A 46,476-nucleotide genomic window follows, 5' to 3' on the forward strand; every position below is an offset into this window, starting at 1 on the left:
CGTTCGGGCCGGCCGCGTCGGCGGACCTGCGCGCCTGGTGCGGCCTCGCCGGGCTGCCCGCCGCGGTGGCCGCGGTCCGCGACGAGCTGGTGGCCTTCCGGGACGCGCGGGGCCGCACGCTGCTGGATCTGCCGGACGCGCCCCGGCCCGACCCGGACACCCCCGCGCCGGTACGGTTCCTGCCCGCCTTCGACAACGCCGTGCTCGGCTACCACGACCGCAGCCGGATCATCGACGACGCCCACCGCCACCTCTCCGTGGCCGGGGCCCGGTTCGTGCTCGTCGACGGCCGGGTCGCCGCCACCTGGACGGTCGACGCGGGCGTCGTGGTGGTCACGCCGCTGCGCGCGTTCACCCGCGCCGAGCGCACGGCGGTCACCGCCGAGGGCGGCGCCGTGGCGTCGTTCCTGTCCGAGGGCGACAACCAGGGGGTACGCGTGGCCGCCCGTTGAGCCGCACGTCAGGCGGTCGCCGCCGCCCGGCCCATCCGGGCGACCGCCTCGGTGAGCACGGCGGGGGAGGTGGCGAAGTTGAGCCGCACGAACCCGGCGCCGCCGCTGCCGAAGACGTGCCCGGAGCTGAGCGCCACCCGGGCCCGGTCGAGGAACATCCGCGCCGGACCCGCCACGTCGCTCGCCACGCCCGGTCCGTCGCCCGCCTCGGTGGGTACGCCGAGGCGCCGGCAGTCCAGCCAGGCCAGGTACGTGCCCTCGGGCGGCTGCCACGACACGGTCGGCAGGTGGTCGCTCAGCAGTGACCCGAGCAGCGCCCGGTTCGCGTCGAGGCCGTCGAGCAGCCGGTCCAGCCACGGCCCGCCGGCTCGGAACGCGGCCGTGTGCGCGAGCACCCCGAGGTGGCTGGGGCCGTGACTGACCTCCTCCGGCATCCGGGCCAGGTCGTCCGCCGCGTCCGGCCCGGCGACCGCCAGCGCCGCCTTGAGCCCGGCCAGGTTCCACGCCTTCGACGCGGACACCAGCGCGAACGCGTTCTCCGCACCCGGCACCGTCAGGTACGGGGTGAACCGCGCGCCGGGCAGCGCCAGCGGCGAGTGGATCTCGTCGGCCACCACCCGTACGCCGTGCCGCGCGGCCAGCTCGGCGACGGTGGCCAGCTCGTCGGGCCGGTGCACCACACCGGTCGGGTTGTGCGGGTTGCAGAGCAGGAACGCCGGGCGGTCGCCGATCGCGCGGGCCCGCCGGAACGCCTCCTCCAGCGCGGCCGGGTCGAGCCGCAGGTCCGCGCCGAGCGGCGCCTCGAGGACCTGCCGGCCGGCGTTGGCGACGAACGCGTAGAACGGCGGGTAGACCGGGGGAGTGACCACCACCGCGTCACCCGGGCCGGTGACCAGGCGCAGCACCTCGACCGTACCCATCATCACGTCCGGTACGAGCGAGGTCCGGCCGACCGGGAAGTCGGCCCAGCCCCACCGCTGCGCGGCGAACCCGCCGACCGCCTCGGCGTACCCGGTGCCGTACGCGTAGCCGGTGTCGCCCAGCTCGACCGCCCGGCGCAGCGCCTCGGCCACCGGCGGCGCCAGCGGCACGTCCTGCTCGGCCACCCACAGCGGCAGCACGTCCGGCGGGTAGAGCCGCCACTTCACGCTCGTGCGCTGCCGGAGCTGGTCGAGCGTGAGCTGGGTGAGCGGGTTGCCCTCGTCGGCGGAAACGACCATGCGGCCCACCCTAGGTTCCTCCTACCATCGCCGGATGACCCACCCGGCGTACCCGCTGCGCACGCCCCGGCTGCTGCTGCGCCCGGTCACGCTCGACGACCTCGACGACGTGCACGCCTGGCAACGCCGCCCGGACGTGGTCCGCTGGATGGCCGGCGCCGCGCCGCGTACCCGGGCGGAGTCCCTGGCGTCGGTGACCGCGATGGCCGGCGAGGACGCGCTGCGCGCGGAGGGCGACTGCCTGACGCTCGCCGTGGTGCGCGACGCGCGGGTGATCGGCGAGGTCGAGCTGGTGTGGCGCAGCGCGGCGGACCGCACCGCCGAGCTGGGGTACGTCTTCCACCCCGACCACGGCGGCCGGGGGCTGGCCACGGAGGCGGCCGGCGCGCTGCTGGACTGGGGTTTCGGCGAGTTCGGGCTGCACCGGGTGGTGGCCCGCTGCCACGCGGACAACGAGCCGTCGGCGCGCCTGATGGCCCGGCTCGGGATGCGGCGGGAGGCGCGGCACGTGCGCAGCTACCGGTTCCGGGGCGGCTGGGCGGACCAACTCGTCTACGCGATCCTGGCCGACGAGTGGCGGTCCCGGCCGGTCAGGTCGGGCTGACCGCGCTCAGTCCACCCGCCCCGGCGAGCGGCACGGTGCCGGAGGGCGGCCGGTCATGTCGCCTCGCACTCGTCTCCGACCCGGATCTCGCCGGTGGTCAGCGGGACCAGCCGGACGCCGAACCAGGTCTTGCCGTCGTAGCGCCGGTGCCGGGCCAGCGTGCGGATCGGTTCCTTCCCGCGCGCCAGGGTCTCCGGGTCGATGAGCGTCACCGAGCAGCGGTCGCAGCGTTCGGACACCCGGAAGTCGACGGCGCCGATGCGCACCCGCGTCCAGCCGTCCTCGGCGAACGGTTCGAGCGGTCCGTCCAGCACCACAGTCGGCCGGAACCGGGCCATCGCCAGCGGCTCCGGCGCGGGCTCGCCGCGTTCCAGCGCGCCCTCGACGATCCAGTCCCGCAGCCGCCGCAGCGACGGCGCCGTGGCGACCAGCAGCGGTCCGGCGTCGGAGAGGTTCAGCGGATCACCGGGTCCACCGCCGTGTTCGGCAGACATCGGCCGGCGGCGCGGATCGTCCAGCCAGGCCAGCCGTACGGGACGGCCCAGCCGGGCGGAGAGCCAGTCGTGGGCCTCGTCGGCGGCGAGCCGGACCGTGTCCAGCCGGGACACGTCGGTCGGGACCGGCGGGCCGTCGACCGGTTCGGCGACCGTCAGCGACGACCCGTCGCGGGCGGTGAGCGTGATCGACCCGGGGCCGGGCGCGGCGGTCAGGCCGAGCAGCGCCGGCAGGGCGGTCGAGCCCAGTTTGCCGCCGTCCGGGCGCAGCACCAGCCAGCGGCGGTCGTGACGCAGCCCCCACGGCTCGACGTCGGCCCGGTCGACGTCCACGCCGCCGAGGGACTTGACCGGATACAGGTGTACCGAGGCGAGCCGCATCACCACGCCGTCAGCCGACCTTCGGGGTGGCGCGGTCGTTGATCGCTGCCAGATCCAGCCCGCCCGGCAGCGTCCCGTACGCCTGCCCGTGGTCGCCGTCGAGCCGGGACGCGCAGAACGCGTCGGCGACCGCCGGGTGGCCGTGGCGCACCAGCAGCGCGCCCTGCAGCACCAGCGCCAGCCGCTCCACCACCCGCCGGGCGCGCAGCTCCAGGTCGGTGTGGTCGGCCAGCTCGTCGCGGACCCGTCGCACCGCCGCGTCCAGCCGGGCGTCCGCGCCGGCCGCGGCGGCCACCTCCGCCTCGTACGCGGCGAGCACCTGCGGTTCCCGGGTGAGCGCGCGCAGCACGTCGAGGGCGGCGACGTTGCCGGAGCCCTCCCAGATCGAGTTCAGCGGCGACTCACGGAACAGTCGGGGCATGCCGGACTCCTCCACGTAGCCGTTGCCGCCCAGGCACTCCAGCGCCTCGGCGGCGTGCCCCGGCCAGCGCTTGCACACCCAGTACTTGCCGACTGCCAAGGCGAGACGCTTGAACGCGGTCTCGCCGTCGTCGCCGCGCGCGGACCGGTCGGTCGCGCCGGCCAGCCGGACCATCAGGACGGTGGCGGCCTCGGACTCGACGGCCAGGTCGGCCAGCACGTTGCGCATCAGCGGCTGGTCGGCCAGGTAGTCGCCGAACGCCCGCCGGTGGGTGGCGTGGTGCACGGCGGTGGTCACGCCGTGGCGCATCCCGGCCGCCGCGCCGATCACGCAGTCCAGCCGGGTCAGGTTGACCATGTCGATGATGGTGCGCACGCCCCGGCCCTCGTCGCCGACGCGCCACGCCACCGCGTGCTCGTACTCGACCTCGGCGGAGGCGTTGGAGCGGTTGCCGAGCTTGTCCTTGAGCCGCATCAGCCGCATCGGGTTACGGGTGCCGTCGGGCAGCACCCGGGGGACCAGGAAGCAGGTGAGGCCGCCGGGCGCCTGGGCGAGGGTGAGGAACAGGTCGCACATGGGCGCCGAGGTGAACCACTTGTGCCCGACGAGCCGGTAGCTGCCGTCCGGCTCCGGCCGGGCCGTGGTGGTGTTGGCGCGCACGTCCGAGCCGCCCTGCTTCTCGGTCATCGACATGCCGGCGAGCAGGCCGCGCTTGGTCTGCGGCGGGCGCAGCCCGAAGTCGTACTCACGGGTGGTGAGCAGCGGCTCGTAGCGGGCGGCCAGGTCCGGGCTGTGCCGCAGCGCGGGCACGGCCGCGTAGGTCATCGAGATCGGGCAGCCGTGCCCGGCGTCGGGCCGCCACAGGTAGAAGCCGGCCGCGCGGGCCACGTGCGCGCCCGGCCGGTCGTCGGCCCACGGCGCGGCGTGCAGGCCGTGACCGACGGCGGTACGCATCAGTTCGTGCCAGGACGGGTGGAACTCCACCTCGTCGACGCGGTGGCCGTACCGGTCGTGGGTGCGCAGCACCGGCGGGTGCTCGTTGGCGAGCCGCCCGTGTTCGGCGGCCTCCTCGCCACCGGCGAGCCGGCCCAGCTCGTGCAGCCCGGGCAGCGCCCAGCCGGCGCCCTCGCGGGCCACGCCGTCGCACAGCGCCGGGTCGTCGGCGGTGTCGTGGCCGACCATCGGCGGGACCTGGTTGACGACCTCGTGTGTGGTCACGGCGGCAACTCCCAGCGCAGGTGGCGGATCAGATCGGGGCCCGGATTGAACCACCGTTCACTCCGTACCGGCAACACCCGTCGACCAGTCAATTTGGCTGGATTCGTTTGACATCATCCGGCTCGGAGATAAGACTCGCCGAAACTTTCTTTTGTCCGGGAAGTGGCTAGGGGGGCCTGTGTCCAGGAAGAAGCTCGGCGTGCTCGGCGCCGCACTCACACTGACCGTCGGCGTCCTGTCCGGATGCACCGGAGGCGAGGCGGTCGACGTCGGCGGCGGGGGGAACGCCGGCGGCGCCGGTGGTGTCCTCAACGCCGCGATCGGCGGCGAACCCGACCAGCTCGACCCGCACAAGACCTCGGCGTACTACAGCTTCCAGGTGTTGGAGAACGTCTACGACACGCTCGTCGAGCCGGACGCCGACCTGAAGATGGTGCCGTCGCTGGCGACGAAGTGGACCACCAGCGACGACCAGCTCACCTGGACCTTCACGCTGCGCGAGGGCGTGAAGTTCTCCGACGGGTCGCCGCTGACCTCCGAGGACGTCGTCTACTCGTATGAGCGGATCATCAAGGAGAAGCTGAACAACGCGTACAAGTTCGCCACCGTCAAGTCGGTCACCGGGCCCGATCCGGCCACAGTGGTGGTGACGCTCAGCGCGCCCACGCCGAACCTGCTCGCCAACCTCGGCGGGTTCAAGGGCGTGGCGATCGTGGAGAAGTCAAACGTGGAGTCCGGCGCGGTGAAGACCGCACCGGTCGGCAGCGGCCCGTTCAAGGTGGCCGGCTACACCTCCGGCGACAGCGTCAAGCTGGTTCGCAACGACGCGTACTGGGGGGACAAGCCGAAGCTGGACGGCGTCACGTTCACCTTCGTCAAGGATCCGACGGTGGCGCTGCAGAACCTGCGCAGCGGCCAGGTCCAGTGGACCGACAACCTGCCGCCGCAGCAGGTGAAGTCGTTGCAGGACGGCGACGACCCGGTGGTGAAGTCGGCGGCCTCCACCGACTACTGGTACGTGGCGCTCAACGAGGCCCGCAAGCCGTTCGACAACCCCGAGGTGCGGCGCGCCGTCGGGTACGCGCTGGACCGCGAGGCGATCACCAAGGCGGCCAAGTTCGGGCTGGCCACCGTCAACCAGACCGCCATCCCGAAGGCCAGTGCGTTCTACTACGACTACGCGCCCTACAGCCACGACCCGGGCAAGGCGAAGCAGATGCTCGGCCAGGCAGGCGTGAGCAACCTGACCATGGACCTGATGGTCACCAGCGAGTACCCGGAGACGGTCACCGCCGCGCAGGTCATCGCCGCGCAGCTCAAGGACGTCGGCATCACCGTCAAGATCCGTACGCTGGACTTCGCCCAGTGGCTCGACGAGCAGGCCAAGGGCAACTTCGACGGGTTCATGCTCGGCTGGCTCGGCAACATCGACCCGGACGAGTTCTACTATGCCCAGCACCACAGCGGCGGCACGTTCAACTTCCACAAGTACAAGAACCCGGCGGTGGACAAGCTGCTCGACGACGCCCGTACCCAGACCGACCAGGGCGCCCGCAAGCAGGCGTACGAGCAGGCGGCGAAGCAGATCGTCGACGACGCCAGCTACCTCTACCTCTACAACCCGGACGTGGTGCAGGGCTGGTCGAAGAAGGTCTCCGGCTACGACGTGCGCACCGATCGGGCGATCCGGTTCCGGTCGGTCGCCCTGGCGAAGTGATGGCCCGCTTCGTCCTGCGGCGGGTCCTCCAGTCGGCGGTCGTGCTGGTCGGCGTCACGCTCGTGGTGTTCCTGCTGCTGCAACTGGTGCCGGGTGACCCGGTCCGGGTGGCGCTCGGCACCCGGTTCGACCCGCAGACGTACGAGGCGCTGCGGGAACGCGCCGGCCTCGACCAGCCGCTGCCGGTGCAGTACGCCAGCTACCTCGGGCACGCGCTCACCGGTGACCTGGGGGTCAGCTTCCGCACCGGCCAGCCGGTGAGCCAGATCGTGCTGGAACGGCTGCCCGCCACGCTGTCGCTCGCCGTCACCGCCGTGGTGTTCGCGCTGCTCGTCGCGTTTCCGCTGGGCATCGTCGCGGCGGTACGCAGCGGCTCCGCCGTCGACCACGCCGCCCGCGTGTTCAGCCAGTTCGGCGTCTCCGTGCCGGACTTCTGGATGGGCATCATGGGCATCCTGCTGTTCGCCGGGGTGCTCGGCTGGCTGCCCCCGTCCGGTTACGTGGCGCTGACCGACGACCCCGGCCGGTGGGCCACCCACGTGGCGCTGCCGGCGGTCACCGTCGGCCTGGTCACCGCGTCGATCCTCACCCGGTTCATCCGCTCCTCGGTGCTGGAGGTGCTCTCCGCCGACTACGTGCGGACCGCCGAGGCGAAGGGGCTGCGCAACCGGGTGGTGATCATGCGGCACGTGTTGCGCAACGCGCTCATCCCGGTGGTCACCGTGGTCGCGGTGCAGCTCGCCAGCCTGCTCGGCGGCGTCATCGTGATCGAGGTGCTGTTCGCCTGGCCCGGTATCGGCCGGCTCACCTTCGACGCCGTGCAGGCCCGCGACTATCCCGTCCTGCAGGGCGCGGTGCTGCTCGTCGCGGCGCTGTTCCTGCTTGTCAACCTGCTGGTGGACATCCTCTACGCCCGCCTCGACCCGAGGATCACGGTCAAGTGAGCGCCACGACCGAGAGCACCGGACGCCGCGTCCTGGACGCGCTGCGCCGCGACCCGCTCGCCGTGGGCGGCACGATCGTGCTCGTGCTGCTCGTCGTGGTCGGCGTGGCCGGCCCGTGGCTCGCCCCGGCCGGAGTGAACGACGTCGACGTGGACCAGATGCTGCGACCGCCCAGCGGCGCGCACCCGTTCGGCACCGACGAGCTGGGCCGTGACGTGCTCAGCCGGGTGCTCGTCGCGGCCCGCGTGTCACTGCAGGTCGGCGCCGTCAGCGTCGGCATCGCGCTGGTCGCCGGGGTGACGCTCGGGCTGTTCGCCGGCTACTACCGGGGCTGGCTGGACAGCGTGCTCATGCGCTGCATGGACGTGCTGTTCGCGTTCCCGGTGCTGCTGCTGGCGGTCGCCATCGTGGCGGTGCTCGGCCCCGGCCTGCTCACCGCCATGGTCGCCATCGGCGTGGTCTACACGCCCATCTTCGCCCGGATCACCCGCGCCGGCGTGCTCTCCGTACGCGAGCAGGTGTTCGTCCGGGCCGCCGTCTCCATCGGCGCGTCCGACCTGCGCATCATGCGCCGGCACGTGCTGCCGAACATCGCCGCGCCGCTGATCGTGCAGACGTCGCTGTCGCTGGCGTTCGCGATCCTCTCCGAGGCCGCGCTGTCCTTCCTCGGCCTCGGCATCCAGCCGCCCGCGCCGGCCTGGGGCCGGATGCTGTTCGACGGGCGCGGCTTCGTCACCGACGCGTGGTGGCTGGGCGTGTTCCCGGGCGCGGCGATCTTCCTCACCGTGCTGGCGTTCAACCTGGTCGGCGACGCGCTGCGCGACGTGCTCGACCCGCGCCAGCTCACCCTGGGCGAGGCCCGCAGGAGCACCCCATGACCGAGCGCACCGACCGCACCGACCGCATGCCGAGCCAGCGCCGGCACCCCACGACCGACTCGACAGTGCTGTCGGTGGACGACCTCACCGTCACCGTCGGCACCCGACGCGGCCCGGTCCGTGCCGTCGCCGGGGTGTCCTGGCAGGTGCGGCAGGGGGAGACGTTCGCACTGGTCGGCGAGTCCGGAAGCGGCAAGAGCATGACCCTGCTCGCCGCCACCGGCCTCGCCCCGCGCGCCGCCACGGTCACCGGGCGGGTGCGGCTGCTCGACACGGAGCTGACCGCGCTGCCCGACGACCGCCGCCGCAAGGTCCGCGGCCGGCACGTCGGGTTCGTCTTCCAGGATCCGATGACCTCGCTCAACCCGGTGCTGCCGGTGGGCCGGCAGGTCACCGAGGCGGCCGAGGAACACCTCGGGCTGACCCGCCGCGCCGCCCGCGACCGGGCGGTGGAACTGCTGGAACTGGTCGGCATCCCGTCGGCCGCCCAGCGGGTCGACGCGTACCCGCACCAGTTCTCCGGTGGCATGCGCCAGCGCGTCGCCATCGCGATGGCGCTCGCCTGCGAGCCGGACCTGCTGATCGCCGACGAGCCGACCACCGCGCTCGACGTCACCACGCAGGCGCAGATCATCGAGCTGGTCGCCGACCTGCAGGCGCGGCTGGGCACCGCAGTCGTCTGGGTCACCCACGACCTGGGCGTGGTGGCGGGCATCGCCGACACCGTGGCGGTCATGTACGGGGGCCGGATCGTCGAGCAGGGCCCCGTCGACGCGGTGTTCGACACGCCCACCCATCCGTACACCCGGGCGTTGCTGGCGGCCCGGCCGGACCCGTCGCGGCGCGGCGAGGACCTGGTCGCCATTCCCGGCTCGCCGCCGAGCCCGCTGGACCTGCCGCCCGGCTGCGCGTTCTGGCCGCGCTGCCCGGTCCGCGCCGATCCCCGCTGCGAGCACGAGCTGCCCCCGCTGACGCCGGTCGGCGACGGGCACACGGTCCGCACCTTCTACCGTGGAGAGGCCGGATGAGCGCCGACACCCCGGACCTGGTCGCCGAACTGGACGACCTGAAGGTGCACTTCCCGACGCCGGCCGGCACGGTCCGCGCGGTCGACGGCGTCAGCCTCGCCGTACGCCGGGGCGAGACGCTGGGGCTCGTCGGCGAGTCGGGCAGCGGCAAGTCCACCGCCGGCCTGGCGCTGCTGCGGCTCGTCGATCCGACCGGCGGGCGGGTCCGGGTGGCGGGCGAGGACGTGACCCGCTGGTCGCGCCGCCGCCTGCGCGCGACCCGCCGCCACGTGGCGATGGTCTTCCAGGATCCGCAGGCGTCGCTGGATCCACGCCGGACGGTCGGTGACAGCATCGCCGAGCCGCTGATCGTGCACCGGCTCGCCAGCTCCGCCGCCGCCCGCCGGGCCCGGGTCGCGGAGCTGCTGGACCTGGTCGGCCTGCGCGCCGACACCGCCGGCCGGTATCCGCACGAGCTGTCCGGCGGCCAGCGCCAGCGCGTCGGTGTGGCCCGGGCACTGGCCGGGGAGCCGGACCTGATCGTCCTGGACGAGCCGATCGCCTCGCTGGACCTGAGCGTGCAGGCGCAGATCATGAACCTGCTCCGGCACCTGCAACGCGACCTCGGGCTGACCTACCTGTTCATCGCGCACGACCTGGCCGCCGTCGAGCACATGAGCGACCGGATCGCGGTGATGTACCTGGGCCGCATCGTCGAGACCGGCCCACCCGAGCGGATCTACCGGCACCCGGCGCACCCCTACACGGCGGCGCTGCTGTCCGCGGTGCCGGTCGCCGACCCCCGGGTCGAGCGGGAGCGCCGCCGGATCGTGCTGACCGGCGACATCCCCAGCCCGGTGGACCCGCCGAGCGGTTGCCGCTTCCGTACCCGATGCCCCCAGGCCCGCCCCGCGTGCGCCGAGACCGACCCGGCGCTCGCCGAGGTCGGCCCGGGCCACGACGCGGCGTGCCTGTTCCCGCTCGACGGCGAGCGCGACGGCGGCCCGGGGGAGGAGGACGCGACGACGCGCGCGGACGCCGCCGGCACGGCGTAGGCTCACCGCCGATGACGTTCACCACCCGGCCGACGCTGCGCGGCACGTTCGGCATGGTCTCGTCCACGCATTGGCTGGCCAGCCAGTCCGCGATGGGTGTGCTGGAACGCGGCGGCAACGCCTTCGACGCCGCTGTCGCCGCCGGGTTCGTGCTGCACGTCGTGGAGCCGCACCTCAACGGCCCGGCCGGTGAGGTGCCCGCGATCCTCGCCACCGCGACCGACCCCACCCCGCGGGTGCTCTGCGGCCAGGGCCCCGCGCCGGCGGCCGCGACCGTGGCGCACTTCCGCTCGCTCGGCCTGGACCTCGTGCCGGGCGCCGGCCCGCTCGCCGCGGTCGTGCCGGGCGCCGTCGACGCCTGGCTGTTGCTACTGCGCGACCACGGCACCCGCACGCTCGCCGAGGTGCTGGAACCGGCGATCGGCTACGCCGCCGCCGGCCACCCGCTGGTCGGCGCCGCCGGGCAGACCGTCGCGCGGGTCCGGTCGCTGTTCACCGACCACTGGCCGACCTCCGCGCGCCTCTGGCTCCGCGACGGCCGCCCACCAGCGCCGGGGGAGATGGTCACCAACCCGGCGTACGCGGACACGCTGCGCCGCCTCGTCGACGCGGGACGGGCCGCCGGTCCGGACCGCCAGGCGCAGATCGAGGCGGCCCGGCGCGCCTGGCGGGAGGGTTTCGTCGCCGAGGCGATCGACGCGTTCAGCCGGCTGCCGTTCCGCGACTCCAGCGGGCGTGCGCACGCCGGGCTGGTCACCGGCGACGACCTGGCCGGATGGTCGGCCACCTGGGAGGAACCGGTCACGCTGGACTGGCACGGGCACACGATCGCCAAGACCGGCTTCTGGGGCCAGGGCCCGGTGCTGCTCCAGACGCTCTCCATCCTGGACGCGCTCGACGACCCGCGTGTCCACGACCCGTCGAGCCTGGAGGGCATCCACGCGCAGGCCGAGGCGCTGAAGCTCGCGTTCGCCGACCGGGAGGCGTGGTACGGCGACACTGACGTTCCGGCCTCCGCGCTGCTGTCGGCCGAGTACGCCAGTGCGCGGGCCGCGCTGGTCGGCGACCGTGCCGACACGACGCTGCGCCCCGGCAGCCCGGCGGGCGAGCCGCCTCGGCTTCCGTCCCACCTGCGTGCCGACGCGGGTCGCGGGGCCGTCCCGCAGGATCCGAGCACCGGCGAACCCACGGTACGGGCGGACGGCGTGACCCGCGGCGACACCTGCCACGTCGACGTGGTGGACCGGTGGGGCAACATCATCTCCGCCACGCCCAGCGGCGGTTGGCTGCAGAGCTCACCCACCATTCCGGAGCTGGGCTTCCCGCTCGGCAGCCGGTTGCAGATGTGCTGGCTGGAGGAGGGGCTCGCCTCCACGCTGCGGCCGGGGGGTCGTCCGCGTACCACGCTCAGCCCGACTCTCGTGCTGCGCGACGGTGAGCCGGTGATGGCCTGCGGTACGCCCGGCGGTGACCAGCAGGACCAGTGGCAGCTGCTGTTCCTGCTGCGGCACCTGGCCGGCGGGCAGGAGTTGCAGGAGGCCATCGACGCCCCGACGTGGCACACCACGAGTTTCCCGGCGTCGTTCTATCCGCGCGAGGTCGAGCCCGGCGTGCTGGTGCTGGAGGACCGCATCGACGCCGACGTGCTGTCCGGCCTGCGCGCCAGGGGCCACACCGTACGCCTGTCCGACCCGTGGAGCCTGGGCCGCATGTGCGCGGTGACACGCGACCCGCGCACCGGGGTCCTCTCCGCCGCGGCGAATCCCCGAGGCGCCCAGGGCTACGCCACAGGCCGCTGACCGACCCTCCCGCCCTCTCTCCCCGTCGATCTTGCACTTGCTGCCCGGGCATAGCCGGCATAACGGGCGTGAACTGGGCCCAAAGTGCAAGATCAACGAGGGCGGGGCGGGGCGGGGGAGAGGGCAGGGTTCGTCAGGTGTCGATGCGGGTGATGTTGCGGATCTTGTTGGCGGCGTCCAGGGCGGCCACCTTGTACGCCTCGGCAAGCGTCGGGTAGTTGAAGACGGCGTCCAGCAGGTAGTCGACGGTGCCGCCGCAGCCCATCACGGCCTGCCCGATGTGGACGATCTCGGTGGCGCCGGTGCCGAACACGTGTACCCCGAGCAGCCGCCCGTCCTCGGGTGAGACCAGCAGCTTCAGCATCCCGTACGAGTCGCCGACGATCTGGCCCCGGGCCAGCTCCCGGTAGCGGGCGATGCCCACCTCGAACGGGACGGACGCATCCGTCAGCTCCTCCTCGTTCTTCCCGACGAAGCTGATCTCCGGAATGGTGTAGATGCCGATCGGTTGCAGGTCCGACATGCCGCGCGCCGGTTCGCCGCACGCGTGCTGGGCGGCCAGGCGGCCCTGTTCCATCGAGGTGGACGCCAGCGCGGGGAAGCCGATCACGTCACCGACGGCGTAGATGTTCTCGACGGCGGTGCGGTAGTCGGCGTCGACGGTGATCCGGCCCCGGTGGTCGGCGGTGAGCCCGGCCGCCTCCAGCGCGAGGTCGTCGGTCTGCCCCTGCCGGCCGGCGGAGTACATCACCGTGTCGGCGGCGATCTTCTTGCCGCTGCGCAGGACGCAGAGTGCGGCGCTGCGGTGCTTCTCCACGGCGGCCACCTCCTCGCCGAAGCGGAAGGTCACCGACAGGTCCCGCAGGTGGTACTTCAGGGATTCGACGATCTCCTCGTCGCAGAAGTCGAGCATCCGCGGGCGGCGCTCGACCACTGTCACCTTGGTGCCGAGCGCGGCGAACAGGGACGCGTACTCCATGCCGATCACCCCGGCGCCGACGACGACCATGCTGCGCGGGACGGCCTGGAGGTTGATGACGCCGTCGGAGTCGACGATCGTGCGGTCGTCGAAGTCGACGCTGTCCGGGCGGGCCGGGCGGGTGCCGGCGGCGATGACGGCCTTGTCGAAGCTGACCCGGGTCTCCCGGCCGGAGCCGGCGTCGACCCAGACGGAGTGGGCGTCGGCGAACCGGCCGGTGCCGGTGATCAGCGAGACCTTGTTGCGGGCCAGCTGGTTGCGGATGACGTCGGTCTGCCGGGTGATCACGTGCTGGGTGCGGGCGGCCAGGTCGGCGACGGTGATGTCCTCCTTGACCCGGTAGCTGCTGCCGTAGAGGTCGCGCTGGCTGAGCCCGGTCAGGTAGAGGACCGCCTCGCGCAGCGTCTTGGAGGGCACGGTGCCGGTGTTTATGCACACCCCGCCGAGCATGTCGCGGCGGTCCACGATCGCGACGCGGCGGCCCAGCTTCGCTGCGGCGATCGCCGCCTTCTGTCCACTCGGTCCGGAGCCCAGCACCAGCAGGTCGTAGTCATACACGAGCGCCAGCCTCGCAGGGTCTCGCAACCGGTGCCAGCCGAGACGCCCCCACGAAGATCGAAAACTGCCGTAGGGTGCGCTGATGCGCCGCCCCGTAACCCTGATCATGGTCCTCGGACCGCTGCTCGTCGCTGGGTGCACCACCGCTCCCGCCACCCCGGCCGCGACCCCCTCCGCCTCCACTCCGCCGAGCCCGACCGCGCCCGCCGTCGACTACGCCGCCTGGCAGGCGGGGCGGTCGACGCCGGTGGCCGACCCGGTCTATCCGGCCCGGGGCACCGACGCGCTGGACGTCCTGCACTACGACCTCGCGCTGGAGTGGGCGCCGTCGACCACCACCCTCACCGGCACCGCCACGCTGCGGATCCGGCCGGTGAAGGACGCGCCGAACGTGGTTCTCGACTTCATGCCCTACCAGATCGACAGCGTCACGCTGGACGGCGCGACGGTTCCGGGCGCGGTGGCGAAGGAGAAGCTGACCGTGTCCGCCCCGGTGGTGGCGGACGAGCCGGTGACCCTGGTGGTCACCTACCACGGCCGGCCGAAGACGACCCCGATGCCGTCGCACCGCAAGGACACCGAGGCCCTGGGTCTCACCGTCACCAAGGAGGGCGGCCTCTGGACCATGCAGGAGCCGTTCGGGGCGTTCACCTGGTACCCGGCGAACGACCAGCCGTCGGACGAGGCCCTCTACGACATCCGGGTGACAGTGCCGGCAGGCTGGTCCGCGATCGCCGGCGGCACGCCCGCCGGTCAGTCCGGCACCACGTTCAGCTACCGGAGCACCGACCCGGTAGCGACCTACCTGACCACGCTCGCGGTGGGGAAGTATCAGAAGCTGACCGCGGCGGGGCCGCGCGGCGTGCCGCTGACCTACTGGTACCGCAAGGGCGCGGACGACAAGCTGCTGCCGTACCTGAAGAAGTCCCCGCAGTACCTGGCCTGGCTGGAGAAGAAGTTCGGCCCGTACCCGTTCCCCTCCGGCGGCGTCGTGGTGGTGGACTCGGCGTCGGGCATGGAGACCCAGCAGATGATCACAATGGGCCGGAAGATCGAGAACACCGCGGCCCGCCGGGACCGCTGGGGCAGCGACCTGCTGCACGAGTACGCCCACCAGTGGTTCGGCAACTCGGTCACGCCCACCACCTGGACGGACCTGTGGCTGAACGAGGGCTGGGCGACGTACATCCAGGACCTGTACACCAAGGAGACGCTGAAGCTCAGCGAGGCCAGCCTGGACCGGTACCTGCGCGAGGGTGACGCCGTCCTGCGCAAGAAGCTGGGCCCGCCCGGCCGGCCCGACCCGAAGCGGTTCGCCGAGGGGAACGTCTACCTGTGTCCGGCGGCGATGCTGCGCGAGATCCACCGGACGGTCGGCGACAAGGCGTTCTTCGCGCTGGCCCGCGCCTGGGTCCAGGAGCAGCGCAACACGCCGCAGGACCGGGCCTCGTTCATCGCCTTCGTCAACAAGCAGACCGGCCGGGACTTCACCGCGCTGATCAACGCCTGGCTGGACTCCCCGACCACACCGAAGAAGATCACCCCGAAGAAGATCGGCTGACCCGCCGCGGGCCCCCGCCGGCCGGCGGGGCCCCGCGCCGCGTCTCAGCGGCCCTGCAACGAGCGGACGTTGTCGGCGAACGTCCAGCCCTTCGAGCCGTCCCAGTTGACCGACCAGGTCATCAGGCCCTTCAGGCGGCCCTGGTAGGTGTTCCACGCCTGGGCCACCAGTGCCGGGCTCATGTAGCCGCCGCCGGCGCCGACCTGCGCGGGCAGCCCGGGGACCTGACGGTCCAGCGGTACGCGGATGGTGGTGCCCTGCACGACCAGGCCGGTGTCGAGGCAGTTGGTCTGCGCGACGAAACCGGCCACCGTGCCGGCGGGGTACGAGTCACCGGCGCAGCCGTACATCGAGCCGTTGTAGTACTGCATGTTCAGCCACCACAGCCGCCCGTTGTCGGCGTACTTCTTGACGATCGGCAGGTACGCGCCCCAGATCGAGCCGTAGGTGACGCTGCCTCCGGTGACGTACGCGGTCTCCGGCGCCATGGTGAGCCCGAAGCCGGCCGGCATCTGGGCCAGCACCCCGTCGATGATCCGGATCAGGTTGGCCTGCGAGGGGGAGAGCTGGTTGATGTTCCCGCTGCCGGTCAGGCCGGTCTCGATGTCGATGTCGATGCCGTCGAAGTTGTGCCGCTTGAGGATCGGTACGACGGTGGCGACGAACCGGTCGGCGACGGCGCTGGAGCTGAGGTCGATGCCGGCGGTGGCGCCGCCGATGGACAGCAGCACGGTGAGCCCGGCGGCCTTGGCCTGGCACACCTGCGCGGGGGTGGGCACCTTGACGCCGGCGTCCATGCCGTCCTCCCAGAGCACTGTGCCGTCGGCGCGGATGACCGGGAACGCGGCGGTCACCACGTTGTAGCCGTGCCCGGTGATCCGGGAGTCGGTGACCGGGATCCAGCCGAGGCCGGGGTGTACGCCGTTCGCGGCGCCGTCCCAGTTCTCCCAGTAGCCCTGGAGCACCTTGCCGGCCGGCCGGGACCGCAGCGCGCAGGTGTCCCCGCCCGGCGTGGTCGGGCTGGACGACACAGTGGGCGTGGGCGTGGGCGTCCGCGTCGGGGAAGGGGAGGTGGAGGCGGAAGGGGTGGGCGACGGCGGCCGGGTGGTGGGGCTCGGCGACGGCGTGCCGCCGGTGCAGGCGCCGAGGTCGGTCCAGAGCGCCGGTACGGCAGCAGGGGTCCAGCCCGCGCCGGCCGGCGGGGTGTGCGTGACGAGCGCCTGGTAGAGCCGGCCGCCGTAGGTCGCGCGGCTGCCCGCGGTCCAGGTGACGCCCTCGGCCCAGGCCGGCGCGTCACACGCGACGAGCGCGCCGACGGCGCCGGTCGGTGTGGCGGCGGTGGCGGGCAGGGCAGCGGCGGTGGCGGCGAGCAGCGCGACGCCACCGAGCAGAGCGGTCATCCCACGTCCGAGTCGCATGACATACCTCCTCATCGATGCGCCGGAGGCTATCAGTTAACTTTGTTAAGTGTAAATGCGGCGTACCCTGTCACCACCCCGTTCAGGGCATGAAGCAGGAACGAAAGCCGCCGGCGGGCGGCCGGGAAGGACGGCGGCGGACGTGGACGCCAGACGCACCACGGTGCGCGACATGCGCCGGGCCAACAGGTCGGTCCTGCTGACCCGGATCTGGCTGGACGGCCCGCTCAGCCGGCACGAACTGGGCCAGTCCACCGCGCTGAGCCTGGCCAGCGTCAGCAACCTGGTCGGCGAGATGATCAACGAGGGTCTGGTCGAGGAGGCCGGCTCGGTCGAGTCCGACGGCGGCCGTCCCCGCGTGCTGCTGCGCGTCGCGCCCGGCTACGGCTACCTGGTCGGCGCCGACGTCGGCGAGACCCGCGTCCAGGTGGAGCTGTTCGACCTGAGCATGACCGCGTTGGCCAAGGCCGAGTACCCGATCGCCGCCGCCGACCCCGACCCCGAGCGGGTCGCCGCGCACCTGCGGCACGGCCTCGCCGCCGTCACCGAGCAGGCGGGCGTCGACCCGGCCGCGGTGCTCGGCTTCGGCGTCGCCGTCGCCGGCACCGTCGAGCGCACCGCCGACGCCGTCGTGCACGCCCAGACGCTCGGCTGGGACGGCGTGCCGCTCGGCGCGATGCTGCGCGCCGGCACCGACGTACCGGTGCACGTGGACAACGGCGCGAAGACGCTCGGCCAGGCCGAGATGTGGTTCGGCGCCGGCCGCGGCGTCCGGCACGCGGTGGTCGCCCTGGTCGGCTCCGGCGTCGGCGCGAGCGTGGTCGCCGACGGCGTCGGCTACCGCGGCGCGCACAGCAGCGCCGGGGAGTGGGGCCACACCACCATCGTGTACGGGGGCCGCCGCTGCCGCTGCGGCAACCTCGGCTGCCTGGAGGCGTACGTCGGGGCGGAGGCGGTGCTGGACCGGTTCCGCCAGGCCAACCGGGGCCGCCCGGCACCCGGCGCGGACGAGGAGACCGCCTTCGGTGAGCTGCTGCGCTCCACCGGCAGCACCGCCGCGAAGGTGATCGACGAGACGGTCGGCTACCTCGGTGCCGGGGTGGCGAACCTGGTCAACCTGTTCAACCCGGAGCGGGTGGTGCTCGGCGGCTGGGCCGGGCTGGCCCTGGGCGAACGGCACCTGCCCGCGATCCGTGAGGCGACCGCGCGGCACGCGCTGCGGCAGCCGTACGCGCAGACCTCGATCGAGCTGTGCCGGCTCGGACCGGACGCGGTCGCGATGGGCGCGGCCACCCTGCCGATGACCCGGCTGCTGCGCGACGGCGGCGTGGCCCGCGACCCGGCCGCCCGCCCGAGTCCGGCGTGGGGGCAAGGCCGGCGCCACTGACCGGCCCGGCCCCCACGCTGGAGCGTCAGCGTTCCCCGCGGACCCGCCGCACGGTGTCCCGGTACCACAGCGCGCTGCGCTTGGGAGTGCGGCGCTGCGTGTCGTAGTCGACCCGGACGATGCCGAACCGCTTGTCGTAGCCGTACGCCCACTCGAAGTTGTCCAGCAGCGACCAGGCGAAGTAGCCGCGTACGTCGGCGCCGGCCGCCCGGGCCCGGGCCACCGCCCGCAGGTGCTCGGTGAGGAAGCCGACCCGGTCGTCGTCGTTGACGAACCCGTCGGCGTCCGGCTCGTCGTCGAACGCGGCGCCGTTCTCGGTGATCACCATGGGCGTGCCCGGGTAGTCGCGGTGCAGGCGGACCAGCAGGTCGGTGAAGGACTCCGGCACGATCTCCCAGTCCATCGCGGTACGTGGCAGGTCACGGCGGACCACCCGGCGTACCGGATTGCCGTCGTCGTCGCGGTCCCGGCCCTGCTCGTCCACGCCGGAGTGCAGCTGCCCGAAGTAGTAGTTGACCCCGAGCACGTCGATGGGGGTGGCGATGACGTCCAGGTCGCCGTCCTCGACGGGGATGCGTACCCCCTCGGCGGCCAGGTCCGCGATCACGTCCTGCGGGTACTCCCCGCGCAGCACCGGGTCGAGGTACAGCCGGTTGGCCAGCCCGTCGGCGGCCCGCGCCGCGTCCCGGTCCGCAGCGCTGTCGGTCGCCGGGTCGGCGGTGGACAGGTTCAGCGTCAGGCCCAGCTCGATCGGGGAGCGGGCCGCCTCGCGCAGCCGCCGCGTCGCCAGCCCGTGCCCGAGCAGCAGGTGGTGGGCCGCGGCGATGCCGTCACCAAGGTTCCGCCGGCCCGGAGCGTGGTCGCCGTAGGCGTACCCGAGCATCGCCGAGCACCACGGCTCGTTGAGCGTGGTCCAGGTGCGGACCCGGTCGCCGAGCGCGGCGAAGACCAGCTCCGCGTAGTCGGCGAACCGGTACGCGGTGTCCCGGTTCGGCCAGCCGCCCGCGTCCTCCAGTTCCTGCGGCAGGTCCCAGTGGTAGAGCGTCACCCACGGCTCGACGCCCCGGCCGAGCAGCTCGTCCACCAGCCGGTCGTAGAAGGCCAGCCCGGCCACGTTCGCCGGGCCGCGCCCGCCCGGCTGCACCCGCGGCCAGGCCACCGAGAACCGGTACGTGTCCAGTCCCAGGTCGGCGATGAGCGCGACGTCCTGCGGCATCCGGTGGTAGTGGTCGCACGCCACGTCGCCGTTGTCGCCGTTCGCCACCGCGCCCGGCACCCGGCAGAACGTGTCCCAGATGGACGGGGTGCGGCCGTCGGAGGCCACCGCGCCCTCGATCTGGTACGACGACGTCGCCACCCCCCACCGGAAGGTCGGCGGCAGCGTGTCGATCGGGTCCGCGCCGGCGACCGGCGACGGGCGGGTGAGATCGGTGTCCATGGTTCTCCTCGCGGGTAGCGGGTGGTGGTGTTCGGGCGGGTCAGCGGGACAGGGGCGCGACGGCCGGGTGCAGCCGGCACGCGACGGCCCGCGCCGGGTCGTCGACGCGCGGGGCGCCGAGCACCGGCACCTGCTCGTCGCACCCGTCGAACGCCTTCGGGCAGCGGGGATGGAACGCGCAGCCGGACGGCATGGCGCGCAGGTCCGGTGGGGAGCCGGGGATGCCGGTCAGCTCGCGGCGCGGTCCGTGCAGCGCCGGGAACGAGTGCAGCAACCCCTCGGTGTACGGGTGCAGCGGTTCCCGGTACAGCCGGGCGGCGGGGGCCTCCTCGACGATCCGGCCGCCGTACATGATCGCGATCCGGTCGGAGAACTCGACAAGCAGCGACAGGTCGTGGGTGATGAACAGCACCGCGAAGCCGAGGCGTTCGCGCAGCTCGGCGAGCTGGCCGAGGATCTGCCGCTGCATCACCACGTCCAGCGCGGTGGTCGGCTCGTCCATGATGACCACCTGCGGTTGCAGCGCCAGCGCCATCGCGATCATGACCCGTTGCCGCATGCCGCCGGAGAGCTGGTGCGGGTAGCTGTCCAGCCGGTCGGCGGAGATGCCGACCAGGCGCAGCAGATCCTTGGCCCGGGCCGACCGGCTCGCCGCCGTGCTCTTCGGCTCGTGTGCCCGGATCACGTCGAGCAGTTGGGTGGAGACCTTGTGCACCGGGTTCAGCGAGTTCATCGCGCCCTGGAACACGATCGACGTCTCCGCCCAGCGGAACGCGCGCAGCTTCGCCGGGCTGAGCGTGAGCACGTCGACCGGCGGGCCGTCGGCCGGGTGGTAGATGACCTGGCCGCCGCTGACCACGCCGGGCGGGGGCAGCAGCCGGGTCAGCCCGTAGGCGAGCGTGGACTTGCCGCTGCCGCTCTCCCCGGCCAGGCCGAGCACCTCGCCGCGGTGCAGCGTCAGGTCGACGTCGCGGACCGCCCGGACCGCGTCCGCGCCGACGCCGTAGTCGACGCACAGCCCGCGGATCTCCAGCACCTGGTCGCTCATGAGGTCGCGTCCTCTCGGATGGGGTCCGCCGGCCGCTGCATCGGGACCGGCGCCGGGTTCGGCGCGAGGACCGGGGTGAATCCGACGCGCATCGCGACGGTGCGCCCGTCGGCGGTACGGATCCGGGTCCGGCCGCCGGTGCGCAGCCGAGGGCTGACGAACTCGTCGATGCCGAAGTTGATCAGCGCCAGCGCGGTGCCGAGCAGCGCGATGGCCAGCCCGGCCGGGACGAACCACCACCAGGCGCCCTGCGCCAGCGCCTGCTGTCCCTGCGCCCAGAACAGGATCGTGCCCCAGTTCCACGGCGACACCGACGAGACGCCGATGAACGCCAGGGTGATCTCCGACATCACCGCGAAGATGACGGTGCCGACGAAGCCGGAGGCGATGATCGCGGTCAGGTTGGGCAGGATCTCGAAGCCGATGATCCGCCAGGTCCGCTCGCCGGTGGCCCGTGCCGCCTCGACGTAGTCGCGGCGGCGCAACGACAGCGTCTGGGCGCGCAGCACCCGGGCGCCCCACGCCCACGACGTGAGGCCGATGATGAGCGCCACGAGCATGTCGCTGGCCTGGTCGACCAGGGACGTGACGATGATGATCAGCGGCAGCGCCGGGATCACCAGGAACACGTTCGACACCGCCGACAGGCCCTCGTCGGCTGCGCCGCCCAGGTAGCCGGCGGTCACGCCGATGAGGACGGACAGGATCGTGGCGAGCACGCCGGCGATCAGGCCGACCACCATCACGCTGCGCGCGCCGACCAGGATCTGGCTGAAGATGTCCTGCCCGAGGTGGGTGGTGCCGAACCAGTGCCGGGCCGAGGGCGCCTGGAGCACGTCGGCGCTGCGGGCGTCCGGGTCGTACGGCGCGATCCACGGCCCGATCACCGCCAGGAGCACGTACACCCCGAGGACGGCGAGGCCGGTCGCGGCCTTGGCGTTTGCGACGAAGCGGAACCGGCGGCGGCGGGCCCGGGCCGACGGCTGCGCCATCGCCCCCTGGCCGGGGATGACCTGCTCGATGCTGGACGGGGAGAGTGTCATCGCTCAGCTCCTTCGGGTCCGCGGGTCGAGGAGCAGGTACGCCACATCGGCGAGCAGGTTCGCCACCAGCACGGAGATCGTGATGATCAGGAAGATGCCCTGCATCAGCGGGTAGTCCTTCGATCCCACCGCCTGGAAGAGCTGGAACCCCAGACCCGGGTACGAGAAGACGATCTCCACGAGCAGCGTGCCGCCGACGATGAAACCGAGCGACAGCGCGAACCCGGACACGTTGGGAAGCAGCGCGTTGCGGGCGGCGTAGCTGAGCGCCACCCGGCGCTCGGACAGCCCCTTGGCGTGCGCCACGGTGATGTAGTCCTCGCTGGCGACGGTCACCATCATGTTGCGCATGCTGAGGATCCAGCCGCTCATCGACGACACCAGGATGGTCGCCGCGGGCAGGATGCTGTGCTGGATCGCGCTCGGCACGAAGTACGCGTCGAACGCCGGCACCAGGCCCGGCTCGTAGCCGCCGGAGGAGGGGAAGAAGCTGCCCGGTCCGGCGAACAGCGCGATCGCGACCAGGCCCAGCCAGAAGTACGGGATCGAGGACAGGAACGTGGTGGCCGGCAGCAGCCCGTCGATCCACGAGCCGCGCCGCCAGCCGGCGCCGACGCCGAGCGCGGTGCCGAGCAGGAAGCTGACGATCGTGGTGACGCCGACCAGGCCGACCGTCCACGGCAGGCTGCTCCCGATCACCTCCGACACCGGGGCGGGGAAGAACGTGAACGACAGGCCCAGGTCGCCGCGCAGGAGCTGCCCCCAGTAGGCGACGTACTGCTCCCACAGCGAACGGTCGGAGTCCAGCCCGAACAGCACCCGCAGCGACGCGATCGCGTCGGCGCTGATCCGGCCCTGGTTGCGGGAGATCAGCGACTGCACCGGGTCGCCGGGCACCATCCGCGGGATGAAGAAGTTGAGCGTGATCGCCGCCCAGGCGGTGAACAGGTAGAAGGCCACGCGTTGCAGGAGGAACCTCATCGGGCCGCCTCCGTTCCGGCTGCGGCCACGTCGGTTCCGGTCCTCGCCGCCGCCACGGTCTCGACGTCGTACAGCCAGCAGGCCGCCCAGTGGCCCGGCGCGTCGTCGACCGGGATCGGCGGCGGCAGGTCGGTGGCGCAGCGCGGCATGGCCGCCGGGCAGCGCGGGTGGAACCGGCACCCGGCCGGCGGGCGGATCAGGCTGGGCGGCTCGCCGTGCCCCCGCTCACCCGCCGCCGCGCCGTCGCCGCCCGCGCCGGTGATCCGCTCCGGGTCCGGCGCCGATTCGATCAGCAACCGGGTGTACGGGTGGGCCGGGCGCTGGGTGACCGTCTCGCTGTCGCCGCCCTCGACCATCCGCCCGGCGTACATGACGATCGTCTCGTCGGCGAAGTAGCGGGCCGAGGCGATGTCGTGGGTGATGTAGAGGATCGCCAGGTCGAGCCGGTCCTTGAGGTCCTGGAGCAGGTTGAGCACGCCGAGGCGGATCGACACGTCGAGCATGGACACCGGCTCGTCGGCGAGCAGCACCTCGGGGTCGGCGCCGAGCGCCCGCGCGATCGCGACGCGCTGGCGCTGCCCGCCGGACAGCTCGTGCGGGAACGCGTCCAGGTAACGCTCCGGCGGGGTGAGCGCGACCCGGGTCAGCAGGTCGGCGAGCGCCTTCTCCAGCCCGTCCGGCCCGGTCCCGGCGTTGCCGTGGATGCGCAGCGACCGGGTCAGGTGATAGCGGACCGTGTGCACCGGGTTCAGCGAGGCGAACGGGTCCTGCAGGATCAGCTGCACCCGGCGCACGTACGCCCGGAACCGGCGCCCGCCGCGTACCCGGGTCGATTCGCCGTGCAGCCGGATGTCGCCGGCGGTGCGCGGGTAGAGCTGGGCCAGCAGCCGGGCCACAGTGGACTTCCCCGAGCCGGACTCGCCGACGAGCGCTGTCACCCGGCCACGGCGCAGCGCGATCGATACGTCGTCGACGGCGTGCACCACCGCCGGGGTGCGGGAGAGGAGGTCACGCAGCCGCCGGCGGACGGGGAAGTGCTTGGTCAGGCCGACGGCCTCCAGCACCACCTCGTCGGCCGGCGCCGGTGCGCTCTCGGTCAACGTCATGCCGCATTCCTGTCTGGGGTTGCCGAAGCGAGGGGCGGGCGCCGCCGGCCCGGCCGGGCGATCGTGGCCGGGCCGGCGGCACCGGGTCAGCCGTTGGCCGGCTTGAGGTGCAGCACCACGTCCACCGCGTTGGGCTGGGTGGGCTGGAGAGCGCCGTACGGGTTCGAGTCGTCCGGCCAGCCGGTCCAGTTCTTCGTGCTGTACGCGCCGCCGATGTTGTCCGCGCCGACCGGGATCATCGGCATCTGCTCGACGAAGATCTTCTGCAGGGTGGCCAGCGCGGTGGTACGGGCGGCGTCGTCGGTGGCGTTGGCGTACGACACCAGCGCGTCGGTGGCCTCCTTGCTCTGGAACCGGCCGAAGTTACCCGCCGGGGAGGCGGTGCCGACCGGCTTGAGCACGCGGCCGTCCATGATGGTCCGGTAGATGTCGTACGGCGTGGCGCCGCTCTCGGTCCACCGGAACGTGGCCTCGAAGTTGCCCTGCTCGACGTTGCGGAACCAGGCGTCCTGGTTGGCCTTGTCGACGGTGGCCGCGATGCCGATCTTCGCCAGGTTGCCCTTCACGATCTCCAGGCTGGTCTGGTAGTCGGACCAGCCGGCCGGGTCGGTGAGCCGGATCGTGACCGGCTTGCCGCTGCGGTCCTTCAGCGTGGTGCCGTCGAGCTTGTAGCCGGCGCCGGTGAGCAGCGCCTTGGCGCCCTCGACGTCGACCTTGTGCTCCTGGCCCTTGTACTCGGGTGCGATGAACGAGTCACCGGCCGGGCTGGGCAGGCCGGTCACGCTCTTGACCTCGGGGTGGAAGTAGCCGGCCTCGGCGGTGGTGAAGATGTCCGCCCGGTCGATCACCATGTTCATCGCCTTGCGCAGCGTCGGGTCGTCGAACGGCTTCTTCGTGGTGTTCAGGTAGAGGCCGTGGATGCCCAGCACCGGCGGCGCCCACATCTTGTGGTTCTTCTGGTCCTTCGCCACGAACACGGTCTGGTAGTTCGGGATGAAGACGAAGCTCCACTCCGACTCGCCGTTGGCGAGCGCGGTGGTCTGCGCGCTGTTGTCGGTGTACGACGTGTACCGCAGCTCCTTGACCTTCGGCGCGTCCTGCCAGTAGCCGCTGTCGCGTACCGCGAGCGTCATGCTCGCCGGGGTGAACGACTTCAGCGTGTACGGGCCGCTGCCGACCGGCTGCTTCACCGGGTCGGTGGCCGGGTCGGCGATCTTCTCCCACAGGTGCTTCGGCACGATCGGCACCCGCCACAGCACCTTCTGCTGGTTGACGAACTGCGGGCTGGCCATCGAGATGGTGACCTCGTTGCCGCTGGCCACGGCGTCGGTGTACGGCACGCCCTGGTCGTTGAGGGCCGGGAACTTCTTCACCAGGTTGTAGGTGAACGCGACGTCCTCGGCGGTGACCTTCTGCCCGTCGGACCAGGTGGCGTTCTCCCGGATGGTCACCTTGACCGTCTTGTAGTCCGACGACCACTCGGCCTTGGTGGCCAGCCACGGCTTGAACGGCTCGGCCGGCTTGACCGGGTTCCACATCATCAGCGGCTCGTAGATCTGCCAGCGGTAGCCGAGCGACGCGGCGGCCGAGGTGGTGAGGAACGGGTTGTTGTTCTCCGCCTGCGGGCCGTTGGGCATGCCGACGTTCAGCACTGTCGCGGCCTGGCCGCTCTTCTTGTTGGCGTTCGGGCTGTCGCCGCAGGCGGCGGCGCCGGTGACCATCGCGCCGGCCAGCGCGAGGGCGAGGAGTTGCCGTCTTCTCATGGAGGTCTCCCTCGGTGGTCCCGCATTCGTCGGGCGGGATGTGGTGGATGGAGGGTGTGCGGTGGTGCCACCGGCGGGCGGGCCCGCCGGCGTGGTCGCCGGTACGGCGGGGGGTGGGGTCAGGTGTCGCGGGTGCCCGTCGGCTCCCGCGCGTCTGTCGAGTCCGGTGCGGTCGGGTCGCTTGTGGCCGTCGAGTCGCGGGCGGTGAAGCCGGTGGGGATGACGGTCGGGGTGTCCGGCAGCGGCGTGCCGGCGAGGTGGCCGATGAGCAGGCGGGCCGCGGCCGTACCCATCTCCCGCAGCGGTTGGCGCACGGAGCTCAGCGGAGGGTGGGTGTGCCCGGCCAGCGGAAGGTCGTCGAAGCCGACCACCGCCACGTCCTGCGGGACGCGCCGCCCGGCGTCGCGCAGCGCCTGCAACGCCCCGGCCGCCGACAGGTCGTTGTGTGCGAAGACGGCGTCGAACGGTACGCCGTCGGCGAGCAGCCGCCGCACCGCCGCGCGCCCGCACTCGAAGGTGAAGTCGCCCTCCACCACCCGGTCCGGCTCGACCGGCACGCCCGCGTCGGCGTAGGCGCCGGCGAACCCGGCGAGCCGTTCCCGGGTGCAGCCGAAGCGGCGCAGGCCGGTGACGACGAGCGGCCGGCGCCGGCCGAGTGCCAGCAGGTGCGTGGCGGCGGCCCGCGCGCCCGCCTCGTTCGTGGTCCGCACCGACGGGAAGCCGGGCTGGTGGCCCCGGTCGTCGATGAGGATCACCGGCAGGCCGCGCCGGTGCAGCTCGGTGATGTAGTCGAGCGTCCCCTCGGGTTCGACAACGAGCAGGCCGTCGAACGACTTGGCCGAGACCTGGGAGGCGAACCGGCGCATCGACTCGTCGCCGTGGGTGCAGGTGAACAGCAGCATGCCGTAGCCGGCGGCCTCGACCACGTCGGCCGCGCCCTGGAGCACCTCGCCCATCCAGGGCCAGGTCAGCGCCGGGACCAGCATCCCGACCACCCGGGTACGGCCTCGGGCCAGCCCGACCGCGCGGGCGCTCGGCACGTACCCGAGGTCGCTGATCACGGCGCGGACCCGGTCGGCGGTGCGCATGTGCACCTCGCCCTTGCCGTTCAGCACCCGGGAGACCGTCGTCTTGCTCACCCCGGCGCGGGTGGCGACGTCGGCGATGGTGATCGGCACGTGACGCTCCCGGGTCGCAGGGATGAGCGGGGTGTTTCGGAACCGGTTGCGGAAGCGGTTCCGTGGCAGTCAATCCAAGTGGCGCGGCTCACGTCAATCACAGATGAGTAACGATGCACTGCTAAGTTCGAGCCTTGAAAAAAGTGCCCGGGCTGCGTCTCCGCCGATCACGGCGATGAGCAGGGTCGATGCCTTGGTTCTCCGTCGACGGCAGTCCGAAATGGACGCTCAGGGGCGGGCGTACACGTCCCCGGAGTTGGCCTCGTCCGGCAGCGTGCGCAGGTACGCGGCCACAGCGGCGGCCTGACGCCAGCCGGGCAGCGCGAACTCCATCTCGTCACCGATCGCCACGGTGAACCGGGTGAAGCCGAGCGCGGTGAGCCGGTCCAGGCAGCGCGCCGCCGCCACCCGCGCGATGGTGGTGAACTCGAACGACAGCGCCGGGACCGGCCGGCTCAGCCCGGCCAGTACGGCGTCCTCGAAGCCCTCCACGTCGATCTTCACGAACGCCGGAACGCCGTACGCGGCCACGAGTACGTCCAGCGTGGTGCCGGGCACCACGATCTGCGCGTCCCAGGTCTCGCCCGCCCAGCCGGGCGCCCCGTCGGCGGCGCGGACGAACCCGGGGGAGGCGGTGGAGACCGTCGGGTTGGCCGAGTTCACGTGCAGTCGCACCGGCCCGGCGGTACGCCCGCAGGCCGCCTCCACCACTGTCACGCCGTCGTCGCCCGCGTGCATCTCGCGCAGTACCCGGGCGCACAGCGGCTGCGGCTCGACCGCCACCACGCGCGCACCGAGACGGCGGAAGCTGCCCAGCCGGTCGCCCACGTGCGCGCCCACGTCGAAGACCAGGTCGCCGGCGCGGACCAGCGGGGCGTAGAACGCGTCGAGGGCGGCCTCGCGTGCCGGGTCGCCGTGATAGAAGTCCAGCGACCGGCGCAGACCGGACATCGCCGGGTCCGCCTTGAGCGCCTCGATCACCCCGTCCCGCACCCCTCGACGCTAGCCAGCGCCGCGCTGGTGCGAGCCGCATTCGCATCCTTCCCGCCGCCGAGGTGGGGCGATCACCCCATCCTCCTAGGATGCCGTAAGGGTGGCGAGGCCGGTCGCTCACGGCGAACAGGGAGCTGGCCGCCACCACGGGAAGGGGGCTGGTCTCGCGGCCAGCTGGGGCCTCATTGCGGCTGCGGCGCTGACGTTCGCGCTTCGCTCGGGACCTGCGCGATCTTGGTACGAAAAGGCCCTCAGGGGGGCCACTTCGTACCAAGATCTTCATGCCGTCCCGCGTCGCGGGACACTGGTCCCGGTGGCCGAGATCGTGGCGGGTCGTCCTCGGCCGCGAACGTCAAGTCGCCGTGCGACCGTGGTGCGACTGGAACGCCATGGGTGCCAAACAGGGCCGGAGACACCCATGGCGTTCCAGTGGCCGGTGAATCCCCCGTGGCGGGGAGAGGTGGACGGGGCGCAGGGGAACGGCCGCGCCGACGGTCGGCCCGTGGGCCACGTCGACTGTTGACGGTCAGCCGCGCCTATTGCTGACGGTCAGCCCTGCCGACCGCCAGCGGTCAGCCGGAACGGCGAGGCGGCCGGACCGCCTACGCGGTTACGGCGTTTCGACGACCTCCTGGCCGAGCGGCCACAGCGCCGCCGGGACCAGCTTGAAGTTCGCCACCCCGAACGGGATGCCGATGATCGTCACGCAGAGCGCGATGCCGGCGAGGATGTGCGACAGGGCCAGCCACCAGCCGGCCAGCACCACCCAGAGCACGTTCGCCAGGCCGGAGGGCAGCCCGGCGCCCGGCTTGCGCACGATCGTGCGGCCGAACGGCCACAGCGAGTACGACGCGAGCCGCAGCGAGGCCACGCCGAAGGGGATGGTGACGACGAGGACGAAGCAGATCAGGGCGGCGATGCCGTAGCCCAGGGCCAGGACGAAGCCGCCGCCGAAGACGAGCCACAGCAGGTTCAGCAGAAAGCGGATCACCACTCCATGATCCCTCGCGTCCGCAAGCGCGTGGCGGCGTGGGAATACTGGCGTGAGTGCCGGGTAGAGGAGGGCGTGATCGAGCCCGAGCCCTCGTGCCTGTGGTGCCCGGGCAGGCGGGCGGTGCGGTGACCCCCGTGGCTCCGGCGGCGCGCCGCGAGATCCGGGAGGCGTACGAGCGGCTGCGCCGGTACTTCATCGTGGCTCTCCAGGCCGGTCTGGCCGCCGGTCTGGCCTGGTACGTGGCGAGCACGCTGCTCAAGAACCCGCAGCCGCTGTTCGCGCCGGCGGCTGCGGTGGGCACCATCGCCGCGGCGATCGGCAACCGGATCCGCCGTACCGCCGAACTGCTCGGCGGTGTGATCGTCGGCGTGCTGGTCGGCGACCTGATCATCAAGCTGATCGGGGCCGGTCCGGTGCAGACCGGCCTGGTGGTCGCGCTGGCGATCTCGCTGGCGGTGGTGATCCGGGGCAACGGCGCCGTGATGGTGCAGGCCGGCAGCACCGCTGTGCTGCTGGGCACCGTGGAGCCCAACGCGCCCGACCTGGCCGTGCCGCGTACCGCGAACGCGCTGGTGGGCGGCGCGGTGGCGGTGGTGGTGGCGCTGCTGCTGTTGCCGTTGAACCCGGTCCGGGTGGTGCACCGCGCGGCCGGGCCCACGCTGGACCTGTTCGCCAACGAGCTGACGGCCACGGCGAACGCGCTCACCGCCCGGGACGCCGGGGAGGCCGAGGGGGCGCTGCGTCGCCTGGAGGCGGCCGAGGTCGAGCGGAAACAGACCACCGAGATCGTCGCGGCGGCCCGCGAGGTGACGTCGCTGTCACCGTGGCGGTGGCGGCGACGGGCCCAGTTGCGCCGCTACGAGAACGCGGGCGCCCACCTGGAGCTGGCGTACACGAACAGCCGCAACATGGTGCGCCGGGTGGTGGCGTTGCTGGAGGCCGGGGAGCCGGTTCCGGCGGCCCTGCCGGCCGGGGTCGAGGCGTTCGGGCAGTCGCTGCGGCTGCTGCACCGGGACTTCCTGGCCGGGCGGCCGCCGGACATCGCGCGGGCGCGGGCGCGGGACGCCGCGCGGGAGGCCGGCCGGGCGCGTGCCGCCGGTCTGGGTTTCTCCGGCACGATCGTGGCCTCGCAGCTGCTCATCGTGGTCGGCGAGTTGCTCCGGGCATCGGGCATGACCAAGATCGAGGCGGACCGGATGGCCGGCGTCTGCGAGCATCGCCCGGACTCCCGTCCGGACCCAAACGACCGTTAAGCTTCGGGGTGTGGGAATCGAGGAACTGTACCCCGCCGGGCGTCTCGTCGCGGCCCAGCGCGCCACCGCCGCGGCGGGCCTGGACGCGCTGCTGCTCACCCCGGGTTCCGACCTGCGCTACCTGACCGGCTACGACGCCCGCGAGGGGGAGCGGCTGACCTGCCTGGTGCTGCCCGCCGAGGGCGAGCCGACGCTGATCGTGCCGGTGCTGGAGCGGCCGGACGCCGAGGCCGCGCCCGGCACCGGGTACCGGATCGTCGACCACGCCGACGGCACCGACCCGTGGCCGCTGGTGCGCAGGGCGCTGCCCGGCCCGGTCCGCGCCGTCGGGCTGGCCGACCGGATGTGGGCGCAGCAGGTCCTCGCGCTGCGCGACGCGCTGCCCGGCGCGGCCCAGCGGCTCGCCTCCGACGTGCTGCGGGAGATGCGGATCCGTAAGTCGCCGGCCGAGGTGGCGGCGCTGGCCGAGGCGGGCGCCGCGATCGACGCGGTGCACCTGCGGATGGGGGAGTGGCTGCGCCCCGGCCGCACCGAGCGCGAGGTCGCCGCCGACCTCGCCGCCGCGATCCGGGCGGCCGGGCACGCCGCCGTCGACTTCGTCATCGTCGCGGCCGGGCCGAACGGCGCGAGTCCGCACCACGGCATCTCGGACCGCCCGATCGGCGCCGGCGAGCCGGTGGTGGTCGACATCGGCGGCACGATGCCGTCGGGCTACCGCTCCGACTGCACCCGCACGTACGTCGCCGGCGGTCCCGCCCCGGCCGAGTTCGTGGACTACTACGCGGTGCTGTGGGAGGCGCAGCGCGCCGCCGTGGCCGCCGTCGCGCCGGGTGTGACCGCCGAGGCCCTCGACGCGGTCGCCCGCGACGTCATCGCCGCCGCCGGTTTCGGCGACGCCTTCCTGCACCGCACCGGTCACGGCATCGGCCTCGACGGCCACGAGGAGCCGTACGTGGTGACCGGTAACCCCCGGCCGCTTCAGGCCGGCATGGCTTTCTCGGTCGAACCCGGGATCTACCTCGCCGGGCGGCACGGAGCCCGGATCGAGGACATCGTCGTCTGCACGACGGACGGCGGGCAACGGCTCAACACCACCCCCACGGAGCTCATCGCGCTATGAACGTCGACCGGATCCTGCCCACCGACGAGGCCCACGACCTGCTGGACCTCGCCACCGAACTCGCCGACCGGGAGCTGGCTCCGGCCGCCGCCGGTTTCGAGGCCCGCGCCGAGTTCCCCCGGGAGGTGCTGCGCACCCTGGGCCGGGCCGGCCTGCTCGGCCTGCCGTACGCGGAGGAGCACGGTGGCGCGGCGCAGCCGTACGAGGTGTACCTCCAGGTGCTGGAGATCCTCGCCAGCCGGTGGCTGGCAGTGGCCGAGGCGGTCAGCGTGCACACGCTGTCCTGCTACCCGCTGGCCCAGTTCGGCACGGACGAGCAGCGCAAACTGCTGCCGGACATGATCGGCGGGGAACTGCTCGGTGCGTACTGCCTCTCCGAGCCGCAGGGTGGCTCGGACGCGGCGGCCCTGACCACGCGGGCGGTGCGCGACGGCGACGCGTACGTGGTGACCGGCACCAAGGCGTGGATCACGCACGCCCGGGTGGCCGACTTCTACAACATCTTCTGCCGCACCGGCGGTCCCGGCCCGAAGGGCATCTCCTGCCTGCTGGCCGACCGGTCGACGGCGGGCATCCACCCGCAGGCCGCCGAACGCACCATGGGCCTGCACGCCTCGCCGATCGCGCAGATCGCCTTCGACGACGCCCGGGTGCCGGCGGAGCGGCTGATCGGCGGCGAGGGCGCCGGGTTCACCATCGCGATGTCCGCGCTGGACTCCGGCCGCCTGGGCATCGCCGCGTGCGCGGTGGGCCTGGCCCAGGGCGCGCTGGACTACGCGGTCGGCTACGCCCGGGAGCGCCGCCAGTTCGGCCGCGCGATCATCGACTTCCAGGGGCTCGGGTTCAACCTGGCCGACGCCGCCACCCAGATCTCCGCCGCGCGGGCGCTCACGCTCGCCGCCGCGCGGCTGCGCGACGCCGGCCGCCCGTACTCGATCGAGGCGGCCAAGGCGAAGCTGTTCGCCACTGACGTGGCGATGCGGGTGACCACCGACGCGGTGCAGGTGCTCGGCGGCGCCGGGTACGTCGCCGACCACCCGGTCGAGCGGTACATGCGGGAGGCCAAGGTGCTCCAGATCGTCGAGGGCACCAACCAGATCCAGCGTCTGGTCATCTCGCGTGCGCTGGCGAAGGGCTAGCCTGTCGCGGTGACCTTCCCCCGGATCACCGTGGACCCCGACGTCATGGGGGGTGCGCCCTGCGTACGGCAGTCGCGCATCCCCGTGGCCACCCTGCTGGCCATGATGGCCGAGGGCATGTCCGTCACGGACATCCTCACCGACCTGCCGTTCCTGGACGAGGAGGACATCGCGGAGGTGCTGAACTACGCCGCGGACGCGGTGCGCGACCGGACGGCGCGCTGAGCGTCACCACGGCGGGCCGGGTACGGCGTGGGAGCGCTTTTCCGGCTACTGTGCAGCGCGTGGAGGAGATCGACCGTGCCATCGTCGCCGCGCTGACCGGGGACGGTCGGCTGTCGTACACGGATCTGGCCGAGCGGGTGGGCCTGTCGGTGTCGGCCGTGCACCAGCGGGTCCGCCGGCTGGAGCAACGCGGGGTGATCAAGGGGTACGCCGCGCGGGTGTCGTTCGAGGCACTGGACCTGCCGCTGACCGCGTTCGTGGCGATCCGGCCGTTCGACCCGTCCCAGCCGGACGACGCGCCGGAGCGGCTGGCGCACCTGCCCGAGATCGACTCGTGCTACTCGGTGGCGGGGGAGGACTTCTATCTCCTGCTGGTGCGGGTGGCCGGCCCGGCCGACCTGGAGCGGGTGCTGCAGGAGATCCGTACCGCCGCGAACGTCACCACGCGCACGACAGTGGTGCTGTCCACGCCGTATGAGAACCGGCCGCCGAAGATCAGTGGCGAGCTGACCGGCCGGGGTCGTCCCCGCCCGTCGGCGGAGCCGGCAGGTTCCACCGCCTGAGCACCCGCCGGCCGTGCTCGTGCCCGAGCACGCTGAGCGTGGCGGTGTCCAGCCGCAGCAGCGCCCCGGCCGAGGGCGGCAGCCCGATCCAGCGCGCCCCGAGCACGCGCAGGCTGTGCCCGTGCCCGACGAGCGCGACATCGCCCTGTTCCAGCAGCGGCGCGATCCGGTCCAGCACGCGGTCCAGGCGGGCGCCCACCTGCTCCGATGACTCGCCGCCGGGGCCGCCGTCGGCCCAGATCGACCAGCCGGGCCGGTCGGCCTGGATGTCCGCGGTGGTGCGGCCCTCGTACTCGCCGTAGTTCCACTCGGCCAGGTCCGGCTCGATCGCGTCGACGGTGAGCCCGGCCAGGGCGGCGGTGCGGGTGGCCCGCTGCCGGGGGCTGGACAGCACCCGGGCGAAGCGCCGGCCGGCGAGCAGCGGGGCCAGCGCGCCGGCCTGCCGTTCGCCGTCGGGGGTCAGGTCCAGATCGGTGTACGAGGTGTGCCGGTGGGCGGCGCTCCAGCTGGTCTCGCCGTGCCGGATCAGCAGGATCTCGTTCACCGGCCCAGTCAACCACGCCGGGGCGGGCCCGGCCCGCCGCCGACGGTTAACCGGGGAAGCGGGCGCTAGCGGGCCGCCGGCGTGGGTTCGGTCAGGCCGTCGCGTGCCGGGACCGGCCGGCCGGACGCCCGTTCCCGGGCGCGTGCGCCGCCGGGGCGCAGTTGCAGGACCGCGACGGAGGCCAGCACCAGTGCGCCGCCGGCGAGCTGCGCGGGGGTCAGGGCCTCGCCGAGGGTGAGCGTGGCCAGCGCGGCGGTGACCACCGGTTCGAAGGTGGACAGGATGGCCGCGGTCGACGGACCGGTCCGCTTCAGCCCGGCGAAGAACGCCAGCATCGCCACGACCGTGGAGATCACGGCGATGGCGGCCAGCCAGAACCATCCCCGCCACCCGAAGCTCAGGTCGGCGCCGCCGGTGACCAGGGCGCGAGCGCCGAGGGTGCCGGCGGCACCCGTCATCACCAGCGCCGACAGCGCCACGGGTGCCAGCCGGTGCACGACGGTGTCGGAGACCAGGATGTAGACCGTGTAGGTGACGGCGGCGGCGAAGGCCAGCAGCGCCCCGAGCGGATGGAAGCCCGCGCCACCGGCGCCGAGCAGGACCAGCAGCGTTCCACCCGAGGCGGCCACCAGCGCCGCACCGCGTCTGGGGCTGAGCCGGTCCCGGCCGAGCAGGACCGCCGCCACCGTCACCAGGACCGGGTACGTGTAGAGGATCAGCGCCAGCAGGGACGCGTCCATCAGTTCGAGCGCGGAGAAGTACAGGCTCGCCTGTGTGGCGTACCCGATCGCGCCCAGCCCGAGGGCGACGGCCACCACCCGCCCGCGCCTCGTCGCCGGCCGCACACCGCTGTCGTCGCCCGGCGCCGCGCGGCGCCGGGCCGGCCGGGTGAGCAGGACGAGCCCGAGCAGTACGGCGGCCAGGCCGAAACGCACCAGCAGCAGAGCCGTCGGGGAGACACCGGCGTCGTACGCGAGCTTGCCGAAGACGGCCATCGCGCCGAAACAGGCGGCGGACAGGAGACACAGCGCGGCACCCACGCGCCAAGGATCACCGGCGCCGACTGCTCGGGTCCAGCGATGAATTCCGCAGGTGAATCATTAGGATTCCCGCATGATCGAGCTGGACCTGCGGCGGTTGCGTTTCCTGCGGGAGTTCGAGGAGCGCGGCACGATGGCCGCTGTCGCCGCGGCTCTGGGCTACAGCCCGTCGACTGTGTCGCAGCAGCTGGCCCTGCTGGAGAAGGAGGCGGGTGTCCGGCTGCTGGGCCGGGCGGGCCGCGGCGTACGGCTCACCGAGGCCGGGCACGTGCTCGCCCGGCACGCCCGGGTGCTGCTGTCGGCGGCGGAGGCGGCGGAGGCCGACCTGGCCGCGCTCGACGGTGACGTCCGGGGGAGCGTCCGGGCGGGCGGCCTGCAATCGGCGGCGCGCCGCCTGCTCGTGCCGGCCGTGGCCCGGATGAGAGCCGAGCACCCGCGGGTGCGGGTGGAGATCTTCGAGCTGGAACTCGAACAGTCCCTGCCGGGCCTGCGGCTGGGCGCCGTCGACCTGGTCATCGGCGACGAGTACGACAGTCAGCCCCGCCCCCGCCCGGCGGGGCTCCGTTTCACGCTGCTGCTCGAGGAGCCCTTGCGGCTCGTGCTTCCCGCCGCGCATCCCCTCGCCGGGACCGGGGGACACGTCGCGGTCGCCGACCTGCGGTCCGAGGTGTGGACGGCCTCCGCCGAGGGCACCGGGCACCACGCCATGGTGGTCGGGACGTGCCGCCGTCTCGGCGGCTACGAACCGGACCTGCGGCACCGGTCCAGCGACGCGGACGTCCAGCTGGAGCTGGTCCGGGCCGGGGCGGCGGTCGCCCTGATGCCGGCGCTGGCCCTGCCCGGGGACGACCCGGCGCTGGCGGTGCGGGGCATCGCCGAGACCGCTCTCCGGCGCCGTCTGGTGGCTGTCACCCGGGGCACGCCACCGGCGCCCGCCCTCACCGCGTTCCTGGCCGCCGTCACGGACCGCGTCCGCGACCTGAACCGGTAGGCACACACTTTCAACCTATTATCCTAGGACGCCCTACGCGATGTGCGCCGGTCAACGGCGTTTGACACGACACGCACCGGGGACGCGGCAAGGGCAAGGCGCAGCCGGACGAGGGAGGGCGACATGAGCTTCACCGACAAGGCGAAGAACAAGGCCCAGGAGATGAGCGGCATGGCCAAGGAGCGGATCGGCGACGTGACCGACAACGAGCGGTTGCGGGCCGAGGGCGCCTCCGAGCAGAGCACGGCGCGGGCCCGGCAGGCCGGGGAGCACGCCAAGCAGGCGGGCCGCGACGTCAAGGACGCCTTCAACAAGTGAGTACGCGAACGGCGGGCCACCTCATCGCTGAGGTGGCCCGCCGTCGGTTGTCCGGGGTCAGTCGTCGCGGTGGGCGAGCCACCAGGCCTGGCCGGCCTCGGGCAGCGTGTCGATCGGGTCGTAGTAGGCGTAGCGCTTGTTCAGCGCCTCCAGGTCGGCCGACTCGATCGAGGTGCGGTAGTTCTTCGTCCAGTACGAGATGCCGCGCTCACGGTCGTAGTCGGTGAGCATGTGCACCCAGCGCTTGCCGACGAACGGCACGTCGCAGACGATCCGCGGGGTGGCGTAACCGGGCAGGTAGCCCATGATGTCGTGCTGGAGCTGCTGGGCGTGCCAGACCGGGACGCGCCAGTGCTCGGCGTTGGGGATCATGTCGCACATGTAGAAGTAGTACGGCAGGATGCCCGCCTCGCCCTGCAGCGCGAAGCACAGGTCGAGCAGGTCGGCGCTGGTGGCGTTGACGCCGCGCATGAGTACGCCCTGGTTGCGCACGTCGCGGACGCCGACGTCGAGCGCCGTCTGTGCGGCCTTGGCGACCAGCGGGGTCAGCGACTGGGCGTGGTTGACGTGGGTGTGGATGGCCAGATTGACGCCGCGGCGGGCGGCGGTGCGGGCGACCCGTTCGAGGCCCTCGACCACGTCGGGCTGGAGCCAGTGCTGGGGCAGGCCCATGAGCGCCTTGGTGGCGAGCCGGATGTCGCGGATCGTCTCGATCTCCAGCAGGCGCATCAGGTACGACTCGAGGTTGCGCCACGGCACGTTGGCGACGTCGCCGCCGGAGACGACAACGTCACGTACGCCCGGGTGGGCCTTGAGGTAGGTGATGTGGGCGTCGTAGCGGTCGACCGGCTTGAGGGTGAGCTTGAGCTTGTCGACGGCGGGGGTGGAGTTGCCGACGAGGTCCATGCGGGTGCAGTGGCCGCAGTACTGCGGGCAGGTGGAGAGCAGCTCGGCGAGGACCTTTGTGGGGTAGCGGTGGGTGAGACCCTCGGCGACCCACATGTCGTGCTCGTGGAGGCTGTCGCGGCTGGCGTACGGGTGCGACGGCCAGTCGGTGCGCCGGTCGGAGGCGACCGGGATCATGTAGCGGCGGATCGGGTCGGCCAGCAGCGCCTCGGTGCTCATCGGCTGATGCGGCACCATGGTGTTGAGCATCTGCGGCGGCACCAGCATGGACATGGTGGCCAGCGCCTTCTGGTCGGCCTCCAGGTCGGCGTAGAAGGTCTCGTCGACGGTGTCGCCGAGGACGGCGCGCAGCTGCTTGATGTTCTTGACGCAGTTGACCCGTTGCCACTGGGCGCTCTCCCACTGTTCGCGGGTGATGTGGCGCCAGCCGGGGAAGCGGGTCCAGTCGGGTTCGACGAGGGGCGCGCGGCGGTATTCGTAGGGCTGTCCGGCGGTCGGAACGGCGACCGGCGCGGGGCGGGGCGTCGGGATGGTCTCCACCGGTTGGGTCTGGGTCACGGCCCCTCCTCGTCAGTGTGCGGTTTGATCAACGGATGCGTAGGCTACTGGAAAATCTGCGGTGAAGAAATTATTCTGCCGGAAGTTTTCCCGCGACGCGACTCCTGGCCGGGGGTTCGGGCGGCTGGACATAGGGGGTCGGCGTGACGTCACCGGTGGGTCTGCACCGAGTCGTGGAACCGGCGGGGGTGCTCCCGCAGGCGGCCTGGCGGCTGGACCCGGACCCGCGGATCGCGGCGAACGAGGTCCGGATCCGGGTCGAGCGGCTGAACCTGGACGCGGCGAGTTTCCGGCAGCTGGCGGAGAAGCACGGCGGCGACGGGGAGAAGGTCCGCGCCGAGGTGCTGGAGATCGTGTCGGCCCGGGGGAAGATGCAGAACCCGGTGACCGGTTCCGGCGGCATGCTGATCGGCACCGTCGAGGAGGCGGGCCGCCGCTCGCCGCTGGGGCTGAAGGCGGGTGACCGGGTGGCGACGCTCGTGTCGCTGACGCTGACGCCGCTGACGATCACCGACGGGCTGGCCCGCTGGGACGGGCGCAGCGAGCAGGTGCCGTGCGACGGGTACGCGATCCTGTTCGCCCGGTCGATCGCGGCGGTGCTGCCGCCGGACCTGCACCCCGAGCTGTCCCTGGCGGTGCTGGACGTGTGCGGGGCGCCGGCGTTGACGGCGCGGGTGGTGGCCGAGCAGGTGGCGCGGCGCTCGCGGGAGGGTGATCCGCGTCCGGTGTCGGTGGCGGTGATCGGCGGGGCCGGCAAGAGCGGGTCGCTGTCGCTGGCGGCGGCGCGGCGGGCGGGCGCCGCCCGTACCGTCGGGGTGGTTCCGGTGGCGTCGGAGCGGGACGCGCTGACGGCGGCCGGGCTGGCCGACGTGGTGGCGCTGGCCGACGCGCGGGATCCGGTGGGGCTGTCGACGGCGGTGACGACGGCGCTGGGTGTGCCGGCGGACGTGACTGTGGTGTGCGTGGACGTGCCGGGGTGTGAGCACGGCGCGGTGCTGGCCACGGCGGACGGCGGTACGGTGATCTTCTTCTCGATGGCGACGAGCTTCGCGGCGGCGGCGCTTGGTGCGGAGGGCCTGGCGGCGGACGTGACGATGCTGGTGGGCAACGGGTACGTGCCGGGGCACGCGGCGCTGGCGTTGGATCTGTTGCGTGCCGAGCCGGGGGTGCGCGGCCTGTTCGAGGCTCGTCTGACGGCAGACTGAGACCATGACGAACCCCTCGACGCTGTATCGCGGTGGAGTGCTGCACTGTCCGGCGGACCCGAGCGCGACGGCGCTGCTGGTGCGGGACGGGCGGATCGCCTGGTTGGGTACGGACGCGGACGCGCCGCGGGCGGACCGGGTGGTGGAGCTGGGCGGTGCGCTGGTGACGCCGGCGTTCGTTGACGCGCACGTGCACGCGACCGATACCGGGTTGGCGTTGTCGGGGCTTGATCTGTCGGCGGTGCGGTCGGCGGATGGGCTGCTGGAGGCGGTGTCGGCGTTCGCGGCGGGTCTGCCGGGTGACGCGGTGGTGCTGGGGCACGGCTGGGACGAGTCGGGCTGGGCGGATCCGGCGTTGCCTGATGCGGCGGCGCTGGACCGGGCGGCCGGTGGGCGGCGGGTGTATCTGTCGCAGGCGTCGATCCATTCGGCGCTGGTGTCGGCGGCGCTGCTGGCGGCGTGTCCGGAGGTGGTGTCGGCGGCCGGGTTCGAGGCGTCGGGGTGGCTGCGGCGCGACGCGCATCACGTGGTGCGGGCGGCGGCGTTCGCGTCGGTGTCGCGGGCGCAGCGGGTGGCGGCGCAGCGGCGGGCGCTGGAGCATGCGGCGTCGCTGGGTGTCGCGGCGGTGCACGAGTGCGGTGGTCCGGACATCTCCGACGAGGAGGACTTCACCGGGCTGCTGGCGATCTCGGGGGCCGGGGTGCCGGAGGTGTACGGGTACTGGGGTGAGCTGCTGGGTGCGGCGAAGGCCCGGGAGCTGGGTGCGGTGGGCGCGGGTGGTGACCTGTTCGCCGACGGGGCGCTGGGGTCGCGGACGGCGCACGTGTCGGCGGCGTACCTGGACGGTGAGGCGGGGGCGTGCGGGCACGGGTACGTGTCGGCGGAGCAGGTCCGTGATCATCTGCTTGATTGTGCGGCGCACGGGTTGCAGGGCGGGTTCCACGCGATCGGGGACGCGGCGATCGCGACGGTGCTTGCGGGTTTCGGGCTGGCGGCGCGGTCGCTGGGTGTGGACCGGTTGCGGGCGGCCCGGCACCGGGTGGAGCACGCGGAGATCATGAGCAAGGCGCTGATCGCCGGGTTCGTGGAGTACGGGATCGTGGCGTCGATGCAGCCGGCGTTCGACAGGTTGTGGGGCGGCGCGGGCCGGATGTACGAGTCGCGGCTGGGGTTGGCGCGGTCGCTGGAGTCGAATCCGATGGGTGCGATGCACGGCGTCGGGGTGGCGTTGGCGTTCGGGTCGGATTCGCCGGTGACGCCGCTGGATCCGTGGGGGTCGGTGCGGGCGGCGGCGGCGCATCACAACCCGGCGCAGCGGATGAGTGTGCGGGCGGCGTTCGCGGCGCACACGCGCGGCGGGTGGCGGGCGGTGCACCTGGACAACGAGGGTGTGCTGGCGTTGGGGGCGCCGGCGACGTTCGCGGTGTGGGACACCCCGGCGGGCGTGGAGCGGGGGCTGCCGGTGGTGCTGGCCGAGGATCCGGAGTTGCGGGGCGCGGACGATCCGACGCCGCTGCCGGTGTGCCGGGCCACTGTGTTGCGCGGTGACGTGATCTATCAGGAAGGGTCTTCGTGACAGGGAAGCTTGGGCTGGATCCGGCGCTGGTGGCGCGGGCGCGGGAGTTGGCGCGCCGGGCCGGGCAGCCGGTGGTGGATCTGGCGCGTAGTCACACCACGGTGTCGGTGGAGCGGGCGGTGCTGCGGCTGGCCGGGGTGACCGGCGCGGACCCGGACGGTATTCCGTGGGTGAACCGGCTCGTGGACGCGGTGGTCGCGGACGTGGGTCTGGGGCACGGGGTGGCGGCGCCGGTGTTCGACGCGCTGGCGCGTGAGGGCATCACCGATGTGACGTTGCTGGCGCAGAAGGCGGCGGCCGGGTCGGTGCGGTTCGCGCAGCCGTCGGGGAAGGCGGCGACGGCGGCGCGGCGGGCGTCGCGCAAGGCGGTCGCGGCGGGGGTGCGCAGCATCGACCGGCGGCGTGCGGAGCGGGATCGCCTGGTGAAGCGGTTCGGGGATCCGGAGCGGCGGCCGTGGATCTACCTGATCGTGGCGACGGGTGACATCTACGAGGACATTCCTCAGGCGCAGGCGGCGGCGCGGGCCGGCGCGGACGTGATCGCGGTGATCCGGTCGACGGGGCAGTCGCTGCTGGACTACGTGCCGGAGGGGGCGACCCGGGAGGGTTTCGCGGGCACGTACGCGACGCAGGAGAACTTCCGGTTGATGCGGGCGGCGCTGGACGAGACGTCGCGGGAGCTGGGCCGGTATGTGCGGCTGACGAACTACGCGTCGGGTCTGTGCATGCCGGAGATGGCGACGCTGGCCGGGTTGGAGCGTCTGGACATGATGCTCAACGACTCGATGTACGGGATCCTGTTCCGCGACATCAACCCGATCCGTACGTTCGTGGACCAGCGGTTCTCGCGGCAGGTGCACGCGCGGGCGGGGATCATCATCAACACCGGTGAGGACAACTACCTGACCACCGCTGACGCGGTGGACGAGGCGCACACGGTGACGGTGTCGCAGCTGCTGAACGAGTTCTTCGCGCACGAGGCGGGGCTGGCGGACTGGCAGCTGGGGCTGGGGCACGCGTTCGAGATCAACCCGGATGTGCCGGAGTCGTTCCGGTTGGAGCTGGCGCACGCGTTGCTGGCGCGGGAGTTGTTCCCGGATGCGCCGTTGAAGTGGATGCCGCCGACGAAGCACATGACCGGTGACGTGTTCCGGGGCAACCTGCTGGACGGGTTCTTCAACCTGGTGGGCACGATGACCGGGCAGGGGATCCTGCTGGTGGGGATGATGACCGAGGCGGTGGTGACGCCGTGGTTGTCGGACCGGGACATCGCCCTGCAGAACGTGCGGTACGTGCTGGGCGCGGCGGGCGGGTTGCACGAGGACTTCGTGCCGGCGCCGGGCGGGTTCATCCAGGAGCGGGCGCACCGGGTGCTCGGTGAGGCGGTGGGCCTGCTGGAGCGCATCGGGGACCAGTCGTTGCTGACGGCGATCGCCGAGGGCACGTTCGGGATCATGAAGCGGCCGGCGGACCGCGGGAAGGGCCTTTCCGGGGTGGCGCGGCACGAGGCGGACTACTACAACCCGGCCACGGAGATCCTGGAGCAGACCCTGTGAGCGAGAAGACGGTCGTGCGGCCGTACGGGGACACCACCGGTGACGGCATGGTGCAGGTGTCGTTCACGTTGCCGGTGCCGCACGACAAGCGGGCCGAGGGCGCGGCGGTGCAGCTGGCAAACAAGATGGGCATGGACCCGGCGATGCTGGTGCACGCCAAGCCGATCGGTGACGGGTTCACGTTCTTCGTGGTGTACGGGCGGGTGAACCACCTGGTGGACCTTGCGAAGGTGCAGGTGGTGGAGCGTGACTATCCGCTGCTGTCGGCCAAGGAGGTCAACGCGGTGGTGAAGCGGCGGCTGCGCCGCAAGCTGTCGGTGGTGGGCGCCTGCATCGGCACCGACGCGCACACCGTGGGCATCGACGCGATCCTCAACGTCAAGGGCATCGCCGGTGAGAAGGGCCTGGAGTACTACCGGGAGCTGAAGGTCACGAATCTGGGCGCGCAGGTGAGCGTGCCGGAGCTGGTCGAGGCGGCCCGGCGGGAACGCGCCGACGCGGTGCTGGTGTCGCAGGTGGTGACGCAGCGCGACGCGCACCTGCACAACACGCGGGAGATGTCGGCGGCGTTCCGGGAGGCGATGCCGGCAGGGCGCCGGCCGCTGCTGATCGTCGGCGGGCCGCGGTTCGACGAGACGATGACCGGCGAGCTGGGCGTGGACCGGATCTTCGGCCGTGGCACCACCCCGGGTGAGGTCGCCAGTTACCTCGTCCACGCTTTGATCACCTCCAGGAAGGCGAACACCTGATGAGCGATCCCCGTGTCGGTCTGACAGTCACCCACCGCCGGTACGTGCCGTACTCCCACGCCCACTACGCGGGCAACCTGGTCGACGGGGCGTACGCGCTGGGGTTGTTCGGGGACGTGGCGACCGAGGTGTGCATCCGCACCGACGGCGACGAGGGGTTGTTCGCCTCGTACTCGGACGTGCAGTTCCGGGCGCCGATGAAGGCCGGTGACGTGCTGGAGGTGACGGCGACGGTGACCCGGGTGGGCACCCGCAGCCGCACCATCGACTTCGCCGCGACTGTGGTGTGCCGGGGCCGCCCGGACAAGGGCGAGTCGGCCGCCGAGGTGCTCGACGAGCCGATCGTGGCGGTCACCGCGACCGGCACGGTGGTCGTGCCGCCATCACCGTGAGCGCGAGGAGCGAGCCGGTGTTGCGAGCCCCGCAGTCGCGAACGAAGGCGAGCCCGGCGTGAGCGCGAGGAGCGAGCCGGTGTTGCGAGCCCCGCAGTCGCGAACGAAGGACGGCCCAGCGTGAGCGAGCCGATGTCGCGCGTCGTCGTCTGCGCGGACGTCGGGTCGACGTACACGAAGGCCGCGGTGGTGGACCTCGACGGCGGCCGGCTGGTCGCGGCGGCGTCGGCGCCCACCACGGTGGGCACTGATGTGCTGCACGGCCTGGACGCCGCGGTCGGCGCGGCCACCGCGTCGGCCGGGGTCGCTGAGGTGCCCTGGTACGTGTGTTCGTCGGCCGGGGGTGGGCTGCGCCTCGCGGTGGTGGGTTACGAGCCCCTGGTGACCGCTCAGGCGGGCCGGCGGGTCGGTCTGTCGGCGGGCGCGAACGTGGTGCACGTGGCGGCGGGTCGGCTGTCCGGGGCGGACGTGGCGGCGTTGCGGGCGGCCCGCCCGGACGTGGTGCTGCTCGTGGGCGGCACCGACGGCGGGGACGCCGAGACGGTGACGCACAACGCGACGCGGCTGGCGAAGGCCCGGTTCCGGGTGCCGGTGGTCCTCGCCGGCAACGCCGACGTGCGTGCCGACCTGCACGCGCTGCTGGCGGGTGCGGGGGTGCCGGTGACGGTGGCGGACAACGTGCTGCCCCGCATCGGGGTGCTGGAGCCGGCGTCGGCGCGGGCGGCGATCCGGGAGGTGTTCCTGCGGCACGTCATCGGCGGCAAGAAGCTGTCCCGGGGTACGCGGTTCGCGCGGCTGGTCCGCGCCGCCACGCCCGACGCGGTGCTCACCGGCGTGGAGGTCCTCGCCGGCACGCTCGGCGGTGACCTCGCGGTGGTGGACGTGGGTGGGGCCACCACCGACGTGTACTCGGTGCTCACGCCCGACGAGCGGGACAGTGGCCCCAGTCAGGAGGTCGCCGGGACGCTGTGGCGGGCCCGCACCGTCGAGGGGGACCTGGGCATGCGGTGGAGCGCGCCGGGTGTGGTGCGCGCCGCGGCCGAGGAGCGGCTGCTGGACGCGGCCGAGGAGGCGCAGCTGACGGCTGCGGCGGCGGTACGGGCGGCCGACCCGGGGTTCCTGCCCGCCGGTGACGGTGAGCGGGCCGTGGACCGGCGCATCGCGGCGCTGGCGGCGACTGTGGCGTTGCGGCGGCACGCGCGTGGTGCGGCGACGGGGGAGCGGGCCGGGCGGGACCTGCGGGAGGTGAAGCTGCTCGTCGGTTCCGGCGGGGTGCTGCGGCACGCCGACCCGGGTGACGCGGCGGCGGTGCTCGACGCGGTGCTCACCGACCACGCCGGCGGGTGGGCGTTGCCGCGGGCGGCCCGCCCGGTCGTCGACGTGGACTACGTGCTGGCCGCCGCCGGGCTGCTCGCCGACGATCATCCGGGTGCGGCGGCGGCGATGCTGCGGCACCACCTCGGCGCCTGAAGCAGCCTCAGGAATCGAGACGCGCCGACGCGACACGCCGTGTCGCAACACACGACAGGCCCGGGTGGGTTGACAGCGGCGGGGGTCTACGCCGTACCGTCTTTGAGTCCTACCACGGGAAGCGGCTGTTGTTCGCTTCGTCCCTTCGTCCGCTGGCCGAGCGACCGGAAGGTTGCGGCGGCCAGGTCCAGCGGGCGGGGGTCGGCGGGGCGGCGCGAACCGGTCGCGGTTACCGGTGTACGGGCAGGGTGAGAGGCACGGCCAGTAGACAACGGCCAGGCGGGGGCAGCCAGTCCACGTCGGGTCGGTCCGAAGGTCGGCGCCGATCGTCTTCGCCCCACCGGCCGGGAAGGGCCTGGGAGCATCGGGGCGCGGCTTCGGCCGCGCCCCGATTTCATCCCCCCGATACCCCGGCCCTTGTCAGCGGCCGAGCCGCCGGTAGCGGCGCACCGCCGCCGGCGCGGCCACCGCGATCAGCGCCAGCGGCCAGACGATCGCCAGTTCCAGCGCGTGCCGGGCCGGCCACGAGTCGCCGCCCAGGCCCGGGTTGCCGAACAGGTCCCGGGCCGCCGCCACCGTCGCCGACAGCGGATTCCAGGCGGCGATCGCGCCCAGCCAGTCCGGCATCAGCTCCGGCGCCACGAACACGTTGGACAGCGCGGTCAGCGGGAACGCCAGCGGGAACACCACCACCGCGACCGTGTCCGGGTTCGGCACGAGCAGCCCGAACAGGATGCCCACCCAGGTCATCGCGACGCGCAGCAGCAGGATCAGCGCCACCGCGGCCAGCGCCGGGCCGGTGCCCTCGCGCCACTGCCAGCCCACCAGCAACCCGCACACCACCAGCGTGGTCATCTCCAGGCACGCCCGTACCAGGTCGGCGCCCGCGCGGCCGGACAGCAGCGCCGAACGGGCCATCGGCAGTGACCGGAACCGGTCCACCACACCACGGCCGGTGTCCACCGCGACGGCCGACGCGGTCGCGCCGAGGCCGTAGAGCATCGTCATGACGAACACGCCCGGCAGCAGGAACTCCCGGTAGCTGCCGTCGCCCGGCACGGACATGCCGCTGCCGAACACGTAGCCGAACACCAGCACGAACATGATCGGCAGGCTGAAGTAGAGGATGATCTCCTCGGGGGCGCGGACCACGTGCCGCATGTTCCGCCCGGCCATCAGCCACCCGTCGGTCAGCGCCCTCACGACGCCACCCCCACCCGCTGCGCGTCGGCGTGGCCGCCGGTGAGCCGTAGGAACGCCTCGTCCAGTGTGGGACGGCGGACCAGCACGTCGTCCACGGCGATCCCGGCGTCGTCGAGGGCCCGCAGCACGGCGGTGAGCACGGCGATCCGGTCGGCCACCGGCGCGTCCACACGCCGCAGCTCGACGTCCACTGTCGCGGCCGCGCCGGTGGCGCGTTCCATCACCGCCGCCGCGGCGGGCAGGTCCGCCACGTCGCGGACCACCAGTTCCAGCCGGTCGGCGCCGATGCGTGCCTTCAACCGCTCCGGGGTGCCCTCGGCCACGACCCGGCCGGTGTCGATGACGCACACCCGGTCGGCGAGGTGGTCGGCCTCCTGCAGATATTGGGTGGTCAGCAGCACCGTGGTGCCGTCGTCGACCAGTTCCCGCACCGCCGTCCACAGGCCGTTGCGGCTGCGCGGGTCCAGGCCGGTGGTCGGCTCGTCGAGGAACAGCACCCGCGGTGGCACCACCAGGCTGGCGGCGAGGTCCAGGCGGCGGCGCATCCCACCGGAGTAGCCGCCCGCCGACCGGTCCGCCGCCTCGGTCAGGCCGAACCGGTCCAGCAGCTCGTCGGCGCGGCTGCGGGCCCGGCGCGCGGACAGCCGCCGCAGCCGCCCGAACAGCACCAGGTTCTGCCGTCCGCTGAGCACCTCGTCGACCGCCGCGTACTGTCCGGTGAGGCTGATCGCGGCGCGGACCCGGTCCGGGTCGGAGGCGACGTCGTACCCGGCCACTCTGGCCCGGCCGGCGTCGAAACGCAGCAGCGTGGTGAGGATACGCACCGCTGTGGTCTTGCCTGCCCCGTTCGGGCCGAGCACCCCGTACACGGTGCCGGCCGGCACGGCCAGGTCGAAGCCGTCCAGGGCGGTGGTGCGTCCGTACGTTTTTCGTATCCCGTCGGCCAGTACGGCCGTCGCGTCGTCGGTCATGGAAGTCAGCGTCACCGGCGGCGCTGACCGGGCGCGTACCGCGCGCGCACCGGGCGGCGC

Annotated in this window: 42 protein-coding genes; 23 read left to right on the forward strand and 19 right to left on the reverse strand. The window is 72.9% G+C overall.

Annotated features, from left to right (window positions below):
- The coding region (locus AC2CHG_RS08595) for a DNA glycosylase AlkZ-like family protein (RefSeq protein ID WP_484524499.1) at positions 1 to 452 on the forward strand (452 nt) is incomplete at its 5' end.
- 8 nt (positions 453 to 460) lie between these two features.
- On the opposite strand, the gene AC2CHG_RS08600 is transcribed toward AC2CHG_RS08595, so the two are convergent.
- Positions 461 to 1,672, reverse strand: a complete 1,212-nt coding sequence (locus tag AC2CHG_RS08600) for a MalY/PatB family protein (protein WP_463839668.1) — start codon at positions 1,670 to 1,672, stop codon at positions 461 to 463.
- Between the two features lie 34 nt (positions 1,673 to 1,706).
- Between AC2CHG_RS08600 and AC2CHG_RS08605 the strand changes: the two genes are divergently transcribed.
- Complete coding sequence (locus AC2CHG_RS08605; RefSeq protein ID WP_484524500.1) at positions 1,707 to 2,276, forward strand: GNAT family N-acetyltransferase; 570 nt, start codon at positions 1,707 to 1,709, stop codon at positions 2,274 to 2,276.
- A gap of 53 nt (positions 2,277 to 2,329) precedes the next feature.
- Here the strand turns inward: AC2CHG_RS08605 and AC2CHG_RS08610 are convergent, their stop codons facing one another.
- Together AC2CHG_RS08610 and AC2CHG_RS08615 are read right to left on the reverse strand one after the other, a co-directional pair.
- A complete protein-coding gene (locus AC2CHG_RS08610) occupies positions 2,330 to 3,151 on the reverse strand; it encodes an MOSC domain-containing protein (RefSeq protein ID WP_355509292.1) in 822 nt (273 codons plus the stop codon).
- 10 nt (positions 3,152 to 3,161) lie between these two features.
- On the reverse strand, positions 3,162 to 4,790 hold the full coding sequence (locus AC2CHG_RS08615) for an isovaleryl-CoA dehydrogenase (RefSeq protein WP_484524501.1): 1,629 nt from the start codon (positions 4,788 to 4,790) through the stop codon (positions 3,162 to 3,164).
- A gap of 178 nt (positions 4,791 to 4,968) precedes the next feature.
- Between AC2CHG_RS08615 and AC2CHG_RS08620 the strand changes: the two genes are divergently transcribed.
- Genes AC2CHG_RS08620 through AC2CHG_RS08645 form a run of 6 tightly spaced genes read left to right on the forward strand, consistent with a single transcriptional unit; the run spans position 4,969 to position 12,190 of the window.
- Positions 4,969 to 6,507, forward strand: coding sequence for an ABC transporter substrate-binding protein (locus AC2CHG_RS08620; protein WP_484524502.1), 1,539 nt, complete (start codon positions 4,969 to 4,971; stop codon positions 6,505 to 6,507).
- Positions 6,507 to 7,451 (forward strand): ABC transporter permease, encoded by a 945-nt coding sequence (locus tag AC2CHG_RS08625; protein ID WP_377626204.1) that lies wholly within the window; start codon positions 6,507 to 6,509, stop codon positions 7,449 to 7,451. Before AC2CHG_RS08620 ends, AC2CHG_RS08625 begins: the two co-directional genes overlap by 1 nt.
- The gene (locus tag AC2CHG_RS08630) at positions 7,448 to 8,329 is read left to right on the forward strand and encodes an ABC transporter permease (RefSeq protein ID WP_013476858.1); all 882 of its coding nucleotides are present in this window, start codon (positions 7,448 to 7,450) and stop codon (positions 8,327 to 8,329) included. Before AC2CHG_RS08625 ends, AC2CHG_RS08630 begins: the two co-directional genes overlap by 4 nt.
- 26 nt (positions 8,330 to 8,355) lie before the next feature.
- Positions 8,356 to 9,357: an ABC transporter ATP-binding protein gene (locus tag AC2CHG_RS08635; RefSeq protein ID WP_194802562.1), complete on the forward strand. Its 1,002-nt coding sequence runs from the start codon at positions 8,356 to 8,358 to the stop codon at positions 9,355 to 9,357.
- Positions 9,354 to 10,391 carry an ABC transporter ATP-binding protein gene (locus AC2CHG_RS08640; RefSeq protein ID WP_484524503.1) on the forward strand — a complete coding sequence of 346 codons (1,038 nt, stop codon included), beginning with the start codon at positions 9,354 to 9,356 and terminating at the stop codon, positions 10,389 to 10,391. The genes AC2CHG_RS08635 and AC2CHG_RS08640 overlap by 4 nt, the downstream gene beginning before the upstream one ends.
- Before the next feature lie 11 nt (positions 10,392 to 10,402).
- Positions 10,403 to 12,190: a gamma-glutamyltransferase family protein gene (locus AC2CHG_RS08645; RefSeq protein ID WP_402806062.1), complete on the forward strand. Its 1,788-nt coding sequence runs from the start codon at positions 10,403 to 10,405 to the stop codon at positions 12,188 to 12,190.
- 133 nt (positions 12,191 to 12,323) lie between these two features.
- On the opposite strand, the gene sthA is transcribed toward AC2CHG_RS08645, so the two are convergent.
- Entirely contained in the window at positions 12,324 to 13,727 is a 1,404-nt protein-coding gene (gene sthA, locus AC2CHG_RS08650; protein WP_484524504.1) for a Si-specific NAD(P)(+) transhydrogenase, read from the reverse strand.
- Positions 13,728 to 13,809: 82 nt separating this feature from the next.
- On the opposite strand from sthA, the gene AC2CHG_RS08655 reads away from it, so the two are divergent.
- Positions 13,810 to 15,288: a M1 family metallopeptidase gene (locus AC2CHG_RS08655; protein WP_484524505.1), complete on the forward strand. Its 1,479-nt coding sequence runs from the start codon at positions 13,810 to 13,812 to the stop codon at positions 15,286 to 15,288.
- Between the two features lie 44 nt (positions 15,289 to 15,332).
- Here the strand turns inward: AC2CHG_RS08655 and AC2CHG_RS08660 are convergent, their stop codons facing one another.
- Positions 15,333 to 16,706: a glycosyl hydrolase family 18 protein gene (locus AC2CHG_RS08660; RefSeq protein ID WP_355512214.1), complete on the reverse strand. Its 1,374-nt coding sequence runs from the start codon at positions 16,704 to 16,706 to the stop codon at positions 15,333 to 15,335.
- A 142-nt stretch (positions 16,707 to 16,848) separates the two neighbouring features.
- Between AC2CHG_RS08660 and AC2CHG_RS08665 the strand changes: the two genes are divergently transcribed.
- On the forward strand, positions 16,849 to 18,093 hold the full coding sequence (locus AC2CHG_RS08665) for an ROK family transcriptional regulator (protein WP_484524506.1): 1,245 nt from the start codon (positions 16,849 to 16,851) through the stop codon (positions 18,091 to 18,093).
- Positions 18,094 to 18,118: 25 nt separating this feature from the next.
- Here AC2CHG_RS08665 and AC2CHG_RS08670 read toward each other — a convergent pair whose 3' ends face one another.
- The 9 genes from AC2CHG_RS08670 to AC2CHG_RS08710 all read right to left on the reverse strand — a co-directional run bounded on the left by AC2CHG_RS08670 (position 18,119) and on the right by AC2CHG_RS08710 (position 28,634).
- The gene (locus tag AC2CHG_RS08670) at positions 18,119 to 19,531 is read right to left on the reverse strand and encodes a GH1 family beta-glucosidase (protein ID WP_484524507.1); all 1,413 of its coding nucleotides are present in this window, start codon (positions 19,529 to 19,531) and stop codon (positions 18,119 to 18,121) included.
- A 40-nt stretch (positions 19,532 to 19,571) separates the two neighbouring features.
- Entirely contained in the window at positions 19,572 to 20,579 is a 1,008-nt protein-coding gene (locus AC2CHG_RS08675; protein WP_484524508.1) for an ABC transporter ATP-binding protein, read from the reverse strand.
- Positions 20,576 to 21,622: an ABC transporter permease gene (locus AC2CHG_RS08680; protein WP_484524509.1), complete on the reverse strand. Its 1,047-nt coding sequence runs from the start codon at positions 21,620 to 21,622 to the stop codon at positions 20,576 to 20,578. Before AC2CHG_RS08680 ends, AC2CHG_RS08675 begins: the two co-directional genes overlap by 4 nt.
- A gap of 3 nt (positions 21,623 to 21,625) precedes the next feature.
- Positions 21,626 to 22,603, reverse strand: coding sequence for an ABC transporter permease (locus AC2CHG_RS08685; protein WP_262015225.1), 978 nt, complete (start codon positions 22,601 to 22,603; stop codon positions 21,626 to 21,628).
- Positions 22,600 to 23,709 carry an ABC transporter ATP-binding protein gene (locus AC2CHG_RS08690; protein ID WP_484524510.1) on the reverse strand — a complete coding sequence of 370 codons (1,110 nt, stop codon included), beginning with the start codon at positions 23,707 to 23,709 and terminating at the stop codon, positions 22,600 to 22,602. The genes AC2CHG_RS08685 and AC2CHG_RS08690 overlap by 4 nt, the downstream gene beginning before the upstream one ends.
- Positions 23,710 to 23,795: 86 nt before the next feature.
- A complete protein-coding gene (locus AC2CHG_RS08695) occupies positions 23,796 to 25,472 on the reverse strand; it encodes an ABC transporter substrate-binding protein (RefSeq protein ID WP_484524511.1) in 1,677 nt (558 codons plus the stop codon).
- 119 nt (positions 25,473 to 25,591) lie between these two features.
- Positions 25,592 to 26,650, reverse strand: coding sequence for a LacI family DNA-binding transcriptional regulator (locus tag AC2CHG_RS08700; protein WP_484524512.1), 1,059 nt, complete (start codon positions 26,648 to 26,650; stop codon positions 25,592 to 25,594).
- A 228-nt stretch (positions 26,651 to 26,878) separates the two neighbouring features.
- On the reverse strand, positions 26,879 to 27,601 hold the full coding sequence (locus AC2CHG_RS08705) for an FkbM family methyltransferase (RefSeq protein WP_262015323.1): 723 nt from the start codon (positions 27,599 to 27,601) through the stop codon (positions 26,879 to 26,881).
- A gap of 652 nt (positions 27,602 to 28,253) precedes the next feature.
- Positions 28,254 to 28,634 carry a YccF domain-containing protein gene (locus AC2CHG_RS08710; RefSeq protein ID WP_262015221.1) on the reverse strand — a complete coding sequence of 127 codons (381 nt, stop codon included), beginning with the start codon at positions 28,632 to 28,634 and terminating at the stop codon, positions 28,254 to 28,256.
- A 137-nt stretch (positions 28,635 to 28,771) separates the two neighbouring features.
- Between AC2CHG_RS08710 and AC2CHG_RS08715 the strand changes: the two genes are divergently transcribed.
- Genes AC2CHG_RS08715 through AC2CHG_RS08735 form a run of 5 tightly spaced genes read left to right on the forward strand, consistent with a single transcriptional unit; the run spans position 28,772 to position 32,937 of the window.
- Positions 28,772 to 29,890 (forward strand): FUSC family protein, encoded by a 1,119-nt coding sequence (locus AC2CHG_RS08715; protein WP_355512203.1) that lies wholly within the window; start codon positions 28,772 to 28,774, stop codon positions 29,888 to 29,890.
- A 10-nt stretch (positions 29,891 to 29,900) separates the two neighbouring features.
- On the forward strand, positions 29,901 to 31,010 hold the full coding sequence (locus AC2CHG_RS08720; RefSeq protein ID WP_484524513.1) for a M24 family metallopeptidase: 1,110 nt from the start codon (positions 29,901 to 29,903) through the stop codon (positions 31,008 to 31,010).
- On the forward strand, positions 31,007 to 32,149 hold the full coding sequence (locus AC2CHG_RS08725; RefSeq protein WP_013286268.1) for an acyl-CoA dehydrogenase family protein: 1,143 nt from the start codon (positions 31,007 to 31,009) through the stop codon (positions 32,147 to 32,149). Before AC2CHG_RS08720 ends, AC2CHG_RS08725 begins: the two co-directional genes overlap by 4 nt.
- 9 nt (positions 32,150 to 32,158) lie before the next feature.
- A complete protein-coding gene (locus AC2CHG_RS08730; protein WP_262015218.1) occupies positions 32,159 to 32,374 on the forward strand; it encodes a DUF433 domain-containing protein in 216 nt (71 codons plus the stop codon).
- 59 nt (positions 32,375 to 32,433) lie between these two features.
- Complete coding sequence (locus AC2CHG_RS08735) at positions 32,434 to 32,937, forward strand: Lrp/AsnC family transcriptional regulator (protein WP_128138189.1); 504 nt, start codon at positions 32,434 to 32,436, stop codon at positions 32,935 to 32,937.
- Here the strand turns inward: AC2CHG_RS08735 and AC2CHG_RS08740 are convergent.
- Positions 32,870 to 33,481 carry a histidine phosphatase family protein gene (locus tag AC2CHG_RS08740; protein ID WP_484524514.1) on the reverse strand — a complete coding sequence of 204 codons (612 nt, stop codon included), beginning with the start codon at positions 33,479 to 33,481 and terminating at the stop codon, positions 32,870 to 32,872. The genes AC2CHG_RS08735 and AC2CHG_RS08740 overlap by 68 nt on opposite strands.
- 65 nt (positions 33,482 to 33,546) lie before the next feature.
- A complete protein-coding gene (locus AC2CHG_RS08745; protein WP_484524515.1) occupies positions 33,547 to 34,521 on the reverse strand; it encodes a DMT family transporter in 975 nt (324 codons plus the stop codon).
- A gap of 73 nt (positions 34,522 to 34,594) precedes the next feature.
- Between AC2CHG_RS08745 and AC2CHG_RS08750 the strand changes: the two genes are divergently transcribed.
- Together AC2CHG_RS08750 and AC2CHG_RS08755 are read left to right on the forward strand one after the other, a co-directional pair.
- Positions 34,595 to 35,512, forward strand: a complete 918-nt coding sequence (locus AC2CHG_RS08750) for a LysR substrate-binding domain-containing protein (RefSeq protein WP_355512196.1) — start codon at positions 34,595 to 34,597, stop codon at positions 35,510 to 35,512.
- 123 nt (positions 35,513 to 35,635) lie between these two features.
- Positions 35,636 to 35,830 (forward strand): CsbD family protein, encoded by a 195-nt coding sequence (locus AC2CHG_RS08755; RefSeq protein ID WP_073829538.1) that lies wholly within the window; start codon positions 35,636 to 35,638, stop codon positions 35,828 to 35,830.
- A 57-nt stretch (positions 35,831 to 35,887) separates the two neighbouring features.
- Here AC2CHG_RS08755 and AC2CHG_RS08760 read toward each other — a convergent pair whose 3' ends face one another.
- On the reverse strand, positions 35,888 to 37,294 hold the full coding sequence (locus tag AC2CHG_RS08760) for a KamA family radical SAM protein (RefSeq protein WP_262016190.1): 1,407 nt from the start codon (positions 37,292 to 37,294) through the stop codon (positions 35,888 to 35,890).
- A gap of 143 nt (positions 37,295 to 37,437) precedes the next feature.
- Here AC2CHG_RS08760 and kdd point away from each other — a divergent pair, with 143 nt between their 5' ends.
- From kdd to AC2CHG_RS08790, 6 genes are all read left to right on the forward strand, one after another.
- Entirely contained in the window at positions 37,438 to 38,499 is a 1,062-nt protein-coding gene (gene kdd, locus AC2CHG_RS08765) for an L-erythro-3,5-diaminohexanoate dehydrogenase (RefSeq protein ID WP_262016191.1), read from the forward strand.
- Positions 38,500 to 38,503: 4 nt separating this feature from the next.
- A complete protein-coding gene (locus tag AC2CHG_RS08770; protein ID WP_357210583.1) occupies positions 38,504 to 40,075 on the forward strand; it encodes an amidohydrolase in 1,572 nt (523 codons plus the stop codon).
- On the forward strand, positions 40,072 to 41,631 hold the full coding sequence (gene kamD / locus AC2CHG_RS08775; RefSeq protein ID WP_484524516.1) for a lysine 5,6-aminomutase subunit alpha: 1,560 nt from the start codon (positions 40,072 to 40,074) through the stop codon (positions 41,629 to 41,631). The genes AC2CHG_RS08770 and kamD overlap by 4 nt, the downstream gene beginning before the upstream one ends.
- The gene (kamE, locus tag AC2CHG_RS08780; RefSeq protein ID WP_357210586.1) at positions 41,628 to 42,380 is read left to right on the forward strand and encodes a lysine 5,6-aminomutase subunit beta; all 753 of its coding nucleotides are present in this window, start codon (positions 41,628 to 41,630) and stop codon (positions 42,378 to 42,380) included. The genes kamD and kamE overlap by 4 nt, the downstream gene beginning before the upstream one ends.
- The gene (gene kal / locus AC2CHG_RS08785; RefSeq protein ID WP_355512187.1) at positions 42,380 to 42,772 is read left to right on the forward strand and encodes a 3-aminobutyryl-CoA ammonia lyase; all 393 of its coding nucleotides are present in this window, start codon (positions 42,380 to 42,382) and stop codon (positions 42,770 to 42,772) included. The genes kamE and kal overlap by 1 nt, the downstream gene beginning before the upstream one ends.
- Positions 42,773 to 42,904: 132 nt before the next feature.
- Positions 42,905 to 44,242: a glutamate mutase L gene (locus AC2CHG_RS08790; RefSeq protein ID WP_484524518.1), complete on the forward strand. Its 1,338-nt coding sequence runs from the start codon at positions 42,905 to 42,907 to the stop codon at positions 44,240 to 44,242.
- 420 nt (positions 44,243 to 44,662) lie between these two features.
- Here the strand turns inward: AC2CHG_RS08790 and AC2CHG_RS08795 are convergent, their stop codons facing one another.
- Entirely contained in the window at positions 44,663 to 45,445 is a 783-nt protein-coding gene (locus tag AC2CHG_RS08795; protein ID WP_484524517.1) for an ABC transporter permease, read from the reverse strand.
- The gene (locus AC2CHG_RS08800; protein ID WP_484524519.1) at positions 45,442 to 46,416 is read right to left on the reverse strand and encodes an ATP-binding cassette domain-containing protein; all 975 of its coding nucleotides are present in this window, start codon (positions 46,414 to 46,416) and stop codon (positions 45,442 to 45,444) included. Before AC2CHG_RS08800 ends, AC2CHG_RS08795 begins: the two co-directional genes overlap by 4 nt.
- Between the last annotated feature and the right edge of the window lie 60 nt (positions 46,417 to 46,476).

Source organism: Micromonospora sp. ATLC20 (genome assembly GCF_057196585.1).

What these genes read in the sequence shown, in the direction of transcription:
- AC2CHG_RS08600 (WP_463839668.1), bottom strand. Translation starts at nt 1,672, where the DNA reads ATGGTCGTTTCCGCCGACGAGGGCAACCCGCTCACCCAGCTCACGCTC.
- AC2CHG_RS08605 (WP_484524500.1), top strand. Translation starts at nt 1,707, where the DNA reads ATGACCCACCCGGCGTACCCGCTGCGCACGCCCCGGCTGCTGCTGCGC.
- AC2CHG_RS08610 (WP_355509292.1), bottom strand. Translation starts at nt 3,151, where the DNA reads ATGCGGCTCGCCTCGGTACACCTGTATCCGGTCAAGTCCCTCGGCGGC.
- AC2CHG_RS08625 (WP_377626204.1), top strand. Translation starts at nt 6,507, where the DNA reads ATGGCCCGCTTCGTCCTGCGGCGGGTCCTCCAGTCGGCGGTCGTGCTG.
- AC2CHG_RS08635 (WP_194802562.1), top strand. Translation starts at nt 8,356, where the DNA reads ATGCCGAGCCAGCGCCGGCACCCCACGACCGACTCGACAGTGCTGTCG.
- AC2CHG_RS08640 (WP_484524503.1), top strand. Translation starts at nt 9,354, where the DNA reads ATGAGCGCCGACACCCCGGACCTGGTCGCCGAACTGGACGACCTGAAG.
- AC2CHG_RS08645 (WP_402806062.1), top strand. Translation starts at nt 10,403, where the DNA reads ATGACGTTCACCACCCGGCCGACGCTGCGCGGCACGTTCGGCATGGTC.
- AC2CHG_RS08655 (WP_484524505.1), top strand. Translation starts at nt 13,810, where the DNA reads ATGCGCCGCCCCGTAACCCTGATCATGGTCCTCGGACCGCTGCTCGTC.
- AC2CHG_RS08660 (WP_355512214.1), bottom strand. Translation starts at nt 16,706, where the DNA reads ATGCGACTCGGACGTGGGATGACCGCTCTGCTCGGTGGCGTCGCGCTG.
- AC2CHG_RS08670 (WP_484524507.1), bottom strand. Translation starts at nt 19,531, where the DNA reads ATGGACACCGATCTCACCCGCCCGTCGCCGGTCGCCGGCGCGGACCCG.
- AC2CHG_RS08675 (WP_484524508.1), bottom strand. Translation starts at nt 20,579, where the DNA reads ATGAGCGACCAGGTGCTGGAGATCCGCGGGCTGTGCGTCGACTACGGC.
- AC2CHG_RS08680 (WP_484524509.1), bottom strand. Translation starts at nt 21,622, where the DNA reads ATGACACTCTCCCCGTCCAGCATCGAGCAGGTCATCCCCGGCCAGGGG.
- AC2CHG_RS08685 (WP_262015225.1), bottom strand. Translation starts at nt 22,603, where the DNA reads ATGAGGTTCCTCCTGCAACGCGTGGCCTTCTACCTGTTCACCGCCTGG.
- AC2CHG_RS08690 (WP_484524510.1), bottom strand. Translation starts at nt 23,709, where the DNA reads ATGACGTTGACCGAGAGCGCACCGGCGCCGGCCGACGAGGTGGTGCTG.
- AC2CHG_RS08695 (WP_484524511.1), bottom strand. Translation starts at nt 25,472, where the DNA reads ATGAGAAGACGGCAACTCCTCGCCCTCGCGCTGGCCGGCGCGATGGTC.
- AC2CHG_RS08705 (WP_262015323.1), bottom strand. Translation starts at nt 27,601, where the DNA reads ATGTCCGGTCTGCGCCGGTCGCTGGACTTCTATCACGGCGACCCGGCA.
- AC2CHG_RS08725 (WP_013286268.1), top strand. Translation starts at nt 31,007, where the DNA reads ATGAACGTCGACCGGATCCTGCCCACCGACGAGGCCCACGACCTGCTG.
- AC2CHG_RS08750 (WP_355512196.1), top strand. Translation starts at nt 34,595, where the DNA reads ATGATCGAGCTGGACCTGCGGCGGTTGCGTTTCCTGCGGGAGTTCGAG.
- AC2CHG_RS08755 (WP_073829538.1), top strand. Translation starts at nt 35,636, where the DNA reads ATGAGCTTCACCGACAAGGCGAAGAACAAGGCCCAGGAGATGAGCGGC.
- AC2CHG_RS08770 (WP_357210583.1), top strand. Translation starts at nt 38,504, where the DNA reads ATGACGAACCCCTCGACGCTGTATCGCGGTGGAGTGCTGCACTGTCCG.
- kal (WP_355512187.1), top strand. Translation starts at nt 42,380, where the DNA reads ATGAGCGATCCCCGTGTCGGTCTGACAGTCACCCACCGCCGGTACGTG.
- AC2CHG_RS08790 (WP_484524518.1), top strand. Translation starts at nt 42,905, where the DNA reads ATGTCGCGCGTCGTCGTCTGCGCGGACGTCGGGTCGACGTACACGAAG.
- AC2CHG_RS08800 (WP_484524519.1), bottom strand. Translation starts at nt 46,416, where the DNA reads ATGACCGACGACGCGACGGCCGTACTGGCCGACGGGATACGAAAAACG.